Origin of the sequence: Pseudomonas syringae group sp. J309-1 (genome assembly GCF_032582135.1) — a bacterium.
In the GTDB taxonomy this organism is placed as follows: domain Bacteria; phylum Pseudomonadota; class Gammaproteobacteria; order Pseudomonadales; family Pseudomonadaceae; genus Aquipseudomonas; species Aquipseudomonas quasicaspiana.
Genome location: NZ_JAWHNU010000034.1, coordinates 1 through 57,671, shown reverse-complemented (window position 1 = coordinate 57,671; position 57,671 = coordinate 1). Strand labels below are relative to the sequence as shown.

The window sequence follows — 57,671 nt, the reverse complement described above, 5'->3', positions numbered from 1 at the left end:
AGGCCTGAGTTACCAAAGTATCGGGATGCCGCTCAATTTCACCCAGACCTTGCAGCGACGCCGCAAAATAGAAGTCGTCGACACTGAGCGGTTCTCCACGGAGCTGGCCAATCTCGGGGTTTCGGTGCGCCTGACATTGAACTGGCAAAACCGCGATTACTGGGTGCTGGTTCGCCAGCGCCGCCAGGATCGTGGCGATGTGGTGTTGAAGCTGATCTCGGGTTACGTCCCGGCTCATGAGCTGAATCTGCCGCTGCACACCGCCATTCAGGAAGTGGCCGAAGAGTGCCTGATTGAAACGCCCCAAGGCTGGCTGAGCGGGCGCTTCAACGATATCTGGCTACCCGCACCCTACGCCGCGGCGCTGCATTACCGCGAAGCCATGCCGTTTCGTCTCAGCCCGCTATCCGGTGCCGCACGGCCTGTACGTTGCGGGAGCATGACGCTGATCGAGCGGCCTAGAGCTTACGTACACTTGCCCACCGCATCGCTGCAGCTCATTTATGACATGCGTCTGGAAGTCCCCAAGGAAGCGCGGCCCCTGAGCCTTTTCCATGTGGACGAGTGCCTGGAAAAAGACCAACTGGTCGCTCGCCTCAATCGCAGCAAGCCTGATCTGTACCTGATGCCACTGGAAAATGGCGTGCCGCTGCCAGAGCTTTACACGTTGAAGCGCGACAAGCTGACACCGGCCGGAACCCGCGGTCTTTATCTAGCTGAAAGTTTTGCTGCGCAGGAAGGCTGGGTAGTACGTGACGAGCGGATTCGCTGGAAGGACTGGCTACACCAGCAAGGGATGACGCCGCCTCCGAAGAAGACCGGACTCAAACGCCTGACGGGCAAGGCACGGCAGTTGTTGAAGCTGGTGACGTTTAAAAGCTGAAGCGCAACCTATGTGGCATTGGAATACGGTCTGAATGTGGGAGCCGGGCCTGATCTGGGCGGCATTCCGACGATAAACGATAACGCGTTATGTCTTCTGGCTGCGTCTCATGTATCGCGGGCAAGCCCGGCTCCCACAGTAAGCGTTCACAACTCAAGAGCGGATCACTTCACTGCCCGCGGATTTTCTCGACAATCGCAGTGGTCGAGCTGTTCTCAACCAGCCCCAGGACCCGAACTTCACCGCCATAAGCCTGGACGATATCAGCGCCGACGACCTGATCGATGCCGTAATCGCCGCCTTTGACCAGCACATCAGGCTTGACGTGGGCGAGCAGGTTTTCCGGAGTACCTTCAGAAAAGCTGATCACCCAATCCACTGCGCCAAGTCCGGCAAGCACTGCCATACGCCGGTCGACACTGTTGATCGGACGACCCGGCCCCTTCAGACGACTCACCGACGCGTCATCGTTGACCGCGACAATCAGTCGATCACCTTGAGCGCGCGCTTGTTCCAGATACGTCACATGACCGGCATGCAGGATATCGAAGCAACCATTGGTGAAAACGATCTTCTCGTTGTGTGCCCGGGCGTCGTCGATGGCCAACAGCAGTTGCTCAAGGCCCAGTACACCGCGCTCGGAGCCTTCCTCGCGCTGAATCGCACGGCGCAGCTCAGGCGCGCTGATGGCCGCGGTCCCCAGCTTGCCAACCACAATGCCAGCAGCCAGATTCGCCAGCGCCACGGCGTGGGGCAGGTCTTCGCCCGCAGCAATCGCGGCCGCCAGCGTTGAAATAACGGTATCGCCAGCACCGGTCACATCAAATACTTCACGGGCACGAGCCGGTAAATGCAGAGCAGGATGATCGGGCCGCAACAAGGTCATGCCGTGTTCGCCACGGGTAACCAGCAGCGCGCCCAAGTCCAGCTCGCTCATCAACTGCGCGCCCTTTGCGACCAGTTCGGCCTCATCCAGACAATGGCCGACAATAGCTTCAAATTCGCTGAGGTTCGGCGTAATCAGACTCGCGCCACGATAAATCGCGAAGTCCTTGCCCTTGGGATCAGCCAGCACCGGAATATTACGGTCACGGGCCACCTTGATCAGCGCCTGATGATTCTTCAGCGCGCCTTTACCGTAATCGGACAGGACCAGCACTTTGATGCCGTCGAGCAAGCCTTCTACTTCAGCACTCAACGCTTCGGCATCGGTGGCAAACGGCTCTTCGAAATCGATCCGCAGCAGCTGCTGATGGCGACTCATGACCCGCAGTTTGACGATGGTCGGCTGATGGGAAATGCGCTGGAAGCGTGCGAGAACACCCGCAGCCTTCAAGCTGTTGGAAAGGCTTTCAGCAGCTTCGTCTTCACCGGTCACACCGACCAGCGAAGCTGGAGCTCCCAGCGCGGCAATGTTCAACGCGACGTTCGCGGCTCCGCCTGGACGGTCCTCGATTTGCTCAACCTTGACCACAGGCACGGGCGCCTCTGGCGAAATCCTTGAGGTACCGCCATGCCAATAGCGGTCGAGCATGACATCGCCCACTACCAAGACTGGTGCTTGATCGAAACGCGGCATGGACAACTTCATCGAACAACCCGTAACTAGAATGAACAGGGGCGGAATCTTAGCACAGGGTTTACGAAGGCTTGGGATTGCGCAACATTGAGAATTGCGAACGCGGTGATCTGTACAGGCTGTGTGGGAGCGAATTCATTCGCGAAAGCGATGGATCAGTTGCCAATACCTATGAGGTACCGACCTCTTCGCGAATGAATTCGCCCCCACAATTCGCCACCACATCATCCTGACTGGTCAGATCGCGCCAACCGGCGCAGGCTCATCGAGCCCCAGCGCATGCAGACGCGAGTAGTAGCCATTTTGCGCCAGCAACTGCGCGTGCGTGCCACGCTCGACGATACGTCCAGCGTCCATCACCAGAATCTGGTCCGCTTTTTCAATGGTCGACAACCGGTGCGCAATCACGAGGGTCGTGCGCCCTTGCATGGCGTGATCCAGCGCAGCCTGGATATGCCGCTCGGACTCGGTGTCCAGTGCCGAGGTAGCCTCATCGAGGATCAGAACAGGAGCATTCTTGAGCAGCGCCCGGGCAATTGCCAGACGCTGACGCTGACCGCCGGAAAGCAGAACGCCGTTTTCCCCAACCTGAGTGTCCAGACCTTGCGGGAGTTGATCGATAAATTCCTTGGCGTAGGCGTCGGCTGCCGCCTTCTCGATGTCCGCACGAGGTGCACCCGCCAGATCACCATAGGCAATGTTATTGGCGACAGTATCGTTGAACAGCGTAACGCTCTGCGTTACCTGAGAGATATGGCGGCGCAGGTTACGCAGTCGGTAATCACTGATTTCAACCTCATCAAGCAGAATCTGCCCAATGCTGTGTTGGTAGAAACGCGGCAACAGGCTGGCAAGCGTCGACTTGCCGCTACCCGAACGACCAACGAGTGCGACCATCTGCCCTGGCGCTACAGAGAAACTGATGTCATCCAGAACCTTCCGTTCTGTACCCGGGTAGGTGAAGCTGAGATTCCTGACCTCAAGACGCCCACTGACCCGATCACGCTCAACAGTACCGCTGTCAAATTCCGGGGCTACATCAAGCTGCTCGAAGATGCTTTCTGCGCCTGCAATACCCTTTTGAACCGTTGAGCTGACTTCAGACAGCTGACGAATAGGCTTGGGCAGCAAGCCCGCTGCCGTGATGTAAGCAACCAGGTCACCCGCAGTAGCATCGCCGCGCAGATAAAGCACCAGGAACATCAGCACAGCCATGGCCGAATAAATGACCAACTGCAGCATTGGCGTGTAGATCGCGCCGGTTTTGGTCATGCGCAGTTGCTTCTTGGTGTTGTCGGCGCTGGCCCCGGCAAAACGGGCCTCTTCGTACCGTTCACCGCCGAAGCTACGCACGACGCGATAGCCTTGAATAGTCTCGGAGGCCACGTGGGTCACATCGCCCATGGCTACCTGAATTTTCTTGCTTTGCTTACGAAATTTCTTGCTGGCGCTGCTGACCATCACCGCGATCACCGGCAGGATCGCCAACATGACCAGCGTCAGTTGCCAGTTCATCCACAGCAGATAGATAAACAGGAATACAACCGTAAGCCCTTCGCGAATAACCACCTTGATCGCATCAGTGGCCGCGCCCGTCACCATCGTTACGTTAAACGTGATCCGCGAAATCAGATGTCCCGAGTTGTGGGTATCGAAATAACGGTTAGGCAACACCAACAGTTTGTTGAAAAGCTCTACTCGCAGGTCATGAACCAGTCCCAGAGAGACTCTCGCCAGAAAGTAGTTACCCAGATAGGAGCCCAGGCCTTGCCAGGCGGCAATCAGCACAATGATCAGTGGCACAGCCTGAAGCAATTGCAGGTCGCGCAGATACGGTACATGGGGAAACAGCACCGCCTCAGGATTGCTGAGACCATCAACGAAGTACTTGAGGATGCCGGCCAGCATAGGCTGGGTCGAGGCAAACATGACAAAGCCGATGATACTGAGCAGGAATATCCCTATGTACGGACGCACATAGGACAACAAGCGCAAGTATATTTTCAGGCTTGACTGGCTGGACGATTCGGAGGATGTCATGAGAATCCGTCATGCATAAAAAGAGGCGGAATTGTATCACAAGCGCATTTTGCCAAGGCTTGCTGCGGTAAGATAGGCGGCTGTCCAAGCCCTAGGGCAAAGAAACCGGAGTATCGATGCAAGCGCTTGATCATGCACATTACCTTGCCTTGACCGAGGGAGCTGAAGTCCTCGAGGCCGATCATTCGGGTAATAAAGTCCTGCGATTGACCGATGGATCAATGTTGAAGCTGTTTCGTCGCAAGCGACTGGTCAGCTCGGCAGCCTGGTACCCTTATGCACGACGCTTCGCAGACAACTGCGTGACTCTCGCTGAGCGTGCCATCCCCTGCCCGAAGGTAATAAGCGTATTCAGAATTGCAAAGATCCAGCGCGATGCAGTGCATTACGCCCCTCTGGAAGGGCAAACGTTACGCCAGATCATGCGGGAACCCGACAGTGGTGACGAGCTTCGCGCAGAGCTGGGGCGCTTCATTGCCGAACTGCATGAGAAAGGCATCTACTTCCGGTCAGCTCATCTGGGCAACGTGATACTGACGCCGCAACGCACGTTGGGCCTGATCGACATAGCAGATATGAAAACCTTTCGCGGCCCCCTCCGTAAAAGCCTGCGTCTGCGTAACTTCAAACACATGCTGCGTTACAGCGAAGACCGCAAGTGGTTGCTCGGTCAGAACAATCAGGCCTTCTTCAACGGCTATCTGGCCGCCCAAAGTCTTTGCGCGGCAAAAGAGCTGACTCAGGCAATGAGCTGACCGCAGGTTTGCAATAGTCCACACATTAAAAATGGCCCCCAAGGGCCATTTTTTTGTATCCGTTACAGCGGTTTCAGCCTGCGTTCACGCACGATCCGGGCGTAGACCATAACGGCGGGAAACAGCACCAACACCCAAAGTTCATCGGGGTTGCCTATCAGCTTGCTGCCATCAAAGTTGAGCATGACCAATGCACTCGCCAGAAAGACGCCCCACGCGCTACGCATGCGCCACGCGTACCAGAGCGTCAGCGCCATTACAGCGACAAACAACAGCAGCGATACGGCCCCAGTGTACAAGCCCATCGCAACGAAGATGTTGTGAGGGTGCTGGATCGGCATGCCACCGGTGAGCGTTTGCGTGGTGTGGAAATCAATCCCGCAGCCCTTCAGCCAACCGCAATTAGCCCATTCGCCGAGCATGATCTGCAGCAGTTCGGTTCGATGGGAATCGCCCCTTTCCAACAGCAACTTCGCCCAGGCCTCGTCCTTCACCAGCCACATGAACAATGAAGCCAGCAGCGCCAGACCGATCACTGCGAGGAGGCCTTGCTTCTGATGATGGCGCATCGCATGCAAAGCCCACAGACCGCCCAGAAACGCTGCGCCCACCAGGGCAGTGCGGGTCTGTACAACAAAAGACACAATGAACAACGACAGAACGACTGCAGCCGCCGCTTCCACCCAGCGCCTTTGTTTCTGCAAGACCGGCAATACCAGCCCCAGTGCACAGAACAGCCAGATGCTGGCGTAGATAACGTTGTCCATACGCGCAGGAAGTATGTCTACACGATGGCCAATCTGGAACTTACCTGTCATCCAGCCGAAGATTCCCGACAGCAGGATGTACAGCAAAACGACCCAGAACTGGCTACGCGCAAACAAGCCACTGTTGAAAAAGTCGACATTCACCAACCCTGCCAGTACAAAAACAAACAAGGCGACGTAGGCGATGTGCTTGTAAAACTGGAAGTCCCCTGCATAAACAGCAGGTACCAGAAAGCAAAGAATGAATGCCAGCCAGAGCCAGCCAAGGCGATCAGCAAACAGGCCAGCACCACGATTGATAATCAGAAAAACCAGACCTGGAAGAGCAATCAGCGCATAGAACAGGTTGTTGGTGAACTTGGCTGAGTCCCAAAAAATGAAGCTCAGTAGAAAGAGGACTAGCGTACCGCTGAAATAAGCCGCGACTTTAGGGTTTATCCCGAATTGTTCAGACAACATTACTGATTACCCAACCTATGAGCAGACCCAAAACAAGTGTTGCCACCAACTTTATGCGATCACGGCGCTTACGCCGCTTTTTGTCCACACGCTCTTGAGGTACTTCGACGTGATTTCCGAAACCGGTATGCAGCACGGCATCATTTTCCAGAATCAACGCGTAACGGTTTTCTGCCGCATAAAGTCCTGACAGCTTTTTCTCGCCACCATGAGAGGCGTAAGGGGCATGCACTTTATAATCGGCCAGACGACGCAGCCCAGGGTTGAAAGAGAACCCCTGCCACTCAGGCTTGTGCGAGCCCAACTTGTAGAACGGGATACCCTGAACGACTTCACGCTCGTTGAGGTACACGTAGGGGCTGTGAACCTGCAAGTCATGATTGAAACTGCGGAGCCAGACCTGCAGCGCCTGCGGGTCGTTTTCAAGCAAGGTCATTGATTCTTCGATGAAACAAGGACGATAGAAATCCCAGTCATCCTCGCAATGGAACACCCAGGATGTCTCGATCAGCTCATAGGCTGCATCCACCGAGCGCATCTGGCCAAGCTTGGGATTGTTGATAATAAAACGGGTGAAGGGGCGCCAGTGCTCGGGGATACAGCGTTCAACCTGGGCATCGCCCGAGTCTTCGGTAATCAGAACATGACGTATTGGCGCAGTATTGAAGCGATCAAATGTCTCAAGCGTCTGCTTCAACAAATCAAACCGGCCACAACTGGTCACCACCAGTGTGATATCACTGCTTTCGCTGAACACCATCATCTTTACTCAATCATTGAAATTTTCAAAAGGCGATCACAGCCCCACTCTGGACCTCAACCGGTCCCACCAGCTCATGGCTGGCATAGAACGCAATGGCGGACGCATTTCTTCAACAATGGCCTTCCCTAGCGCGTGGAATGTAAAGCGTTGTTCAACCAATGTCTGCCCATTGCGCGAAATTTCATCCGCAAGCGCGGGGTTGCCCCTTAGTTGTCGCAGTTTTTCCTGAAGTTGTGGGATGTCGCTGTAAAACACAATGTTGTGCATGTCGACGAAGCCCAGCGCGCGATTCTCTTCAGCGCCTTGATCGTAGGCGAGCAACACACAACCGCAGGCCATGGCCTCGAAGTTCTTGATCATGTATTCGCCCATACCCACATCGGCACTGACGAAAAAGCGAATCCGGTTAAGGGTTTCACAATACTCTTCGCCTGACTTGGTACGGGTCACTACCAGCTTTTCCACACGCCCCAGTTCGTCCAGCAACGTCTTGCGGCCACTGTAAGCCACACTGTTGGTGCTGCCGACAAAGGCCAGTTCGATATCGCGCTCGCGATCACGCCACTGGAGCAGGGTCTGGTCATAACCTTTGGGGACAAATACCGCATCAAAACCTTCATCGCGCAAGCGTTGAGCAACCTTGAAACCAGAGCTCATGACCCTGACCCAAGGCAACTTCCGATAGTGAGCGCTGAACTTGCCGGTGTACTTGCAGGCGATGTAATTCTGATAAGCGTCGTGTTCGAGGATCACCAGATTAGGGATCGTGCGAATAAAGCCGACCTGGCGGATCTCATGTTTGAAACGCAGAAAGAACACAATACGGTCGTATTGAGTGACCTCTACTTCGCGACGAAAATAACTGCGCAGATTGCGTTGTTCCCCGGAAGTCAGCCAGCGAATATCGCATTCGCAATGGGCGGCGATTCCTTCATACAAACGATCCAGAATGGCTCGTTGCTCTTTCTGAACCAGAAGTAAAACTTTCATTTTTGTCCTTGCAGTGCCGCAGGCTACTGATCAGAGGTCTCTGCGCCAGAACAGCTCATGTCGGCGAACGGCTTTTCTAAAGAATTCGTTTTCGCCTTCAGCCGGCCAGCGTCTTCCTGCCAACACGCTTTGCAACCAGCGACGCACACGCCTTTTGAGCGGCATCGGAGGTTGCAGGTCGTGCATCATGCCCAGCGCCATGGCTTTGTCACGTTGCTGATCAACCGACAGTTCAAGGCTGTAAGGGATCATTTGCAAGTCGGCATCGAAGACGGGCGGCAAACTGACACCATTATAAGCATTGCCCATCGGCCAGCGATCGTTGTCATGCAGATGATTGGCATACCCCAGAATCACTTCGGGCTGCCACTCAAGACCTTCAAGCGCTTCAAGAACTGCGGCCTGGGCGCAGATATGATCCGGATGAGGATCAATGGCCGGGTGAGGCATCACCAACACCTGCGGTCGGGCCTGCAAAAGCAGCGCCCGCATATCGGCCAGCAGGTTGTTCCAGGTTGGCGCGCCATCGGCATCGCCGGGCAACTTCATGGCGTTGAACTGACGAAATATCCGTGTATCAGAGAGCTCGGCTTCACGGGAAGCAATGGGCTGATCCGGCGCAGCCCGCATCGCAGGCAACTGCAAACAGAAATAACCGAGCTGTACACACTGACTCTCGGGCACACCGCCCCACCGAGGGACGGCAATACTGTCCCAGGCCCGAAGTCGGCCCTTGATGCGCGAAGCCTCGGCTTTGTCCATTCCCATTTGCTGGTAGTGCTCAGCTTCGATTTCGCCCGCCGTCAGCGTAACAATCCAGGTGTCGGCCGCCTGGCTGTACAAACCAAAGGCCGCCAGCTCGGCGTCGTCGGCATGAGGTGCGATAACCATGATCCGCTGCTGGCGAGCATCTGGCTGACGGAACCCCCACAGACGCGGCTGCCCTCTTACAGTGGCGAACCGACCTCTCATGCGCAATGAGCCATCGACCAGCGCTCTGCCAAGTCCGGTCAAGTTGAGATAGCGCAAACCGCTTACGCCTCGCTCGAAAGCCTGATGATCAGCTACATCTGTCCCGAACAGCTCAATGCGGGGGTCAAAAAAACACCCAAGCCATGAGCTTCTGATATCAAGAGCCAAAATGAGCGTTTCATCACCGCTCAGATCCAAAGGCGCTTGCAAGATCAGCCTGCCGCCCTGAAGCGTGATACCCATTACCTCCGCCTCAGGCGGAAAGTTGTACAGGTAATCGTCTTTCGGGGAGTAAAACAGATGATCGGCAAACCAGGCTTCATGGGCGATCCAGCCTATAACAGCCAGGAGCAGTGGCAACCACCAGGCAACCAGAACACCCACGACAATCAATAAAAGCAGCCCGATCAGCAGCGCCACACGCTTGTTACGGCGATGGCGCTTGAGCAAGGCCTGCTTGCGGCTCAAATCTGGAACACCGGCACGGGGTTGCACCAACGATCCTTATACTCGCGGTCTGCACGCCCGAATGAAAAGCGTAAAGGCTTGCCCAGATGACGGGCATCTTCCCAGGCACTTTGCGTGTTAAGAAAGCTCAGTACGCTGCCAGGACTGAAATCACGGGTCTCGGGGTCGACGCCACCGTTGATGTACTCAACGCTGATCCACTCTGGCGCCTCCACGCGATACACCAGTTGAATGGCAATCGGCGCGTCGTTGAGAAATACCACGGAGCCGATCAACAGCTCGCGCAGCAACTCGATCACCTCGGCCATGCGCTCGGCACCGGTAGCAGGAAAGCCCCAACGGCGCTGGAACAGGTCGCAATACATGCGCGCCAGTTCAGCGCTGGTGAAGTCCGTCACGGGGCGCACGATACCGCCAGCCTCTTCAAGCAGACGCAGTTCACGACGCTGGTTGTAGCGAAACTTCTTCGAAAGCTCCTCTGGCGTGCGGGCCATGGCCAGGGATTCGGCCTGAGGCTTGAGGGTACTGATGCGCCCTTCATTGAGCGCTGAAAAATAGCGTCCACGATGACGAACAGACACCTGAACGTCTGCGGCAATGGGCAATATCAATTCAGCGTTGCCCAGATCAAACAGCCCTTTCTTGCCATGGCTTTTCAGCACGTCCTTGGACAAGGCCAGCGAACGACCCCACGCAGGGATTGCAGCCTTGATCTCCCCGTCCTGCTCCCAGCCAAGATAACGCACCGGAATTTGCGCAAGACCGGCAAGGCGCTCGACCACCAGTGGATGAGTGGCCACGCTACCGCCATAACGACCCCATGCACGCTGGTAGTCAGCGGCATCTATCGAGGTCCAGCCACGCTCGCGCCAGCCTTGAAATCTATTGAGCATCAAGACTCCGCAACCAGACTGGTGACCTGGGGCAGACGCCAGAAAACGTCACGTACGGCCTGATCAGAAAAGCGCTCGCGTAAACGCAACAACATCAGTTCTGCACATTCGCGACGCTGCCCGGCATCAAGGCCGGCCAAATGAATCAGCCCGTGAGCAAGACGTTCGGTGTCGCCCAGGGGGAACAGCACGCCCACACCTTCAACCACTTCCTTCGCTCCGCCGCAGGAAGTCGCCAACAAAGGCACACCTGCGACCATGGCTTCGAGCAGCACCATCCCGAAAGGCTCGTGATCAGAACTCAGAGCAAAAACATCGAACGCTTTGTAGTAGAGACTGGCCTGTGGCACCTGACCCAGAAACAGAACCTGTGAGCCGATGCCTAACTCAAGCGCCAGCGCCTTGAGTTTGTGCTCAAGCGACCCCTTACCCAGAATCACCAGTTCGCTATTCTGCGGCAAGCCTGGCAAAGCTTTGGCAAAACCACGCAGTAAACTCGCTTGATCCTTGTCCGGATGCAGCCGCCCGACATTGCCGACGATCCATGCCGATGGAGACAAACCCAGCTCGACACGCGCCTGATCGGCGGAAAACTGGCTGGCTTGCAGGTGATCGATATCGACGCGGTTGTAAAGGGTTTGAATACGGCCCGTCGGCCACTTTGGCAGACTCTTGCGTATGTCATCGCGGACAGCATCAGACACACCCAGCAGGCTCAAGCGCCTGCGAAACAGGTGAGCGAAGAGTTTGCGACCGCGACGTCGATAGTCAGCAAATGCGTGGTGTACGCCAATGACCGGCAAACGCGTCGCCAACATTGCGATGTACACCGGCTTGAAGCGGTGCGCGATACAGAAGCTGAAATTGCGCGAAGCAACGATTTTGCGCAGATCACGGATGGCACCCAGCTTCAGGCCGCGAATGGCCGACGAGCTGTACTCCATGAACAACACTTCATCGGACGCACAACCGGCTGCAACCCCGGAATCAGCTGCACCGGTCAGGAATACCGTAGTAACGCGGTATCCCTTGCCTACGAACAGACTTGCATATTGCCGCGCACAGTCCAGAAACGGACCGTCATAACCGTGACAAAACTGCAGCACATGGCGCTCAGCCGAGCGTGTCATAGGTTTCCACGCCGTCTTTGACCACCAGAATGTCTTCCATGATCAGGTATTCAAGGTCCGAGCCGAAGAACATGTTCAAGGCATCAGTAGGCGAACAGATCATTGGTTCACCGCGACGGTTAAGCGAGGTGTTCAGCGACACGCCATTACCGGTAAGGTTTTCCAGCGCCTTCATCATGTCGTAGTAACGCGGGTTGTATTCGCGCTTCAGGACCTGGGCACGTGAAGTCCCGTCTTCGTGAACGACTTCCGGCACGCGGGTCTTCCACTCTTCAGCCACTTCAAAAGTGAAGGTCATGAACGGCGCCGGGTGATCGATCTTGATCATCTGTGGCGCAACGGTGTCGAGCATCGACGGGCAGAAAGGCCTCCAGCGCTCACGGAACTTGATCTGATGGTTGATGCGATCGGCAACGCCAGCAACGCTCGGGCAGCCGATGATCGAACGCCCACCCAATGCGCGCGGGCCAAACTCCATACGCCCCTGGAACCAGGCCACTGGGTTGCCCGCGACCATGATCTGCGCGATGCGCTCTGGAGTGTTTTCGATCTGACGCCAGACCGGCTTGCTCGGGTGGCGAGCGCAGGCCGCGATCACATCTTCGTTGGTGTAAGACGGACCGAGGTAGACGTGTTCCATCTTCTCGACCGGCACACCACGGGCGTGGGAAACATAAGCCGCCGCACCCACCGCAGTGCCCGCATCACCCGAAGCCGGCTGCACGAACAGCTCTTTGACTTCCGGGCGGGCAATGATTTTCTGGTTCAGCTTGACGTTCAGCGCACAGCCGCCTGCAAACGCGATCTTGCCGGTTTCCTTGAGGATGTCACCCAGATAGTGATCCATCATCTGCAACGCCAGCTTCTCGAACAGCGCTTGCATGCTCGCGGCGTAGTGGATGTAAGGCTCGTCAGCAATGTCGCCTTCGCGCTTCGGCCCCAGCCACTCGATCAGCTTAGGCGAGAAGTAGAAACCCTTGCCCTTCTCTTTATAGCGGCGCAGGCCAATGACGTTGGCCAGCTCGGTGTTGATCACCAGTTCGCCATTTTCGAAAGTCGCCAGACGCGAGAAATCATATTTGCTGGCATCGCCATACGGCGCCATGCCCATCACCTTGAATTCGCCGTCGAGCATCTCGAAGCCGAGGAATTCAGTGATCGCGCCATACAGGCCGCCCAGGGAGTCCGGGTCGAAGAACTCCTTGATCTTGTGGATCTTGCCGTTCTCGCCATAGCCAAAGAACGTGGTGGCGTACTCACCCTTGCCATCAATACCGAGGATCGCGGTTTTCTCTTTGAAACCGGAGCAATGGTAGGCGCTGGAGGCGTGAGCCAGGTGGTGCTCAACCGGCTCGATCTTGATCTTCTTCGGATCGAAGCCCAGTTGCTCAAGACACCAGACGATCTTGTTGCGATAGCGCTTGTAGCGACGGTTGCCCATCAGCAGTGCATCAAGCGCACGGTCCGGGGCATACCAGTAACGCTTGGCGTAGTGCCAGCGAGCTTTGCCGAACAAGCTGATCGGCGCGAACGGAATCGCCACCACATCGACATCCGATGGCTTGATGCCCGCCTGCTCAAGGCAGAACTTCGCCGACTCGTAGGGCATGCGGTTCTTTGCATGTTTATCGCGAACGAAGCGCTCTTCTTCAGCCGCTGCCACCAGCTTGCCGTCGATGTACAGCGCCGCGGAAGGATCATGGCTAAGGGCGCCGGACAGGCCAAGAATCGTCAATGCCACTGGGGTCTAGCCTCTTTAGTCTGCATGCAGGCGGCATGCGCCTGAGAAAAATATGTGCCCTCGCAGCGGGGCGAGGAACAGCTAAAGGGCGGGATTATAGCGTAATGACAAAGGGATTTGCTTGCCCCGAGTAAAACCGGGGCAAGCCATGGCCTGGTTAGCAGAAGTATGAATCTACGACACTTTGCGTAGGGCCTTTCCTAAACCGCTTTGCGTGCATTGAGCGCTCGCCGCTCATCAGCCACTCTCCCGCTCCTCGCTCAGGGTCGGGCTTGAGATTACGCGCTCCGCCATCTGGATCCTGGCCTCTACTCGCCAGCCCAAGGCAGGAGCCTGCATGACAAATCCTCACATAACGCCGCGTGGCCACATGGCCAATATGGTCGCCAGGGCCAAACCCGCCGAGGCGCCCGATGCTGGCGGATTTTGTCCGCTGATGAGTCAGACCCTGCAACTGTTACCCGTGCGTTATGGCCTGGTGGAGGACCTAGATCCGTCCATCGAAATCGCCATGCCTTACAAACTGCAGGCCTTGCCTTTGGGGTTTCGTCTGTTGCGGGACGGCTATCTGTACATCATCGACAGCGCCACCGGCCTGTTACATGAGTATCAGATAACCAATGGCTCCGTGACCGCACTGTTGTTCAAAGGCGATCACGTCACCAAGGATCGTCGCGCTGACGTGATCGAAGCTGATCCAGCGCTGGCGTTCTCTCGCTGCAGCGTTCTGCACGTCTCTTTTTCCGAGGTGCAGTGGACGACCTTCAAATGCGCGCAGGTGATGAAGGTTTCCACCGAGCGTGAATACTTCATGCAGCGCGTCAGTTTCGAAAATATTCAGCGCGGCGATGCCAAGGATCTGTTCGACGACCGTAAAATGGCCGTGTGGCTGGCGGAAAGCAGCGGCAGTTGGGCGGACAGACCGGACGACACTTCGACGAAGATTCCCTACGCCTGGGAACACACACCGCTGTATCGACAGACCATTCTTGAAGAATTCACCAGCCAGATCACCACCCCTCATAAGCGTGACTTCCTGTTTCTGGCGGTTAGGGATGACGTCGGTGTGATGCGTGATCTGGCGCAGTATCAGGATCAGGTGGTCGACCAGATCGGAGAGTGGGCGCTGAGCCAGCAGGGCGAGGTCGAGCGCGACTACTTGCTGGGCTGCTACATCGAATCGCTCACTCAGATCAACGCAGCCGGTCTCAGCGAGCGGGCCGAAGCTGATCCGGCGCTCCAGGCGCTTTTGGATGATCTCGAATTACTGGCAGAACCCGAGCGCAGTGATACGCGTAAAACCCTGCTGGAAGTGATGACTGAGGACAACAGCAAGCATCCCGCGCCACGCGTGGAAGACCCGGGGTTACCCGCAGACCTGAAAGCCAGACTCGAACTGATACCGCCCAGCACTGATCCGGCGAACATTTATGCCGGGCATGGAACCCGGCTGCAAGCCCTTCAGCAGTATTACCTTGAGCAACGCTTCACTGACACCAGTTCCGCATTTATTGCCCGACATCGCCAGCCTCTCTGGCGACTCTATCGCCAGATGGACAAGCGCACGAAGGAACTGCTCCATGGCGCAAAATTCGGTCAACGCGGCATCAATGACCTGATCGACCGCCCGCGCATGGATGCCTTTCTCAAGAAGCAACGCGAAGTCCTGCAGCCACTCAATGAACTACTGGAGAAGATCACCCACGACCGCGTCGAACTGCTGATCAAAAACCGCCTGCATCGGGCCATCTGGTACTACGACGTTGAGGACAATGAGCAGGTTGACCACGCCGCAATCACCGAATACGCCTGCCTGAAAGACATCTGCCGTAGCGACTACGCGCTCGACAAGGTCCTCCTCTGGCTCAACCTCAACCCGGCCATGACCCGCCCACTGTTCTACGCCGCGCCTCTGAGCGCGCAAACAGAACTGGGCGTGCAGTTTTCCTACTTCATCAATGCGGGCTGGTTGCTGATAAAAGAGGCCCCCGATTCGCTGGAGCGTCTCCAGCAATGGGGGGCCGGGGTTTTACTCAACACCAAACGGCTATCGTCGAGCACACAAGTCAACATCGCAGCCGCCTGGGGCACCCTTGCTCCAGCTTTGCACATGGGCATCCAGCAGGCCTTGCAGGCGTTTTTGCAGCAGATGGACAAAGGCCAGTTGCCCGGCATGGATGCCCTGTTTCGCAGCCTGCCCAAGGCTACGGGCGTCACCATCCTCGACGCAGCACGACAAGAGAACGTCGCCTTCCAGATCGCCAGTGCCGAAGATCTGAAGGCATTAGGCGAGACCGTCAAAGCGGTACAAAAAGAGCGCAAATACCTGCGCTATCTGAACAACGAAGCACAACAATCCCGAGCCAGACATGCTCTCTGGCACACCAGTACCGCTGCCGAGAACCTCAAGCTCTCCCGACAAGCCACCCAGCAACGGTTACGTGGCCTGGAGGAGCAACTGGCCAAAGCCATGAGTCCACTGGCCGACCTGCCTTCGGACACGACACATCTTCAACCGGCCTCATCGGGCAAGCCAGGGTTGGCGCTAGTGTTTCCGGCGCAGCAGCATCAAGAGGTTAAAACCGTGCTGGATAACTATCGGCGCGGGGTGACGGTTGCGCCGAAGGCCGGGTTGCTGGGGGATGGGGCCGGGTTGTTGGTGTTTGTGGCGCAGGTGGTGAATTTTGTGCAGGTGAGACAAGAGACGCTCTCAGAATCGAAGAGCTCCAAAGATATAGCTCCATTCTTGAACTCATTGGCAGCAACCGGCGCTGCAGGATTTGGCGCAGCGCAGGGTATTGCCGATACGGCTTTGAGTGCTCACGCAGCGGAACTGGCGAAAGACCTGAAGAAAGCGGAACTGATGGGCATACACGTGCAGATGGGGAAACTGCACATTGGTCTTGGCATGGTCGGATACTTCGCCGGAATAGCCGCTGCCGCAATGAGTTTGAATAGCTCCCACAAAAACTGGTCGGATGCTGTCCGCAATGGCAACAGCGATGCGCAAACCGGCGCAGCGGTCAGCATGCTGGGCAACAGTGGTTTTCTCAGCACCAATAGCTATGGCGCGGCTCAGACAGGTATTGCCTTCAAGCACGTTCTCGCGACCGCTCGTAACTCCCCGGCCCGGCTCGCTGCTTGGGCAGCAGCAGGTAGCAGGCTTTCGACCGTGTTTTTACGGTTTAACGTGGCGGGTATTCTGTTTACTGCACTGGAGCTGTCCGGCAGTTGGTTTTACAACCGTAACAATCTCAGCCGCCATGACCGCTGGTTGCTCAGCACGCCCTGGAGCAAGGATGACGACCAACGTCGATCGCTCCCTCTAAGCGACTATCAAAAAGAATTTCGCGGCCATGTTCAGGCCCCGCGTATGCAGATTGTTCCGTCCAGCGATGATCCGAATAACCCTCAACCTAGACTCTTTCTACTGCACTTTCCTACGTTGTCCACTGCGGATCTGGCGCAACCGATTGGCGGTTACGCCAGCAGCGTTTTGCTGAACATCGGTGGATATCAGGTCGTCCGCGCCCAGTTCGGCCGAGATCACAGCCCGGAACAATGGACGCCCTTGAAAGAGAACCTTCAAGAAACCCTGCAACTCCATCAGGTCTCGCCGCTGATCCTGCGACTGAATGACATTAGCGGGCTAATAACTTCGCCCATCCCGGGACGCTGTGATCTGGTGCTGTCGATTCAACTGGGCCATAGGACACCGGAAGGACTCTACGAAGCTAACCTGTACGACTTGCGCGTTCCGGTTACAGGAGAAAATGGCGACTTCCCCGCCATTGACCTTGAGCATCTGGGCGAGCAATGCCCTCACTTCAACATCAACCCGGCATCCCTACCCAAGGCGCAAGACTAAGATGACGAAGCACTCCGGTGACGTACCGCCACCGATCCATAATGCCCCTCATGCCGGAATGGTTGAAACATTTCCAACGGGTCAAGTCATCTATCTGGCTCCACTGCCACTGCCCACTGACTTGCCCGCTCAGGATTACGGCCATGCCGTAGGCGACCTTAATGACACCTATCTGGATTTTGGTGTGGGATTACCGGCAGTGTTCGGCTGGCAAATGACATTGGGGGGCCCGTTCTGGGCTATTTGGTTTTTCGGCCTTGTCGGACCTGCCCTTGCTTGGTTACTGACAGTAATGGATGGCGAAGGCGTGGAGCTCGCAACAAAGTTCGCAATGCAAGTGATGCCCGGGGGCTTTAAAGTCGGAGGCTGGACTGCAACTGCCGCCCTCACCCTCTACCTCATCATCACCTTCAACCACCTCAACAAATACCACGAAGTCGTACCCACCCGCTTCAACCGTCAACGCCGCGAAGTTTGCTTCGTCCCCAACGGCCAAACAGAGCCCATCTTCGTCCCGTGGGAATCGCTATCAGCCTGGGTCGTGCAGGCTCGGAGCGTGACGCAATACGGCATGGACATCCGCTACGCCATGGGCGTCGGGTTTTATCATCCGCCCCACGATGAGCATTACAGCCTCGAGTTTTTCTGTGGTGGGTTCGATCTGGCGGTGTGCAACTGGGAGGCGATTCGGGCGTACATGGAATATGAGGTTCACACCCTGAAGGAAATCCAGGACCCACTGGACCTGCAAAACCCCGGCGATCCGCTCCATGAAGGGCTGCATACGTTTTACAACGCTCGGGAGCGCATGCGGCGTCGTCGCAAGAATCGCGAGGTGGGCTTCTTCTATCCGTTCTGGTGGTACACGTACCACGTGCTGACCTTGTGGACCTTGCCCAACTACCTCACCGAATGGGAAATCCGCAGGATCAAAAGCATCGGTCGCGCTGCCATACCTGAAGCGATGCAAAGCTGGTCAGAGTCGCTGCCAGAGGAACAATGGGCCAAGCCCAGTGAGGAATTGCTAAGCCTGAGCCAGGCGGTGAAAGCCCAGCGCGAGAAACGGCCTGGTCAGAACCTTGCGTCCAGATTTGCCGAGGTCCAGCAGGCGGATCGAAATGTAGCCAAACGAGCCTAGACGAATCTGTAGGCGCCAACTGGTTGGCGATACGTTGATCCAACATCAGAAAGATCGCCTCGCGAACAACAGGCAAACCACGGGATTGAAATGCATTTTCTGTAGGAGCTGCCGAAGGCTGCGAAGCATTTCTCCTGATACACCGCGATCGCAGCCTTCGGCAGCTCCTACAGGACCTACGTTGCCGCAAGACAGCGCGGTGCCATCGACACCGGGTTGAGGCTCCTACAGGCCAACCGCCAACCGGAAGACAATCACACTTTTTTCTATATGGCCCAACCCCTGATTTAGCGAACAAAGCACTATGACCTCTGAAACTCTAGAAGGCCCGCCGCCGATTCATCATGCCCCTCATGCCGGAATGGTTGAAACGTTTCCAACGGGTCAAGTCATCTATCTGGCTCCACTGCCACTGCCCACTGACTTGCCCGCTCAAGATTACGGACACGCGGTCGGTGAAATGAACGATACGTATCTGGACTTCGGTGCTGGGCTACCTGCAGTGTTCGCTTGGCAGATGGGTTTAGGAGCACCGTTTTGGGCCATCTGGTTTTTTGGCTTGCTTACACCCTCACTGGACTGGCTGCTTTCTATTGCAGAGGGTAGAGGAGTCGAAAGTGCAACCAAAATAATGATGGTGTTGATACCGTTAGGCCTAGAGATGGGAGGCTGGGCCGCTGCTGCCACCCTCACCCTCTACCTCATCATCACCTTCAACCACCTCAACAAATACCACGATGTCATCCCCACCCGCTTCAACCGTCAACGCCGCGAAGTTTGCTTCGTCCCCAACGGCCAAACAGAGCCCATCTTCGTCCCCTGGGAATCGCTATCAGCATGGGTCGTTCAAGCGCAGTCGGTCACGCAATACGGCATGGACATCCGCTACGCCATGGGCGTCGGGTTTTATCATCCGCCCCACGATGAGCATTACAGCCTGGAGTTTTTCTGTGCCGGGTTTGATCTGGCGGTGTGCAACTGGGAGGCGATCCGCGCGTACATGGAATATGAAGTTCACAGCCTGAAGGAGATTCAGGACCCGCTTGAACTGCAAAACCCCGGCGATCCTCCCCATGAAGGACTGCATACGTTTTACAACGCACGGGAGCGGATGAGGCGTCGGCGTAAGAACCGCGAGGTGGGCTTCTTCTATCCGTTCTGGTGGTACACGTACCACTTGCTGGCTCTGTGGACGTTGCCCAACTACCTCACCGAATGGGAAATCCGCCACATCAAAAGCATCGGCCGCGCTGCCATACCTGAAGCGATGCAAAACTGGTCAGAGCCGTTACCCGCCGAGCAATGGGCCAGGCCCAGTGAAAAGTTAAAGCGCATGACCCAAGCGGTCAGAACCCTGCACACGCAAAAGCCCAGTCAAAACATTGCAGCACGGTTTACCGAGGTACAGCAGACAGCCCCCCTGTAGGAGCTCACGAGCAACGCGAGGCAGCGATGGCGGCCTGTCTGCCCCCCCATCGCTGACCTCATAAACTCGGTGCCCCCTACAAGTTTCCCGCTCCAGCGATCTCTGCCGCCATCGTCGCAGCGCGATCAACACGCTCCAGCGTGCTCAGCTCCGAACGGACGGTCAGCAACTCAGCGATTTCCGGGTGCTGCTCCAGCACGTCATCCCCCAGAAAACCGAAAACGTTGGCATACAACCAGATTTCCTGCTCGGTCTCAAAACCTCTTTTGATGGCAGAGTGAGCAAGTTGATGGATGTGTTTCAGGCGCTGTTCAGAGGTCAGTTCTGCCCGGTAATAGGGGAAAAAGCGCTGCATGTGCTGGTAAAGCTCACCCATGGACTTGTCAAAAGTCACGCCTTTCAGAGCAGCCCATTGCGCGTCGCTTGCCATAAATGGTTTGTCGTACTGCGGAATGTACTTGTCGCCGGGGCGTTTGAGTTGTGTCCATCCATCAAGGGCGGCGTTGCTGACGATAATCTCCTGGCAGGGGCCAAAAAGGTCCGGTCCCGGATCACGCTCTGCTGCAAATAGGGCATGCGCCACTGCGGGGTCAGAGATGCGTAAATACATGTCTTCGCCTTGGGGCGGCTTGAAACAGGTCAGCCAGCGCACATGAGCCAACAGCTCATCCCACGAACCATCACTGACCAGCAGATACCCCCACAACTCCTGAGTGTGAGCCAGAAACTGCAAAAGAACCGGATCATCAGCATCATGCAAGCGCACCAGACACGGTGAAAGCCGACTGATTTCAGCCCAGCGGGTCCCGTGATAAAGCACGTTCACCTTCGGTGCCGGATTCCATTGATACAGGCGCTGAAGAAGGTTTTTGACCTGAATGGCATCAAGCAGAAGCCCAACCGTCTGGCCCCAGGGAAAATCGTCGGGCAGGGGAGATTGCACAGAGCGCTCGCCGTTCATGACAATTCCTTCCTGGCGTCAGCACAGGCTTGGCAAAACGGGGCGCCATGTTCGATAGCCTTGAGTTGTACATCTGGAATCAAGGATGGATTCGCGGGCAACGCCACTTGGGGTATCAACGCCGCAGGCAAACCAGGAACCGCAGGCATTCCCGACACTGGAACACCGCCAAGTTGAATAGGCACACTGCTGAAAATCCCAGCCGGACTGATACTTATCCAGTGCCCACCTGCCTTGATCGTTGCGTTGAGCCCCGCATTGATCACTACGTCTACTTTTGAGTGCAGATGCACTTGTGTGGCCGCACTGACCAGATGATTCGCGGCGCTGATGTGCTGATTACCGACCACCGTCAACGAGTCATCGGCCAGCACCTGGGTTTTGCGTGCCCCATGGGTAAGGTGGTGTTCTTCGCCATGCAGCTCGTGGCTGGACAGCCCGGTCACGTTCACCTTGCGCTGGTTATCCACCTGGATCGACTGATCGTTCAGCACATGCTCAGACCAGTTGCGTTGAGCGCGGATGGAAATGGACTCGGCACCTTTGCGGTCTTCGATGCGCAGTTCGTTGAAGCCTGCGCCGCCTGGGCTGCTTTGGGTCTTGAGCACGGTCTGGGTGTTCTGCATAGGCAGGTTCAGCGGCGCTCGGGTAACGGCATTGGGCAAACAGGCCTGTACGTAAGGCTGATCCGGATCAGCATCGAAGTAACCCACGATCACTTCCATACCGACGCGGGGAATCATCGTCGTGCCGTATTGCTCATGGGCCCAACCGGTGGCGACCCGTAGCCAGCAACTGGAATGCTCGTTACGCGAACCTTCACGATCCCAGAAGAACTTGACCTTCACTCGGCCGTACTCGTCGCAGTAAATCTCTTCGCCGGGCGGACCTGTAACTACCGCATGCTGGCTGCCTAAAACCCTTGGTTTGCGGTGCTTGAGCGGTGGACGAAACGGCACCTTCCCGGGGATGGCTTCAAAACGATTGCGATAACCTTGGGTAAACGCTCCCGATGCCCGAGACGTGGACTCCTCCAGCACCTGCGGCTGTTTACCCTCATGGAACACCGACGTCAGCAGCCATTGCTGGCTCCACTCCGGATTAGGATGCGTCAGTTCAAACAAGTGGCCACTGACCAGCGCACTTTGATCACTCGAACCACTGGCCAACCGGACATCAATGCGGTTTCGCTCAAGCGCCTTTTGCGCTTGCCGAGCGCCAACACTCAGGTCGGTAAACGGAGCCGGATACTGGTAATCCTCCAGTTCCTTACGACCATCGCCGCCCGCACTGCTGAGCAGATCAACCAGAGGCAACTGAAAGTGATAGGTCTGATGGCTGGCCTTGCCCGAGCGCGTGGCGAGTCGCACGTTGAATCTGTTGATAACCGAAGCATCTGCGACCTGACCGCTGCTCTGCACATACGCAACCGCAGGCTTGAGTACCGGCAACTGAATAGGGTCGTCTGCAAACACCAGTAAATGTTCGTCAGGGCTGTGCTGAAAGTGAAAGTGGATGCCCTCTTCTTCACACAGCCTGCGCACAAAATGCAGGTCGGTTTCCTGATACTGGGTGCAGTAATCGCGGGGTTTGCAGGGCTCGCGCAATCTGAACGCAAACCCGTTGCTGAAAATGGCGTGATCCTTGAGGACCAGCGCGATGATTTCCGGGACAGTCTTGCCCTGAAAGATCCGATGATTGCTGCGGTATTCCAGACGCTTGAGGCTGGGTACCAACTGAATGAAATAGTGGCTAAAGCGCTTGCCGGAATCACCCTGGGCGATTTCGCCGATCTGTCCGTGGAGACCATTACCGTCAGCGTCGAACCTCAGAAACGCCAGTCGGTGCAGCAGGTCTTCCAGATTGAGATTGGAGCGCTCGCTGACCAGTTCGATGCGCACACTGAACGGACGGCTGATGGATTCCTTTGCGGTAAAGGCCAGCACTCGAAAGTCATGCTCAAGCCCGGCTATTTCCAGCGTGAACGAAGCGCGGTTGGCGGGGTTGAACATGAGCAAGTCCTTGGCCTGAATAAAAGGCGGGACTTTGCTCCTAAGCGATAAAAGTGTCAGTCAGGCTTAAGCCGTTTGATCTGTGGGACGTTTCTGCAAGTGCAATCCCAACGCCCTGCACCTCGGCGACCAAGCCTGCCACTAACTATCTAACACCCCCACCCTACCCAGTCCTGATTGATTGAGCTCGAAGCGGTACCTCCTCCGGACCGCTCTTTTACACCACTCAGTCATTCAGGATTATTGACCCTTATGCAACAACTCACTCCGCTCCCCCCTACACCAGCAGAGACCCTGCCACTGGCAGCTGGCGCTTTATATCGACTCAGCGCCCTCGACGTAACGTTCGCCGAGGAGCTCAAGTCCTTGCCCAAAGCCAGCGCAGCAATCATTGAAACGCTTGGCGGGCAGGACGACTCGGCCAAAGAAACCAGCGTGGCTGCACTGCTCCAACAGCTCGACGATTTCTGGCAAGCCCCCAGCGCCAAAGGTCCCGTTCGTAAAGTTCTGTTCATTGAGGGCATGGAGCAGGCACTGCGCAACGAGGTGATCGTCAAAAACCACGAGCGCCATCTGGACCCGCAATATGCTGCCTGCTTACCCCTGCCAACGGTCAGTAAACAGATCGGCCGTTCTCTGGAGATGTTCACGCTGCATGTGCAACTCAATGACAAGACAACCATTGAGATCGCTGGCGCGCTGGTGTTCATTTCAATCACAGGCCTGACCTTGCTGGTCTTGCCCGGCCTGGGTACGGAGGGTTTCGCAAGCCGCACCGCCTTTGGCACAACGCTTGTTCAGTGGCTCAACAACGATGTGTTGCGTCATGCGCTGTTCAACAATGCCCAGCAGCGCGACCAGCAATTACTGGAGACGATCACACAGGATCCGAGCCTCTATCTGGAGCCGTTTAGCGCTGCCGACCTGCAACTGCAACCGGTCACCGGCAGTCCCTTTGCCCATGCTTTCGAGCGCCAAATCCACAAGCAACGCAGCGATGTGCGCCATGCCTGCCTCGATGCCAAGGCAACCGACAGTAAAACGATCTCTGCACGAATCGCGGCGGCCATGGGCATGGAGGGGCTGTTTGGCCCCGGAGCCATGCTTGCACAACGCGAAATGGCTTACTGGGAACGCCAGCAGCGCAGGAATCTGCCCCACTGGATCAAGGTCGCCAGCCAGGACGACCTCAATCAGTATCAGCAACGCCTGACCCATTACGAACAGAGCCGCACGGCATTGCTCAGCGCCCTGGGTGGCGCAACTTCCCATGAGTCCTTCGCCAGAATAAGGCTGCGCGCTCGCATCGCTTCCGACCTTGGCTACGATCTGGAACCCGAGCAGATCATGATCGCGACGCAACGCCGACTGGCAATCTCCGGCGAACTTTATACGACCCGGCGCTCGCTGCTGGAAATGGCACTGTACGGGCTACATCCCGGAGACACGGACGCCAGCTCGGCACTCCAGACGCTGAGCACCTTCCGTCTGAACGGCACGCTTATGCAAACGAGCCATCCACTACTGACCCACGCTTACGTAGCGAAGCTGGTCGACGATCTGAATCTGGGCACTGTATTTCGCGAGTACCAACAAACGGTCTACGCAACTGAGCACAATCAGCAACTGATGCGCGACCTCACACGCAAGCAGGTAACCGCTCTGGCCTACGCGGCAAAGATGCAGGCGCATATCCTGGCGGACGATTTCGCGATCATTGAGCAGATCGAGACGGATGCAACGGGGCAGACCACGCCAAATCTGCAAGTCCAGCAGATCAAGCTTGATGACGGCGACATTCTGGGCGGCATGCTGATTTTTCGTAAAAACGATGCCCAGGGACGCCTTGAGCGGCTGATCATGTTCGCTGCCGATGCGCCGAGGGCACAACGTTTTCAAGCCTTCGACAACCAGACTCAACTCACCCACGAACTGGTCAGCTGGACCACATCGCCTGAAATGAGCCGTTATTTGCTTAAACAGGTGCCAGCGTCCAGCCGTGAAAATCTCGAGAAGCGCTTCGCCGCCCTGCGCCTCAAGCCTTACCCACCCGCCAACTACGTTCAGCTAATCACTCGCAGCCACTACAATCAGGCACTTGGGCAGTTCGTGCGCCAGCATGTGCGAGTGGCCGCCGCCGATCAGGCGCAACGAGCGCCGGACTGGTTCATGCGCGCCAGCCTCGCCGAGCGACAGGAACTGCTGGCCCTGGAAGATGCGATAGCCGGCGCTACCGAAAACTTCCACGCAAAACCACCCACCCAGGCGCAGGATTTCGAAGACTACGTTCATCAGCGCGCCAGCAAAAAAATCAGCGAGTTGCTGGGTGTGGCTGAACGCAGCGTCGATCCGGACCAGATCATCATCACCTCCCAGCGCGAAGTACTGAGCTACACGCAGATGTTGCGCAACGGCTATGACGATACCCTTGGGCTGCTCAGCAGCAGCGCCGACACCGAAGCAACATTCAGTGGCCCGTCGTCTATCGATCTGACGCCACTGACGCCGCAAAAAGTCGCACGCTCGGTACATGGCAAGTGGCTCAGCGACGATTACATCAAGCTGGTCAGGGATACCCTGCTCGATCCTGCTTCGCCCGGTTACGACCATCGCCGACGCAGCAGCCTGCAGATCACCGTACTGCAAATGAAAGCGGCTGCACTGCGTGGCTATCTTAAAGGTCAGCTCGACCCACAGCAGTATCAATGGCTCCGGCTATCCATGAACCATCTGCACCAGACCGACAGCCAGGCGCGGCTCCTCTATCCGCTGCACACCTTGCAACTGCGCCTGGAAAACCCGCTGATAGGCACCGATATTTCCAAGGTGGGCGAAGTCGTGAACGACCTCTATAACGCGGTTTCACCTGGCAGGGTCGAGCTGATTCAGGTTGAAACCGTTCAGGGTTGTTATTTGTTGTCATCCGCCGACGCGACCCAGGCAACAATGCTTTACACCCCGCAGGCACCGGATGGTCTTGAGTTGCGCCTGTTGAGCGACTTCAAAAGCTCGCTCTCAACCTCCGGCATGATCGATTACTACAAAGACCGCTGCCGGATTGATGCACGCCGCAAACTGTCGTTCTTCCTGCGCGACATGAGAGAAGGCGGAGAGAGCAAACCGCCGGTCATACCGCGGGATGCAGTGAACGACTTCCAGGATCTCTGCTTCAATCGCCCCCTCGAGCGCCAACTGCGCGATGTCGAGGACACGACCACTGGCCGCAGCGATATGCTGGCGAAACTGGCCTGGATAACATTCGAGCTGGTCGCCACAGTGGTAACGCTGCCCTTCCCGCCGGCCAGCTTTGCGGTCGGCGCACTGCTTTCCCTGCGCGACAGCATGAAAGCCCTGCAAGCCTTCGCCAATGGCGACCGGGAAACCGCCAGCGCCTATATTCTCAGCTCACTGTTCAACAGCCTGGGCGCAGCCGGGGATTTGTCAGCTGGCATGAAAGGTTTCGGTGCATTGCGCCAACTCGGGCACAACGGCAAACACGCGTCAGTACTTCCGGCCGCGAAAAACATCACGCGCGCCCCCAGTCAGGCTGACCTGCATCCCGTGCACCTCGAGGGGGAGACCTTCTGGCGCAGCAAGCCAAACGCGAATGGCCATGCATCGGTGTACCACGTGAACAGCGATCTTTCCAAAGCCCCACAACCGACCGGAGAGTTCGCCCGGCGTGACCTGGACGGTGCATGGCGCCCCTTGGGCCAGCCTGTCGCCCAGTCGACCGCCCTGAACGCAGACGGCATAAAACAGGGGGTCGCCGTGAACATTTCAATGAAAGATACGATCCCGTTGTCGTCCGGCCACGCCAATGGCGTCAGTCTGATCAATAACAAGTATTACGTCGAACTCGGCACTCAGGTTTTCGAGGTCCACTTCGATGCGGGAGCGCGCTGCTGGAACATCATCGACCCGCAAAATCCGTTCGCCTTCTTCGGCAAGCGTCCGGTACGGCTGGATGCTCAGGGCAAATGGCAACTCCTGCAGCGACACAATCTGCGTGGCGGGATGGACGATACATTCAGGCCGCTGGTGAGTGAAACCGCGACAACCGCCGACCCCATTACCAGTGCGGTAGTGCCCTATGAACTGCCACTGCAGTTACGCCCACATTTCAGCATTCTCAGTAATACCAGTAACACGATGGACGCACTGGGGCTGGATCTTGAAGACTATTTCAACGCTGTTTTCAGAGAGGTACGCTCGAAATTCTCAGCCCAACGAGACAAACTCTACCTTGATGCGCAGGCATTTTTTACGTCGGCCGTTCCGGCACCACGCCCGGTGTTACCTAGCCTGGACGCGAACGCCGGAGCTACCGGGCTGATCAGGAAAGTCTTCGAAAACAGCAATGCGATGGTCGTCAGCGAGGCCCCAAGGTCGCTCGCCAGCAAGCGTCTGCTCATCGAAAACATGGCCGCGCTGGCTGAACAGGACGTGAAGGTTTTGTACATTCAGCATCTGTTTAGCGATCTGCATATGTACAAACTGGAGAAATACCGAAAGCTGGGGGCCAGAAGCAGGACAGGCTCAAGTGACCTGAAATTCTGGCTGGAAGAACTCAACGGCGGCGCACTGAGAAACCGCAGCAAGGAATATGACTACTATCACTTGATAAAGACCGCGCACCGCCATGGCCTGGAAGTTCGACCGATCAGCTCTTCGGTCAGCTACCCACTGCTCAATAATCCGGTGGCAATCGCAGCGGGCGACCTGGCAACTGAACAAAAAATGAGCAACTTCTTCGCACATACAGTTATTAGCGCCGACGTTACGTCCCATCCATCACGCCGCTGGGTGGCGTTACTCGACCAGAAATTTGCCAATACGTATCAACAAGTCCCTGGCATCGCCGAGCTGCAAGGCGCGATCAGCGTACGCGTACGCGAAGTGCCCCTCGGTCGACCGACCGTTATCAGCCGGGAGATTGAAGAAACCGGCAATGCGTTTGGCAAGTCCGATTTCCGGATCGAAATGGCCAACCCGCTGCTCCAGGATCAAGGCGCATCAAGCCTGGCTACAGCGCTGACGCAATCGCCACCCAGCCGACTGGATGACGCGCTTTATCAGCAGATACATAGAAAATTCAGGGGCGAACTCGATAACCCTTACACGGGCAAGCCAGGGTTTGAATGGAACGACGCCAGCGGCTGGCAACCAGTCGACGTGCAACACTGGCCCGCTGAAACGCCACCTACGGCCCTGCAACTGTCCTTGCGAGACACCGCCTATTCAATGCCCGCAGAAGCACGTGACACCCTGCATGAATTGATCAATTTCGAGAACCGCGGGCTGGACTCGCGTTATTTCAGTGCCAATAAACAGCACTCGGTGGTCAGTGACCAATTTTTCAATCTGCGCCACGCATTGCAGAAAGATGCCCGGACCATCATCGTCAAGGAGTTACCGGCTCGCCCAACCATGCCAGCCGTTGCACCGGGCATGAGCCATGGCGATTTTCTCGAAGACCTGTATCAGCATGCCGATGGCGTGGTCATTGGAGAGGTCCATTCCTCCATTGCCAGCAAGAAGCTGATCATCGACAACTTGCCGTTACTGTCCAGACAAGAGGTAAAAACACTCTACATCGAGCACCTGCTCAGCGACGTCCATCAGGCAGACCTGGATCGTTTCGTCGACACCGGCTACATGAGCAAAACCCTGCTCCATGACTTGAAAAGGATGGACCGAGGTCATAACACCGATGTCGACGGCGTTTACACCTTTGAACATCTGATCACCAAGGCGCGCGGTCAGGGCCTGGAAATCAGGGCTTTGGACTGTGCCGCCAGCTACTACCTCAAAGACCTGGAAAGTCTGGCGCCGACTACTCGCCAACAGATGTTCAGCCACTTCGCTTCGCGCACAGTGCGCAAACATCAAGAAGTCATGGGGGCCCACAAGTGGATTGCACTGGTCGGTAACAGCCATGCCAATACGTTTGAAAAAATTGTCCCGGGACTCGCCGAGCTGGAAGGCGGTATCGGCGTACGAGTGATCGATGTAAAGCCCGGTCAGGCTCGAGGCATCTCGATAGACCCAGGAGAGAAGGTGACCGATACCTTGAGCAGTCAACAGAGCTTCATCAAAAGTGACTTTCGGGTAGAGATGGAAACCTTCAAACCCGCCGTTGCCGTCCGACCTGCGCAATCGTTGCCTGTCGAGGAAAGACTGATCAGGCCTGGGATGTTTTTCGTCGAAGAGAGTGAAAACAGCCTGCCTGTGATCGTCCATCGCGCACGGGACAATGCCATTCATCGCACGCCGGTGAAGGTCAACGCACAAGGACAGGTTTATGTGGAGCGAGCCACCTGGACCTCGGTCAACCTGAAACCTTACGCAGACATGGACGCCCTTATTGTCGGGCTGGAGGAAATCAATCTGACGCGGGTTGCGTGAGACGCGATGATCTTGTGGGAGTCGCCCCGGTGTCCCTGACACCACGCTGTCGCGCAGCAAACATTGGATCTGTAGGAGCCAACTTGTTGGCGAGACGTCGGACCCGCATCGTCAGAAATTCCGCTTCGCCAACAAGTTAGCTCCTACAAGGTCCCTGTTTCAAATCCATTATTGGAGTGATGTTTGATAGCAGCCGGGCTTGCCCGCGATGAACGATGACGCGGTGTGTCTGACGAACCGCAGCGCCTGAATCGCGAGTAAGCACCACACCCATAAAACCGGGTTATTCCCGTTGGAGAGAGGCCTGCCCGCGAATCAGTCGCCACGGTGTATCAGTAACACCGCGCTTTAGCTCTTCGCGGGCAAGCCTCGCTCCAACGCAGCGCCCTGCACCCAAAATGACTAAACCTTCGGCAACCGCTGTTCAAGCAATTGGTGCAGCGCGCTATCGGCGGGCCAGTTGCGCATGAAGCGGGCGCGGTCGCGGGCGAAGGCGGTCGCGAACGAGGCCTGCGAGGTGTGCTGGCACATGGCGTCCAGATCAATCAAAGCCCAGCGATCCTGGCGCCAGAACACGTTATGGCCTTTCAGATCACCATGGCTGATGCGCTCACGCACCAACTGCTCGAAAAGCTGATCCAGCGCCACCAGCTCGCTTTCCGGCGCATCTCCCGACGTTACGTAAGGCGCGAAGCGCTCGATGATATCCGGCCCCGGCAAAAACTCGGTGACAAGGTACGCCTTGTTCCGCAGACCGAAAAAGCGTGTTTCCAGCAACGCCAGCGGCTTGGGCGTGGCGATGCCGAGGAACATCAGCCGATTGCCTTCACGCCACGAATGCCAGGCGCGACTGGGGCGCCAGAAGCGCTTGAACCAGTGGGCAAGGTCCTTGATGTTGTAGCGCTTGATCACCAGAGCACGACCATCGACTTCGACCCGGGCGACACTGGCCGCACCGCCAGTCTTGTACATGTGACCCTGATCCAGCAGCGCATCAGCGTTAGCCAGCACAGGCAACATTGCAGGCTCTTCTTCCCGGCGAATCGCGCGCAGTTGCGACGGCTCATCAATCACGCTGAACAGACTGCAATCACGCCCCGCCTTGTCCAGATAATCCTTCAATCGCCAGGCACGTACCTTGTCGATCTGCTTCTGCAACGCTTCCATGGGCAGACCATGTTCGCCATTGCTCAACAGGTAATGCACCAACAACTCTTCGGTGAAGGGTTCCAGAGACTTGGGCAACTGAGCGAAAAACACGCCGAGGTTTTCCAGCACTTTTTGCCGGGACAGCGGTTTGCCCGCCTCTTCAGCACGAATCCCCGCGCCATCGATCAAGTACAACTTGCCGTTGCAGCGCAAAAGGTTGTCCAGATGCAGATCTTCCTGCCACAGCCCTTTGAGGTGCAACTGAGCGATGGCCGACAACGCCTCGCCCAACACGTCCTGCTGCGCGTCGCTCAACGGCGTCTGATCTTCCACCTCAAGCCACGCATCGCCCAGGCTGCGGGCCTGTTCGAGAAACTCGAATAGCAGCCAGCCGCCCTCGCCGTCCTGAAGACCGTCAGCCAGCAACAACGGCGTGGTCATGCCTTGCGCAGCCAATGCACGTACGCCTTCCAGCTCACGCTGAAAATGCCGTGGGGCTTTTGGGCCAACCAGTAATTTGGCCAACACTGGCCGGCCACGCCATACGCCCGCACCGACATAACGCTGACCGGGCAGAACCCGCAGCAACGTCAATAATTGCAATTCAGCAGGACCGGCCGCATCCGCCAATGACAGATTGATCGGCAAGACGGGCGTACGTCCGGCCTCTTTGAGTTCAGACAAACGCATCAACGGATCTCTTCGTGTTCGCTGCGCCGTGCAGCGCGCTTGTGAGTGCCGCGCTCACCGAGCCGCGCATACAAATCTTCGACCTGCGGGCTCTCGAGCCCCGCTTGCAGATAAGCCGCCAGCAGCTCCCGCACCTGCGCACTGCTCCACATCGGCGCCCGACGCAAGAGTGGCTCAAGGTCCTTGATCCGGTCACGCATCCCGAGCAGCAAGGGCCGGGTCTTCTCTAGATCGATCAACTGCGCACGATAAAAGCCCGCCTTGGCCCGCATGAAAATATGCTTGGGATAGAAACAACCGTGTATCTGCCGCGCCGCGTGCAGCGTGCGCGCCAAATCACCGCAGGATTGCAGAATCGCAGACTGTTGCTGGCTCTCCATCTCGGGCCAATGCTGCAGCAGCGTATCCAGATCAGTCCAGCCATCCAGCGCCCGCGTCATCAGGATTGCACGGCGCTCGCCATTGACGCGCTGCTCGCCGTAAAACACCGCCTGCAACGCCGGAATACCCAACTTCTGGTAGCGGCTGATGTTACGAAACTCGCGGGAAAACGACGGCTCGCCAAGCGGATGGTGCAAGGTGCGAGTCAGGTAGTTGCTCTGGCGCTTGAGGTAGAAGCCCGTGCCTTCAAGCTCCATGCGGAACACGCTGCTCCAGCCGCCGCGACCGGTATTGGGCTCATCGACAGCATCGAGCTGGACCTCCCAAAGCGAGTCGAAATCAGCCAGGCCATGGCGTTCAAGCAACGGGCGCTCGCTGGGTGCAATAAAATCAGTCATTCGCGCCCCTCAAAGAAACTGACAACATGGCGGATACGTTTCTTGTCGGACGCGTTCAGCCGCGTTCGCTGTCGATACTGCAAATAGAAGCGCAGACGCTGTGTGTTGGACAGATGGTATTTACCTAACTTATCCAGACACGCCAGATCCTTGGTAATTCGATACCGCAACATGAAGCTTGTCCAGAACGCGCCATTGGGGCAATCGATCAGGAATACCCTGGCTTGATCGTCGACCAACAGATTGCGCCACTTCAGGTCGTTGTGCGTAAAGTTCTGGTCATGCATGGCACGCGTGTAGCGGGCCACCTGACGGCTGACCGTATCCACCCACGAGCGGTCGGACAGGCGTGGGTCCTCACGCTTTGCCACGGCGGACAAATCTTCGGTATTGGGCAATTCACGGGTAATCAACGCACCGCGATCGTAAGCGGTGCCGCGACGCTCCAGCCCCCAGGCGACCACCTCGGCAGTAGGAATGCCCCATTTGGCAAAACGCTTGAGGTTCTGCCACTCGGATTTGACACGCGGCTTGCCCAGGTAGCGACGCAAGCCTTTACCAGCGCCCACATAACGTTTGACGTAATAGTTAACGCCTTCGCGCTGAACCTTGATCACTTCCGACAATGGGTCCCGGGTCAGTCGTTCGCCTTCCAACGCAAACACCGCGTCAAGGCTGCCAAATTCGTCACTCAAGGACGCGTAGGCCGGCTCCAGATTCCAACCTGCCATCAGAGCGCGTCCCCGTAGCGGACTTTACGCTCATAAAGCTTGTCGGCTTTGACCTCAAGCCAGCGCAGCAGCCTCGCTTCTTCCGCCAGAATCTGGCGCAACGGTTGCTGGAAGTAGCCTTTGAGAAAGCGCAACTTGTCGCGCCGCGTCAGGCCGATATCCAGTGCAGAAAAGTACAGTGCGGCCAGATCCTTATTGCGCCAGCGCGGAGTAATTGCCCGGCGGGTCTGGGCGCGATGCAGGTCGATCACCGAGAGGCGGAAATCATCGGCCGTGACCGGCTTGTCGGTGTGCAACAGGAAGTGGCAGATGTAACAGTCACGATGGTTGACACCCGCGCGATGCATCATGCCCACCAACCGCGCCACTTCGGCAATGAACGCGCGCTTGAGGCGTGGCTCTGGCGGCTCGTTCCGCCAGTTGATGCTGACATCCTCCAGGCTTTCGGTGGGTGCCAGCTCTTCGGTGACGATAAATGAATGCTGCGCCGCCGGGTTGTTGCCCCGCTCGCCGTAAGCCACGGCGGTCATGGTCGGTACGCCCACTTCTTTCAGGCGGGCAATGGCTTTCCACTCCATGCCTGCACCCAGCACGGGCAGTTTGGCGGTGAGCAGGTTCTTGCCGATTTCGCCCCAGCCAATGCCGCGGTGAATCTTGACGAAGTAACCGCGACCATCGACTTCGGTGCGCAAGGTGCGCCGACCTTCGAGTTCGCGATAGACCTGACCGTCCAGACGCTCGACTTCGGCGAAGGCGTCGCGGCCCTCCCAAAGGGTCTTGAACGGTTCAGCGAGGAACAACTTCATGCGTAGTGCTCCGCCAGAATCACATCGGCCGCGTGCTGCGGCATGCTGTAAAGATCGGCTGTATCAGCGAAGGCCAGACCATTGCGGCTCCAGTTGGCGCGCGCAGTGTCATCGGCCAGCATGTTCGCCAGGTATTCGTTGAGCTGTGTCTGTTCGAACGGCTCATCCAGCACCAGACCGCTGTCGGCTTCGGCGATGTAATGAGCATAGCCACACACCGCGCTGACCAAGACAGGCAGCCCCGCCACCAGTGCCTCAAGCAGCACGGTGCCGGTATTTTCGTTGTACGCCGGATGAATCAGGACGTCGGCCCCCAACAGGAAACGCGGAATGTCGCTACGCCCCTTCATGAAGGTGACGTGATCACCCAGGCCCAGCGTCGCGCTTTGCAGCTGGAATACTTTGGGGTCGTCCTGACCGATTACAAACAGCCGGGTACGTTTTTTAAGTTCGGCTGGCAGCGCGGCGAGCGCTTTCAGGCTGCGGTCCACGCCCTTGGTCTTGAAACCGGAGCCGATCTGCACAAGCAACAAGTCGTCGTCAGCCAACCCGAATTCCTTGCGGAAATCAGCGCGAATCTGCGGCGCGTCAGCAGGTGCGCGACGATCCTGGGCAATGCCCGGCGGCAACAGATGAAAGCGCGACAACGGTGTGTCGTAATATTTGATGAACAGCGGCTGCTGGACTTCGGAAATCATCAGCACCTGAGTCTTCGCGTCTTTGGCGAACACCGCTCGCTCGTACTCGGCGAAATGGCGATAGCGGCCCCATTGGCGATACAGCGAATGACGCAACGTCTGCGCTTTGTCTTCAAAGCAGCCGTCGGCGGCGTAGTACACGTCAAGGCCAGGCATTTTGTTAAAGCCGATCAGACGATCTACCGGGCGCTTGGCCAGGTCCGCTTCCATCCAGGCACTGAGCTTTTCATTGCGGCGATGGTTGAAGAACGCTTTGACCGGCGCCACCAGCACTTCGAAGCCCGGCGGCACTTCGCCTTCCCAGATCAGGGTGTAAACCCGGATCTGATGCCCACGCTGCTGGCACTCCAGAGCGATGCGCATGAAGTCGCGTTGCAGCCCGCCAAACGGGAAGTATTTATACAGTACAAAAGCCAGTTGCATCAGCCGGGCTCCTTTGCCAGCAACAGCGAACCCAATTGGCTCGCTACCCGCTCGGGATTCAAACGAGTGAAGCACATCGGCCACTCGCGTTTTGTATCGAACTGACGGCGGTCTTCATCCGTCGGTTGATACGTACATTTCTTTTGCAGGCACGGCGCACACGCCGGGTAGTCACCCGCCAGATGAACCTGCGACTTGCCGTAAGCACCGGTCAGCCCAGGATTGGTCGGGCCAAACAGGGAAACCGTCGGCACATCCAGCGCTGCGGCCAAATGACCAATACCCGTGTCCACCGCGACACAGGCCTGCGCACCGGCCAGCACCTGAGCGACGCCTGCCAGATTCAGCTTCGGCAGCACGGCTGCATGTTCCAGACCTTCGGCGATGCGCTCGGCACGGGCTTTTTCGCTCGGGTTACCCCACGGCAAGCGCACTTGCAGGCCCTGCGCGCCCATGCGTTCGGCCAACTGCCGCCAGTACAGCTCGGGCCAGTGCTTAGTGTCCCAAGTGGTGCCATGCAGAAATAGAACGAATGGCGGCGTATTGTCGTCTGCACCCAGCAGGCGACCACGGTCGAGACCGTAATCACCCAGCCCGGCAGGCACCGCGTAACCCAGCGCTTGCCCGAACAGTTGCCGTAATCGCTCAACCGCATGTTGCCCACGCGCGACTGGATAAGCCTGATCGTAGAAACGGCTGGCGAGGGGCTCGCGGGCCGAGTCCTTGTCCAGTCCGGCCACGGGTGCGCTGACATAGCGGGTCAGCCAGGCACTTTTCAGCAAACCCTGAGCGTCAATCACCAGGTCGTAATGGGTATCGCGCAAACGTTGTTTGAAGCGCCGCCACTCACCGGTCTTGAACGTCTGCCAGAGATTCTTGCGCCAGCGCCGGATCGCGACCGGAATCACATTGCCAACGGCCGGGTGCCAGGTCGGGATCTCGGCGAAGCCTTCCTCCACCACCCAGTCAAACTGGATACCCGGCACAGCCCGAGCAGCATCAGTCAGTGCTGGCAACGCGTGAATCACATCGCCCAGCGACGAAGTTTTGATCAGCAAGACCCGCAATCAGGCGACCTCCACCGGTGTGGCACCCAGATTACCCAGCGCCTGCACCACGGAATCCGGCTCCAGCAGACGCATGCAATTGTAGTGGCCAAACCGGCAGGTACGATCAAAGCAAGGGCTGCATTCCAGGCCCAGACGCACGACTTCCACCTGATCGGCCAGCGGCGGCGTGAAGCCCGGCGATGTCGAACCGTAAACCGCCACCAGCGGGCGATTCAGCGCCGCCGCGACGTGCATCAGACCTGAGTCGTTGGAGACCACGGCATCGGCGCACGACAACAGATCAATGGCTTCAGCCAGCGAAGTATCGCCGCTGAGATTGACCGACTCTTCGCGCAGGCCTGGAATCAGCCGTTCACGAATGCTTTCGCCCACCGGATGATCTTTCTTCGAACCGAACAGCCAGACTTGCCAGCCTTCGCGAATCTTCGTTTCAGCCACTTTCGCGTAATGCTCGGCAGGCCAGCGCTTGGACTCGCCGAACTCGGCTCCCGGACATAACGCAAGCACCGGCCGATCCAGGCTGAGGCCAAACTTGGTCAGCGCCGCATCGCGGGTGGTGAGATCAATACGCAGGTCTGGTTTTGGGTAGGGACGCGGCAGCTCGGCACCGGGTTCATACGCCAGCGCCATGAAACGCTCGATCATCAGCGGATACCGCTCTTTGTCGAGCGTGCGCACGTCGTTGAGCAGGCCGTAACGAAACTCGCCACACCAGCCGGTCCGCTTGGGGATGCCAGCAAAAAACGGCACCAATGCGGACTTCAGAGAATTGGGCAGCAGAATCGCCTGATCGTATTGCCCTGCCAGGGACTTGCCGATCCGGCGACGCGTGGCCAGTTCCAGCGCACCGTGACCCAGCGGAAAGCTCAGGGCCGCGCGCACTTCAGGCATACGCTCCAGAATCGGACGGCTCCATTCCGGGGCCAGGACATCGATGTCGCATTCAGGGTGGCGCTGTTTGAGGCACTGGAACAGCGTTTGCGCCATTACCATGTCGCCTACCCAGCTGGGCCCAACGATCAGAATTCTCATGTTTCATCCAAAACGACAGAAACGATCAGGGAGGCCGATCGGCTTGCGTGACGTTCCCACACAACCCGACGCCTCCCTGTCATAGCTTTATATAGTGCCTTTACCGTAAGAGCGGTTGAGGCACTGTGGGAGCGAATTCATTCGCGAAAGCGGCGCATCGAACACCAAATCTCTATCGGATGTACCGCCCTCTTCGCGAATGAATTCGCTCCCACACAGACTGTGTGAAAACGTAGCGAGCGACGGCAAGACAAGGCAAAAACAGGCGAAAAAGCGGAGTCTAGGTGTTCTAAATGAGCATTTTTCGCCTGTTTTTAACGCAGTATTGCCGAGCGCAGTAGTTTTCACACAGTCTGCACAGGATCACCGCCAACCAAGATGAACGCTAACCCGTGGGACCTCAGATCAACTCAAACCCATCTCCCCCCAGACCCGCATCACTTCGCGGCGCTGGGTTTCAAACTGATCCCCCGGCACGACACCGGCCTGGTTCTGCAAGGCCTGACGGTGAGCGGCCGAGCGGTAGATCTTGTAGACCTCGCGTAGCAGGCTGGCGTCGCTGGCGGGGATCAGCCCGGCCTCTTCCAGCCCTTCTAGAATACGAATGTTATCGGTGTAACGCAGCAGTGCCGGATGCTCCCGGGACCACGCCAAGGCCGCGTATTGCACCATAAATTCGATATCGACGATACCACCGGCATCCTGCTTGAGGTCGAAGGGCACTGTTGCCAGGAAGGCATTTGCCGCCGTACCGGCCGCCGTGGCCTTGGTGCCGAGGCTGCCACGCATCTTGGCGCGCATCTCGCTGACCTCCTGCTGCAGCCTGGACAAATCCCGTTCGCGGCCCAGCACCGACGCGCGCACACCTTCAAATGCCTGCCCTACTTCCCGGCTGCCCACCAGCACCCGTGCGCGGACCAGAGCCTGATGCTCCCACGTCCATGCTTCATTTTCTTGATAGCGGGCAAAAGCCCCGAGCGAACTGACCAATAACCCTGATGCGCCAGACGGGCGCAAGCGCATGTCCACTTCATACAGTTGACCGGAGTTGGTTTGCGCGGTCAGCAAGTGAATGATCCGCTGCCCCAGACGCGTAAAGAACTGCGCGCTATCAATCGGTTTCGCTCCATCGGTTTCAGCCTGCAAGTCGCCATCATGGATGAACACCAGATCAAGGTCCGAACCATGGCCCAGCTCGATGCCACCAACCTTGCCGTAGCCAACGATGACAAAGCCCGGATCACAAAGGCTGCCATCCGGCCGCGACGGCGTTCCGTGGCGCGCAACCGTGTGCCGCCACGCCAGCGCCAGCACCTGTTCAAGAATCGCTTCGGCCAGCCAGGTCAGGTAATCGCTGACTTTCATTAAAGGCAGACTGCCGGTGATTTCCGATGCTGCCACGCGCAAACGGTGCGCCAGCTTGAAGTGACGCAAGGCTTCCATCTGCTGTTCAAGGTCATCTTCGGGGATTCGGGTCAGACGCTCGCGCAATTCCGCAGCCAGCTCCAGAGCTTGCGGCGGGTTGAACAGTCTGCCCTCGTTGAGCAACTCATCAAGCAGCAACGGGAAGCGCGCAATTTGCTCGGCAATCCATGGGCTGGCGGCGCACAGCGTCAATAACTGACGCAGTGCATCAGGGTTTTCGGTGAGCAGCACCAGATACGCAGAGCGCCGGGCGACGGCTTCAACCAACGGCAGTACACGCTCAAGCACCAGATCGGGATTGTCGTGTTCGACCGCCTGCGCCAGTAAACGCGGAATAAATGCATCCAGTCGCTCACGGCCAAGACGCTGCATGGAGCGCAACTGGGAGCTGTTGCGCAAATCGTTGAGGTTCTTCAGCGCTTTATCTGCATCAACGAACCCGCCTGACAGCAACTGGCGGCAGGCGGCGTCTTCGTCCTGGGACTCTTCCCACAGCGGCAGCCATTCCACACCGACCACAACCTCGGCTTCTTCCTGCTGTTCGTCGTCCGGATCAGAGTCCGGGTCCGCGATGACCTGACGGAAATGCCACGACACCCGTCCACGCCAGTGCATCAACTGTTCATGGAAGCTCTTCCAGTCGGCAAAACCCAGCATGAAGGCGATTCGGGCCTGATCCTTTTCATCCTCAGGCAACATTTGCGTCTGCCGGTCGGCAATGGCCTGGATGGCATGCTCGGTATAACGCAGGAATTCATAGCCCTGACGCAATTCGTCGATGACCGCAGCAGGCAAGTAACCCTGCCCTTCCAGCGTGCGCAGCACTTTAAGCAGCGGGCGCTGTTGCAGGCTCAAGTCCCGTCCACCATGAATCAACTGGAACGCCTGGGCGATGAACTCGACTTCGCGAATGCCACCGGCACCCAGCTTGATGTTCTCTGCCATGCCTTTACGGCGCACTTCCTGCTGAATCAGCTGCTTCATGGTGCGCAGCGCTTCAATGGCCGAAAAATCCAGATAGCGGCGATAGACGAACGGCCGCAGCATGTCCAGCAACTGCTCGCCCGCCGCCTGATCGCCGCCCACGACACGGGCCTTGATCATCGCGTAGCGTTCCCAGTCGCGCCCCTGGTCCTGGTAATACTGCTCCAGCGCATTGAAGCTCAGCACCAAGGCCCCGGATGAACCGTAAGGCCGCAGGCGCATGTCAACGCGGAACACGAAGCCGTCGACGGTTATCGGGTCCAGCGCCTTGATCAAACGCTGCCCCAGACGGATGAAAAACTCCTGGTTATCCAGTGGGCGCTTGACCCCCACCGTCTCACCGCCTTCCGGATAAGCGAAGATCAGGTCGATGTCCGACGAAAGGTTCAGCTCCACCGCACCCAGCTTGCCCATGCCCAGAATGACCATCTGCTGCGCTTCGCCGCTGCGCCGCCCCGTAGGCGTGCCGAACTGCTGGCAATGGCGCTCGTACAACCATTGGTAAGCCAGGTCGATGCAGCCATCAGCCATGTCGGACAGATCGCGACAGGTTTCCACCAGATCGGCCTGCCGGGTCAGGTCGCGCCAGATAATCCGCACTTGCTGCCGCGCACGCTGGCGACGTAGATTACGCCCCAGTTCGTCCTCGCTGACGGCTTCGGCCACCGCTGCCGCGAGCTGCCCGCGCAGCTCACCGGGAGCGAAACTGCGCTCCAGCTCACCGGATTCCGCGAGGTCCAGCAACAGATGAGGGTCACGACAGACCTGCTCGGTGACGAAGTCACTGGCCGCGCAAACCCGGTCGAACGCTGCACGACGAGATTCAGGCCAGGCGTCGAAAGGTGCCGAAGCGCCGTCCGACGAAGCAGCAAGGGATGTGCGAAACGTCTGTTGCGCACGAGAGACTAAAGGCAGCAGGATGGCCGGAATATCGGCCAGCGAAGGTAGGCTCATGGTCTATCCTAGATCGGCGTGCGAAGCGCTGTGTAGCGCGCAAAAAACCTGCGAGCGACTGACAAGACTGTCGAACAAAAGTCATAAATTGCTGGGATAGTTAATTTTGTAGCAGCCAGCATCTGATTTGATTCGCTTATGTTTGTTTTCAACCAACAGGAACGTTTTATCCCACAACACATGACGAACCTTTTATACGCTTCCCTGTAGCTTTACTACTGCCCCTACAGTTCGAAAGGCTGAAATAGCCGACGATTTGTAGTAAAACTACACGCCGCCGGAACAACCGCCGGTCATCCAAGAATTTATGTCGTCTGCCCACAAGGCCAGTCGCAAACACTCAGGCAACCGATTCTGGAAGCCTTTCCGCCCTGGAGCAAGCCATGCAAGACCTCGATCCCGTCGAAACCCAGGAATGGCTGGACGCCCTGGAATCGGTTCTCGACAAAGAAGGCGAAGACCGTGCTCATTACCTGATGACCCGTATGGGCGAGCTGGCCACCCGTAGTGGTTCGCAGCTGCCGTACGCCATCACCACGCCTTATCGCAACACGATTCCGGTCACTCACGAAGCACGCATGCCTGGCGACCTGTTCATGGAACGCCGCATTCGCTCGCTGATCCGCTGGAACGCGTTGGCCATGGTTGTCAAAACCAACCTGAATGACCCAGACCTGGGCGGTCACATCTCCAGCTTCGCATCCAGCGCCACGCTGTATGACATTGGCTTCAACTACTTCTTCCAGGCCCCGACCGACGAACACGGCGGCGACCTGATTTACTTCCAGGGTCACGCATCGCCAGGCGTTTACGCCCGTGCGTTCATGGAAGGCCGGATCACCGAAGAACAAATGAACAACTTCCGTCAGGAAGTCGATGGCAAAGGCCTGTCGTCTTATCCACACCCGTGGCTGATGAAAGATTTCTGGCAGTTCCCGACCGTATCCATGGGTCTGGGTCCAATCCAGGCGATCTACCAGGCGCGCTTCATGAAGTACCTGGAGCATCGCGGTTACATCCCTGAAGGCAAGCAGAAAGTCTGGTGCTTCCTGGGCGACGGCGAGACCGACGAGCCGGAATCCCTGGGCGCCATCGCGCTGGCCGGTCGTGAAAAACTCGACAACCTGATCTTCGTCGTCAACTGCAACCTGCAGCGCCTCGATGGCCCGGTTCGCGGCAACGGCAAGATCATTCAGGAACTCGAAGGCGTATTCCGCGGTGCTCAGTGGAACGTGACCAAAGTAGTCTGGGGCCGCTTCTGGGATCCACTACTGGCCAAGGACGTCGACGGTATCCTGCAACGTCGCATGGACGAAGTCATCGACGGCGAGTACCAGAACTACAAAGCCAAAGACGGCGCGTTCGTCCGTGAACACTTCTTCAACACGCCTGAACTCAAGGCGATGGTTGCTGACCTGTCCGACGACGAAATCTGGAAACTCAACCGTGGCGGCCACGACCCGTACAAAATGTACGCGGCGTACCACCAGGCTGTTAACCACAAGGGTCAACCGACCGTGGTTCTGGCCAAGACCATCAAAGGTTACGGTACCGGTGCTGGCGAAGCGAAAAACACTGCGCACAACACCAAAAAAGTCGATGTCGACAGCCTGCGTCACTTCCGTGACCGCTTCGACATCCCGGTCAAAGACGACCAGCTGGAAGCCCTGCCATTCTTCAAACCGGAAGAAGGCAGCGCCGAAGCCCGTTACCTGAGCGAGCGTCGTGCTGCGCTGGGCGGCTTCGTACCACAGCGTCGCGCTGAAAGCTTCAGCCTGCCGACTCCGCCACTGGAAACCCTCAAGGCGATTCTGGACGGTTCCGGCGACCGCGAAATTTCCACCACCATGGCCTTCGTGCGGATCCTCTCGCAACTGGTCAAGGACAAGGAAGTTGGCCCGCGCATCGTGCCGATCATCCCGGACGAAGCCCGTACCTTCGGTATGGAAGGCATGTTCCGCCAACTGGGTATCTACTCTTCCGTCGGCCAGCTCTACGAGCCAGTCGATAAAGAACAAGTGATGTTCTATCGCGAAGACAAGAAAGGCCAGATCCTGGAAGAAGGCATCAACGAAGCAGGCGCCATGTCCTCCTTCATCGCTGCCGGTACTTCGTACTCCAGCCACAACCAGCCGATGATTCCGTTCTACATCTTCTACTCGATGTTCGGTTTCCAGCGTATTGGTGACCTGGCCTGGGCCGCTGGCGACAGCCGCACCCGTGGCTTCCTGATCGGCGGCACCGCCGGCCGTACCACCCTGAACGGCGAAGGTCTGCAGCACGAAGACGGTCACAGCCACATCCTGGCATCGACCATCCCGAACTGCCGCACCTTCGACCCGACTTACGGCTACGAGCTGGCAGTGATCATCCAGGACGGCATGCGCCGGATGTTCGAAGAACAGCAGGATGTTTTCTACTACCTGACCGTGATGAACGAATCCTACGCCCAGCCAGCCATGCCGGCCGGTGTCGAGGAAGGTATCGTCAAAGGCATGTACCTGCTCGAAGAAGACACCAAGGAAGCGGCGCACCACGTCCAGTTGCTGGGCTCGGGCACCATCCTGCGTGAAGTTCGCGAAGCGGCGAAAATCCTGCGTGACGAATTCAACATTGGTGCTGATGTCTGGAGCGTGACCAGCTTCAACGAACTGCGTCGCGACGGCCTGGCCGTAGAGCGCAGCAACCGTCTGCACCCTGGCCAGAAGCCTGCGGTCAGCTACGTTGAAGAATGCCTGGCTGGCCGTAAAGGTCCGGTGATTGCATCGACCGACTACATGAAACTGTTCGCTGACCAGATCCGTCAGTGGGTTCCGACCAAGGAATACAAAGTCTTGGGCACTGACGGTTTCGGCCGCAGCGACAGCCGCAAGAAACTGCGTAACTTCTTCGAAGTCGACCGTCACTTCGTTGTGCTGGCCGCTCTGGAAGCCTTGGCTGATCGTGGCGATATCGAACCTAAGGTTGTGGCTGAAGCCATCGTCAAGTTCGGCATCGATCCTGAAAAACGCAACCCACTGGATTGTTAAGAGTCTGCTTCGAGATCGTATAACGCGCTGAACGAGGAGCGACAAGGCAGCTGAAGATGCGGAATTTACCGTTTTTGATGAACGTTAAATGAGCATCCGAAAGCTGTTTTGTCGCAACTGACTAACCCGGCGCAATCGAGAGTGAACAGGTTCTCCGAAGGAGAGACATTGTGAGTGAGCTAATTCGCGTACCCGACATCGGCAACGGTGAAGGTGAAGTTATTGAGTTGATGGTCAAGGTCGGTGATCGCATCGAAGCTGACCAGAGCGTTCTGACGCTGGAGTCGGACAAGGCGAGCATGGAAATCCCTGCTCCCAAGGCTGGCGTCATCAAGACCATGAAGGTCAAGCTGGGCGACCGCCTGAAAGAAGGCGACGAGCTGTTTGAGCTGGAAGTTGAAGGCGAAGCTGCCGCTGCGCCTGCCGAAGCTGCTGCTCCGGCTGCTGCCGCTCCGGCACCGGCCGAAAAGCCTGCTGAAGCTGCACCAGCGCCTGCTGCTGAGCCAGTTGCTGCCGCGGCTGAAACCGTGCAGGACATCCACGTACCGGACATCGGTTCGTCGGGCAAAGCCAAGATCATCGAGCTGATGGTCAAGGTCGGCGACACCATCACTGCCGATCAATCGTTGATCACTCTGGAGTCCGACAAAGCCAGCATGGAGATCCCGTCTCCAGCCGCAGGCGTTGTCGAAGCCATCCTCGTCAAGCTCGAAGACGAAGTCGGCACCGGCGACCTGATCCTGAAATTGAAAGTGGCTGGCGCTGCGCCTGCTGCTGCCCCTGCTCAAGCTGCCGCTCCTGCTGCTACCGCACCGGTCAAGGCTGAAGCTGCACCGGCTGCCGCGCCTGCGCCAAAAGCTGAAGCTCCAGCTGCTGCGCCGGCTCAAACAGCTGCAGCTCCGGCCAAAGACGGCGCCAAGGTTCACGCAGGCCCGGCAGTTCGCCAACTGGCCCGTGAGTTCGGCGTTGAGCTGAACGCCGTCAGCGCTACCGGCCCACACGGCCGCGTGCTTAAAGAGGACGTGCAGGTTTACGTCAAGGCCATGATGCAGAAGGCCAAGGAAGCTCCAGCGGGCGGCGCAAGCGGCGGCGCGGGCATCCAGCCAATCCCTGAAGTCGACTTCAGCCGTTTCGGCGAAATCGAAGAAGTGCCGATGACCCGCCTGATGCAACTGGGCGCCACCGGTCTGCACCGCAGCTGGCTGAACATTCCGCACGTTACACAATTCGACCAGGCCGACATCACCGACCTGGAAGCTTTCCGCGTTGCGCAGAAAGCCGTTGCCGAGAAAGCAGGCGTCAAACTGACCATCCTGCCTCTGCTGCTCAAGTCTTGCGCCTTCCTGCTCAAGGAACTGCCAGACTTCAACGCTTCGCTGGCACCAAGCGGCAAAGCAGTGATCCGCAAGAAATACGTCAACATCGGCTTTGCTGTTGATACCCCTGAAGGCCTGCTGGTACCGGTCATCAAGGACGTCGACAAGAAGAGCCTGCTGCAACTCGCTGCCGAAGCCGCAGTACTGGCTGAAAAAGCCCGTACCAAGAAGCTCTCAGCGAACGAAATGCAGGGCGCCTGCTTCACTATCTCCAGCCTCGGCCACATTGGCGGCACCGGCTTCACGCCTATCGTCAACGCGCCTGAAGTGGCGATTCTGGGTGTTTCCAAGGCAACCATGCAGCCGGTTTGGGATGGAAAAACCTTCCAGCCTAAGCTGATGCTGCCATTGTCGTTGTCCTACGATCACCGCGTAATCAACGGCGCAGCCGCCGCGCGCTTCACCAAGCGCCTGAGCGACCTGCTGGCTGATATCCGCACGATCCTGTTGTAAGCCTGGCTGGGTGCTCGCTCTCCTTTGTGGGAGCGAATTCATTCGCGAAGGCGGTGTATCAGGCAATGATTTTCTGGATGTGCCGCCCTCTTCGCGGATGAATCCGCTCCCACAGGGGCGGCGCCAGAGCGACCTGCTGGCTGATATCCGTACGATCCTGTTGTAAGCCTGGCTGGGTGCTCGCTCTCTTTTGTGGGAGCGAATTCATTCGCGAAAGCGGTGTATCAGACAATGATTTGCTGGATGTGCCGCCCTCTTCGCGGATGAATCCGCTCCCACACAGGCTGTGTGAAAACCTCACGAGCCAATTAGCTGGCTAAAAAACGCTCAAAAAACCGCGCTCCTACGTGAGTTTGAGGTCTGTGACCCACACAAACTTTTAAAGATTTCACGTGAGCGCGCGCAGTTTGTTTTTGTCTAAGGGTTTTCACACAGTCTGCACAGGGGCAGCGCCAGAGCGACCTGCTGGCTGATATCCGCACGATCCTGTTGTAAGCCTGGCTGGGTGCTCGCTCTCCTTTGTGGGAGCGAATTCATTCGCGAAGGCGGTGTATCAGGCAATTATTTGCTGGATGTGCCGCCCTCTTCGCGGATGAATCCGCTCCCACAGGGGCGGCGCCAGAGCCACCTGTTTCACCGAGCCAAACCGCTCGACCTCAACCCCGCCCACATGGCGGGGCTTTTTTTGTGCGCGATTTGGCAAAGTGCGGCGAAATGCCGCTAATCCGGAATATTCCCCCACCGCCAGCAAAGCCTTGATCTAGAGCGCTTAATTCATAAACTGCATACAACCAGCCTATTATGGCCAAACATTTATAGCACTAAGCCACCGCGCTCCCTTGTCAGCCAGTGCTGCATGATGCAACCTTGCCACACGCGAAATCAGAAAGGGCCCCGCCCGCACGCGTTCAGTATTCCGAAAGCGAGTTCCTTCATGAAGAGCCAACCCGATGCTGCCGGTAGAACGGCGGCCGAGGTAGTGACGCAATTGCCGGTGCCTTCGCGCCTCGGCATGCTGCGTTTCGAGCGGCTTAATGAAGCCAATTGGGCGCTACTCTATCTCGATCCAAACTGTGAAAAACAGTTCGGCCTGGCTGCCGTGGAACTCTGCGCCTTATTGGGCTCGCCTTACGCAAGCCTGATGGAACCTGAAGCCCGCTATCAAGTACACGACTCCATTCAGTTGCAGCTTGCTGAAACCCCGCATTACACCGTGCGCTATACCCTGCACACCGCCCGTGGCCCACTCAGCGTGGTCGAAGTGGGCGAAGGCTATAAGCAACACAATCGGCACCTGTTGCGCGGTTACCTGATGGTCGTTGATGGCCTGCAGATCGACGCCGATCAGTACGCCAACCCCGATCTGGAAACCCAGAACTCGCGCCTGCAAATCGCTCTTGAGCTCAATCAACAAGCCCAACGCGAACAGTTTGAGCACCTGGAGCGTGTCCGCGCCCAGCAAAATCTGATCCTTCACCTCGCCCGCCAGCGCTACAGCACCAATAACGCGTTGCAGGAGGCGGCTGAACTGATCACTAAAAGTGCCTGCGAGATCTACAACATCTCCTGCGCCAGCATGTGGTACCTCAGTGGCCACATGCTTGAACCTATTTCCGCCTATCGTCGCGAAGACAAGAAAAGCCACCTGCCGGCCCCCATCGACGCGAGCCCGTATCCGAGTTACCTCGAAGCACTGCATAACAGCCGTGCCATCGATGCACACGACGTCCAGCAAGATCCGCGCACCAAAGAGATGATCGCCAGCTTCAAGCCACGTGACATCAGCGCCATTCTCGACGCCAGTATTCGCATCGACGGCCAGGTGATGGGTGTGCTGTGTCTGGAGCAAACCGGTGAACCGCGCGCCTGGCAGTCCGATGAGATCGCCTTTGCCGGTGAGCTGGCGGATCAATTCGCCCAGGCCATCAACAACCACACCCGGCGCACCGCCACCAGCGCGCTGCACCTATTCCAGCGCGCAGTCGAGCAAAGCGCCAATGCCTTCCTGCTGGTCAATTGCGACGGCGTGGTCGAATACGTCAACCCGAGTTTCACCGCAATTACCCAGTACACGGCCGATGAGGTCCACGGGTACAAGCTGTCCGAGCTGCCCGCACTGGAAAACCTCAGCGAAGTGCTCAAGGACGCCAATTCCAGCCTTGCCAGCAGCAACAGCTGGCAAGGTGAATTCAAGAGCCGTCGTAAAAACCTCGAACCCTACTGGGGGCAACTGTCGATTTCCAAGGTGTATGGCGACAACCGCGAGTTGACCCATTACATCGGCATTTACGAAGACATCACCCAGAGCAAACTGGCTCAGCAGCGCATCGAGCGCCTGGCCTACACCGACAACCTGACCAACCTGGGCAACCGGCCGGCGTTCATTCGCACCCTGGACGAGCGCTTTACCCGGGATAGCGACACGCCCATGAGCCTGTTGCTGGTGGACATCGACAACTTCAAACGCATCAACGACAGCCTGGGCCACCAGACCGGCGACAAATTGCTGATCAGCCTGGCCCGTCGCCTGCGTAACACCCTGAGCCCCAGCGACGTGTTGGCGCGTTTTGCCAGTAATGAATTCGCCGTGCTGCTCGATCAGACCGGGGCCGATGACGGGCAAAGCATTGCCACCCAGGTGCTGGCAACGCTGGACAAGCCGATCTTCGTCGATAACCAGTTGATCAGCGTCACCGGCTCTGTCGGCCTGGCCTGCGCGCCGCTGCATGGTCGTGATCCGCAGACGCTGATGAAAAACGCCGGGCTTGCGTTGCACAAGGCCAAAGCCAACGGCAAGCATCAGGTTCAGCTGTTTACCGAAGCCCTGAATGCCGAGGCAAGCTACAAACTTTTCGTTGAAAACAATCTGCGCCGCGCCCTGACGCAAAACGAGCTGGAGGTCTTCTACCAGCCCAAGCTGTGCCTGCTCAGCGGGCGTCTGATCGGCATGGAAGCGCTATTGCGCTGGAACCACCCGGAGAAGGGCATGATTCGCCCTGACCAGTTCATCAGCGTCGCTGAAGAGACGGGTCTGATCATCCCGATCGGCAAATGGGTAGCACGCCAGTCCTGCCGCATGAGCAAACAACTGACCGCAGCCGGTTTCGGCAATCTGCAAGTGGCGATCAACGTGTCCCCCAAGCAGTTCTCCGACCCGGAGTTGGTGAGTGCAATCGCCGCGATCCTCAAAGAGGAACAGCTCGATGCTTCCCTGCTGGAGCTGGAACTGACCGAAGGCCTGCTGCTGGAGGCTACTGAAGACACCCGCCAGCAACTGGACGCCCTGAAGAAAATGGGCTTGTCGCTGGCCATGGACGACTTCGGCACCGGCTATTCATCGTTCAGCTACCTGAAAAAATTCCCCATCGACGTGATCAAGATCGATCGCAGCTTCATCCGCGACATTCCGGATGATGAGGACGATATGGAAATCACCTCGGCAGTCATCGCCATGGCCCACAACCTCAAGCTCAAAGTGGTCGCCGAAGGCATCGAAACCGCCGCTCAACTGACCTTCCTGCGCCGCCATCGCTGCGACGTCGGTCAAGGCTACCTGTTCGACAAACCCATCCCCGGTCAGGACCTGATCGACAAGCTGCGCCGCTACCCACGCGGACCGTTGGCCTGACAGACTTCCCCCAGCCCGCTTGTTTGGGGCACACTTGCTGCTAACTGACATCACGCCGCCCTCGGTAGGAGGCAGCTTGTTGGCGAGGCGGCGAAACTGACACCGCCTCGCGAACAAGTTCGCTCCTACCGGGAGTCGCGCCCTGATTACCTTCGCGGCCTGCCCGCATCCCACCATGAGGAAAAGGTTCATGGCTCTACGCTCGGAAATTCTTGTGAACAAAAACGTACTCCCTACCGCTGACCAAGCCCTGCCCGGTCGCGAAACACCGATGGCACTCCCGGAAACCCACTTCGTCAACGGCAACCCGCTACTGGGCCCGTTCACCGCCAACGTGGAATTCGCGATTTTCGGCCTGGGTTGCTTCTGGGGTGCCGAACGCCGCTTCTGGCAACGGGACGGCGTCGTCAGCACCGTCGTAGGCTACGCGGGTGGCTTCACGCCTAACCCGACCTACGAAGAAGTGTGCTCCGGTCTGACTGGCCACACTGAAGTCGTGCTGGTGGTCTACGAGCCGGAAAAAGTCAGCTACGACGAACTGCTGACCCAGTTCTGGGAACTGCACAACCCGACTCAAGGCATGCGCCAGGGCAACGACATCGGCACGCAATACCGCTCGGTGATCTACTGCACTACCCCGGAACAACTCGCTGCCGCTAAGGCCAGCGCTGCGGTGTATCAGGCAGAGCTGAGCAAAGCCGGGCTGGGTGAAATCACCACCGAAATAGAAGAAGCGCCGACTGTGTTCTTTGCCGAGGCGTACCACCAGCAATACCTGGCGAAGAATCCGCAGGGTTATTGCGGGATTGGTGGCACCGGTGTGTGCATGCCGCCGAGTCTGGCGGGGAATTGATTGGGTAAAAGACAGTTTGTTAGCGAGGCGCTTGTTTTGCGTAATCAGGAACATCGCCTCGCGAACAAGTTCGCTGTCATCAAACAACACGTAACTTTCTGAATTCACGAAGAACATGTGGGACCGAATTCATTCGGGAAAGCGCTATTCCTGATTACAAAGACGCTGCGGATGCATCGGCCCCTTCGCGAATGAATTCGCTCCCACGGGGTTGGTGCCAGACTCAAGCCCACCGCGATCCTGTGGGGCCGAATTCACCGAGAAATACATCGTTGTTGATCCTGTGCAATCAGGAGGTAGTCACTGTAATCACCCAAGGCTCAGACACTGCACTATTGTTGTTTGATCGCGCAGTAAAGCTATGGCCTCCGACAGTCAATCCTCGCAGTTGTGCTTCCCAACCGCCTTCAAATGGAAAAGCTCTGACCGTCAGAAGATCGTTATCCAGAATATCCAGGACGTCAGGCCTGGTCTGATCAACCACCGTTCCAGAAAGAGTCAATAGCGTATCGGGAGTAGAACCGCCGTCCGGCACAGGCACACCTTGGGAATCAACAACCCCTTCGATAACCGGCTCGTGCCAGCTTGCACTGACAATCCAGGGCGTGGACTCCGCACCGGTATCGATTGATCGTGCAATAAAGCTGTGGCTTCCCGCTGTTATCAAATCCACTTGCGCTGACCACGTATCGTCTTCCGGCCAGACCATGAGCCTGCGGGTGCCGTTATCCAGAATCTCCAATACCTGAGTGCCAACTGCGTCACCCGACAGGGTGAGCTCAGGTTCTCGGGTGAATCCACCGTCAGGTATCGAAACGTCTTGGGAATCTACAACACCCAATATACGTGGCTCATTCCAGCTTGCGTTGATCATCCAGGGCTCAGACTGCGCGCCATTATCGATTGATCGAGCAATAAAGCTGTGGCTTCCCGCTATTATCAGATCCACTTGCGCTGACCACGTATCGTCTTCAGGCCAGACCATGATCCTGCGGGTGCCGTTATCCAGAATCTCCATTACCTGAGTATCGACTGAGGCGCCCGATAGTATAAGTTCAGGATCTCTGGTGAAGCCACCGTCCGATACAGGGACGCCTTGAGAGTCAACAACACCTTCGATAAGCGGCTCGTTCCAGCTTGCTATAACCCCCCACGGCTCAGACTCGGTGCCATTGTCGATTGAACGTACCGTAAAGCTGTGGCTACCTACTGCAGTCATTTGTACTTGCGCCGACCACGTACCATTCTCAGGCCAGGCGACGATTTTGCGAGTGCCGTTCTCCAAAACCTCCAGTACCCCAGTGTCAACTGCGGCACCCGATAACGTAAGCGCGGGATCTCTGGTGAAGCCGCCGTCCGACACCGGGACGCCTTGGGAATCAAAAACGCTATCAATAGAGAGAGAAGCCATTTCTTGAGGAGCTTGAGTTCGGAAAGCCATTGCATCACCTACATTAATAATGGGGATTTGACCGCAAGCGTAGAAGCATCCGCAGAGGTTTCGACCCCAGTATTGTTTAGTAATGGATGGTAGATAACTGTTAGAAATGACAGTGGTTAGAGTCGTTTGCGATAGCCAGTCCGGTTTATATTTCTTTTCACCATCACGGCCTGAGATAGTTGTTTATGGTGATTAAACTAAAGACTCGACTTTGGTTTAATTGGGTAGGCGTCAACGCGCTGGAGAGGCTCTGATTTAGATAAATCATGGCCATCGCCTCGCGAGCAAGTTCGCTCCTACCCAGTATTACCGCAGTCGTTTAAACATCACTCCGCAATCAACCAATCCATCTTCCAGTCACCCTTGGTCTGGCCAAGGTTCTGCGCCAGGTACGGCAGCAGCTCGCGCAGCTCTTCTTCAAGGCCCCAAGGCGGGTTGGCGATGGCCAGGCCCGAGCCGTTGAGGCTGGCGGGGGTGTCCAGTGGATGAACATAGAGCTCAACCCGCAGTAACTTCGGCGCCCCGGTCTCAGCGAGATCCTGATAGAAACGCTTGAGCAGGCGCGGGTCCTTGATCGGGTACCAGATGGCAGCCACGGTCTGGCGCATACGACCGATGGTTTCTTTCAGGGCCACGGCGCAGCGTTTCATCTCGTCGAGCTGTTCGAACGGCGGATCAATCAGCAACACTGCCCGCTTCTCACCGACTGGAAGTAGCGCACGTGGCACATGCCAGCCTTCGCCCAGATGCACCGCCACACGGCGGTCGCCTTTCATATTGTCTTTCAACAATCGGCCGTCTTCCGGGTGCTTCTCGTTGAGCAGCACGCGATCATTGGCGCGGGTAGAGCGACGGGCGATTTCCGGGGAGCCCGGGTAATAACGCAGTTCGCCATTGGGGTTCATGTCGTGCAGCAGCTGCATGTAATCAGCCGCCAAAGCAGGCAGGTCCGGTGCGTCCCACAAACGGGCAATGCCTTCCAGATATTCGCCGGTGCGGCTGGCCTGATCGCCCTTCAGGTCATAAAGGCCAAGCCCGGCGTGGCTGTCGATATAGGCGAACGGCTGCTCCTTGCGTGCCATCAGGGCAAACAAGCGAGTCATGATCAGGTGTTTGAGCACATCGGCGTGGTTGCCGGCATGGAAGGCGTGACGGTAATTCATGGCAGCTCCTCGAAGGCTGCGCAGTTTAGCAAAAGCGAGAGCCACAGATCAGTTCAAACGTCGCAACGGGCACAATCAGGCAAACGTGAAGTTATCGATATAAAACCAGTCGGTTCCCCGATTCACGGTGATGACCAGGGTTTTTATCCTCCGATCTGTACTGATAACGTCATGCCAGGCGGCGAACTGAAAGCCGAAATCCAGCTTGCGTTCGAGTATCAGATCACCCTGCTCATCGAGACAGGCAAGGGAGGGAATCTCAACATTGAAATCACTGGCTTTGGCATAGGCACCAAAGGTGATTTTATTGACCGGTGACTTCAGATCAAAACGCACCGAGCTTTCATCTGCAAATGAAACAGTCTTCTCAGTCACGATAGGGGCTGCATCTGAATTGATTACCAAGCTGGCATCTTTGTCTTTCGGCGTGACGAACAGGGAGGGAAACTCTTGAGGAGTATTCGCCGGGATCACGCCCAATGTGCCGGTTTCAAAATCCTCCCCGGCATAAATGACACTGAAGGTTCTAACTTCAGATTCCGGGATGCTGCCGTACAGACCTCGCGCTTTAATGCTGTAGCCTTTAAACGCCAGCAATGGCAGGTCAACCGCCCATCTCCCTTCCGTCGCCAGTACACTGGCAATGATTTCTGCCCTGTCCAGAATGTCCACCGGTTGATCAGCGGCAGCAGTACCTTCGAGGGTCACGCGCTGATCAAAGGTGCTACCACCTTCGACAACCTCGCCCTGAGAATCGCGCACACTGATGATACTCGGGGCCTGCGCAGCGATGACCACCGTCACCACCCAGGCATCGTCGGAGAAACGAATGGTGTAACTGTGCCTGCCTTCCGGCGCCGCCACTGACTTCATCCACTCCCCGTTTTCATTCACCAGGGCCATCGCGATGGGGATGTCGTTATCAGCAATGATGACTCCCGTATTGACCGTACCCACACCCAAAAGGGTCAGCACCGTATCTTCGGTCGTTCCGTTATTAGGAATGGGATGATCTTCACTGTCCACGACGCCAGTAATGGCCGGCACCGCAGCAGGCATGGTGGAACGTGAGTCGATATTCATGGCAATCACCTTTAGATGAGCGCAGTTGCAGAGGCCGTAGGCGAGAGGCCCCCTTTGTCGAAGATGAACACCACCGAGTTTGCAGTTCCAATGCCTGATAGCGTCAAGACGGTATCGGAGGTGGTCCCGCCGTTCGGGACTGGAACGCCCTGGCTGTCTACAACATTGCTAATGGAAGATGCGATTCTTTCGGGAGTGCGTTTTGGTTGAGTGTCCATGATGTTTACCTGCGTGTGTCGAGCAGTGGGCTGACAACATCCTGATGTCAGAGTTGATAAAGGGTGTGAATGGAAGTATTGGCCAACGACACCACTTCAACTACTGGTAGTAGTGACAGTACTTAGATCAATCGGCACTTTGCCAAGCAAAGAACCTAATGATTTGTTTTATCCAGAGTGATAGAGGAGCATCGGTTTGAGTGACGGTTGATTTTCTGGTTGTCTTATCAGCCAGTCGTAACCGCGCCCAACGTCCAAGGGGCGCGTCACCGGTACTCCCTGCCATAACTGGCAAAGCACCTTGACCTATCACTGAGTGAGCCTGTCATGCGGTGCGATGTACTCTGGTGCCCTAAAAAACCGCACAAACGACAACAGCCCGAAGCCAAAAAAATCAATTATTAAAAATTATTGTATCCCCCTTACCGCATCATATAGCAGGCATCATCCCTAATAAAAAACCCGCAACATCAATACCATTCAAAGTTATCAAGACAACAGTTACCATGCGGACCGTTCGGCCGAACGAAAGCACAGCGCGCGCATGGCCTTGGTAACTTAAATTCAACTGAGACACCCGATACCTCTTGAACCAAGTTATGTTCCAATATCACTCCGCCTTCGGCATCATAAAATGTCAAAACGCATAAACCCCTATCATTATACGCATGTTGGAACTTGAAATTCGCAATCATCCTACCGAACTGAAAATCAACTCGACCGAAGTCAATCAGAATAAGGCATAGAAGACCAAAACCTGGAACAGCGCCAAAAGGAGTCAGAACTGTAGCAATATGGGCAATTGCACCCGGCAGTGCTGTAAAGACACCAACAAGCCCATCAGAAAAATTCCGGCTCTCCCCACCATGAATAACTTCCATTCGTCGTCCCTCAAAATTTTCACGCCCAACATTCACTACACTAAAAGCCCGTACCGCCGACTCCGGAAGACTGCCATAAAGCCCAACAGCCTTGATGCTGTAAGCCTTGATCGTTAGCGACGCAACAGGAAGTCTCCAGTTGCCTCCAGTTGCAACCACCGTGCCCAGTGAGTTCGCCCCATCGAAGACCTCCACCTGCTGCCCCACAGCGGCGGAGCCGATCACGGTCACGCTGGTGCCGGGCGTCGTGCCACCCTCTGGAATCTCCACCCCGGCAGCATCTAGAATGATAGAGATGGTCGGGACTGTCACCGCTATAACCGTAAAATCCCATTTATCAGACTCTGGAAAACTACCGTACAACCCCTTGGCTGTAAGGCTGTACCCCTTGAAACTCAACCCCCATGCCTGGTATCTCCAGTCTCCGCTGCTATCGACATTTACAGGGCCTGCCGACGCAGCGTAGTCAAACAACTCCACCTGCTGATTGGGCGAAGCGGTGCCGTAAACGATGATCATGCTGTTGTCATCTGTCGTGCCGCCATTTGGAATTTCGTTGCCGGAGGCATCTTCGATCCGGGTAATTTCCGGGGTTACGGCGGCTTCCCCCACGGTAACCACCCACGCCGGCGAATCCACTCCGCCCAGCCCGTCTCGGACCGTAAAAGTGTGCTGCCCCTGCACCACCGTTTCGGTAAAACGCCAGGTGCCATTGATGGTCACAGAGGCCGTGGTCAGGAGGGCTCCGTTGTCGAAGATAAATACCACCGAGCTTGGATTCCCGCTGCCTGATAGCGTCAAGACGGTATCGGAGGTGGTATCGCCGTTCGGGACTGTAACGCCCTGGCTGTCTACAACATTGCTAATAGAGGATGCGATTCTTTCGGGAGTGCGTTTTGGTTGAGTGTCCATGATGTTTACCTGCGTGTGTCCAGCAGTGGGCTGACAACATCCTGATGTCAGGGTTGATAAGGGGTGTGAATGGAAGTATTGGCCAACGACACCACTTCAACTACTGGTAGAAGTGACAGTGCTAAGATCGATTGGCTATGTTCGCAGTGACTTTGGCTATGGAGTGTTATTACAAGCATCATGGTGTGCGCCGTAAGCGCTGTCGCGCAGCAACACGTGGCCCCTGGAGTGAATTTATGCACGAAGAGGGCCGATGCAACTCTCAATGCTTGTCGTCAGGTACATCACTTCCCGGCTAAAACCGATCCCACATGATCCCGTAATACTTCGGGGTCGACGCTACGACGGTAATATCCCAGGAAGGAGAAACCGCTCCACTGCTGGTGCACACACTAAAGCAATGACTGCCCGTTTCGGCAGCAAGCCTTATCAACCATGCGCCTCCAGAATTAATCTGAGTATTCTGTTGAAGTACACCGTGATCCAGAAGAAATATTTTGGCGTTTGTCGGCCCGTGACCAAATAGAACCAGGCCGGGATTAATCGTCGTGCCGGGTTTATCGAGGGATTTGCACCTGTCGTCGACGATACGGGTAATCTCAAGCGCAGCAGAAATAGAAATCGGTAGAAAGTGAATGCCCATGGCTCACCTGCATTTTGCGTATGTCAGCTTTTCTGACAACTGCGTTATGTCAGCGTGATTTATTGATAGAGAGTATCGCCAATAGAACCTTACTTCGCGACTCACAGAGACGAGATGGTTAGATTTATCGGCGATTAGCCCTGCACAAAGCGTTATCTTTTGTTATCGCAAGCCTTCGTCCCCCCCGTGGGACGGGCTTCAGCCAGGAAGAGGCCGGAATAGCTGCAACACCTCATCGCTAGAAACATCACCTTCCAGGCTAATGCCGACACCGCAGGCCAACCCGATTTCACCCCGGTCACATCCGCACACACGTGCCAGCATTTACGCCCAAAACCGTCTGCCCAATCATGCGCGCCCTGAGCCTAAGAACTCCGAACAAGCGTCACCCGCCACGACAGTCAGCGGTTTTTTTGTGCCCGCGATAAATTCGTTTATCGCGGGTGCATAATGCCTTCGCATGCCTGTTATGTCGGGAGTCGGCTAATACAAGACCCTTCGGGGGAATATGTCGGCACTTCTTGTTGGTGTTCTTAGCTCCCGACGCCTTTGGTCCCTCAATAAAGCCAATACGGACAGACAGCAATGGAATCGCCTTTAGAACCCATGGTGTTCAACCGCCATAAACACCACCTGCACGCCCTGCTCATCGACCGTCAGGCGTGGTTTTGCGCACGAGATCTGGGCCGCATGATGGGCCTGTTCCTCGAAGAACGCTTCACCCGCAAACTCGCCCCCGACCAACGCCGCAACGTGCTGATGAGCTACTACGGCCAAGCAAAAGAAACCCTGATGGTCAGCGAGTCCGCGGTCTACGCCCTGCTCGTCTACCACCCCAACCCGGCCAACCTGCCGCTGCGAAAATGGCTGACGTATAGCGTGCTGCCGAGATTGCGCTACGGCTCGGATGTGAAAGACCAGAGCAGCCCGACGCCGGGTGTTTTGGAATGGCAGACCGGGGAGCTGAATGTTATGCATTGGCAGGATGAGCCGTGGATTCGGTTGCGGGATATGCCATGTTTGTTGCCCAGGCGGGATGAGGGGGGGGGTGGGCGGCCAGGTCGAAAGTGGGGAGCAATAAAGCAACATCTATTTGGATAGGCGTTGTTTGAAATGGGGAGTACCGACTCCCCGGATGATCGAACCTATCGACTGCAACCGAGACCCGTGGTCTTAGGATCGGCTTTATCCGGGGCTGATGATCTCTGCTCTGGACGCTCCGAGGAGAAAGAAGACAAGCAAGCCCAAGGTTCGCTCGGGCATGCTTTGGCATTTGAGTAATATCTGCTTAAAGCTAATTAAAGTACTGCCAAAGAAAATCCCTGGTCGTTTGGATTTCCTTGAGAACTACCAATCAGTCCGTCCGTCCCCAAAAATGGAAAATTCTGTGGCGGACTGACGGCATCGCTAGTCACAACCCACAGCCCGTGAGTTGAAGGCATCGGAATCACGAATTGGTTAGAAATTTGGTTATAGTAATTGATTGAGATAATCTTCCTTCCGGGAACACTATTAATCCATGCTCTTCCGGCATGCACAGCCACGACGGATTTATTTATGGAAATCTGGAAGGTATTCTGCACAGTGATAGAATAGCCGACTGAATTACCGTAAGCGCTCCATAAACCCCACATTCAAAGCGCATAACTGATCCCGGATGCTGTGCTCCCGATTCCCTCAGGAGCCAGCTCACCATGATGCGACCCGATGCCAAAGTCGAAAAAGTGTATCTGTACCCAAAGCCCGTTGACTTCCGAAAGTCCATCGATGGTCTGTCGGCCTTGGTCGAACTGGACATCAAGGTCGCCGTCTTTGATCCAGTGCTTTTCGTTTTCCTCAACAAGTCCCGCAACCGGGTGAAGATCTTGTACTGGGAGCGCAACGGCTTCTGCCTTTGGCTCAAACGACTTGAGTCCGAAAGATTCAAAACATCGCCTGACGCCACCGACGAGGCGATCGTTCTGACCGTCCAGGAACTCAATTGGTTACTCGATGGC

The 57,671-nt window shown here is 56.9% G+C and carries 36 protein-coding genes (1 of these 36 running past the window's edge); 12 read left to right on the top strand and 24 right to left on the bottom strand.

All coding sequences use genetic code 11. The features are described from left to right. On the top strand, positions 1-883 hold the 3' portion of the coding sequence (locus RX972_RS18050) for a metal ABC transporter ATPase (protein WP_316877538.1). 74 nt of this gene lie to the left of the window's left edge; only the last 883 of its 957 coding nucleotides appear in the window; the start codon falls outside the window, past its left edge; its stop codon occupies positions 881-883. A 169-nt stretch (positions 884-1,052) separates the two neighbouring features. Here the strand turns inward: RX972_RS18050 and hldE are convergent, their stop codons facing one another. Continuing rightward, complete coding sequence (gene hldE / locus RX972_RS18045; RefSeq protein WP_099267740.1) at positions 1,053-2,474, bottom strand: bifunctional D-glycero-beta-D-manno-heptose-7-phosphate kinase/D-glycero-beta-D-manno-heptose 1-phosphate adenylyltransferase HldE; 1,422 nt, start codon at positions 2,472-2,474, stop codon at positions 1,053-1,055. 225 nt (positions 2,475-2,699) lie between these two features. After that, positions 2,700-4,502, bottom strand: coding sequence for a lipid A export permease/ATP-binding protein MsbA (gene msbA, locus RX972_RS18040; RefSeq protein ID WP_316877537.1), 1,803 nt, complete (start codon positions 4,500-4,502; stop codon positions 2,700-2,702). 116 nt (positions 4,503-4,618) lie between these two features. On the opposite strand from msbA, the gene RX972_RS18035 reads away from it, so the two are divergent. Then, positions 4,619-5,257, top strand: coding sequence for a toluene tolerance protein (locus tag RX972_RS18035; protein WP_316877536.1), 639 nt, complete (start codon positions 4,619-4,621; stop codon positions 5,255-5,257). A gap of 62 nt (positions 5,258-5,319) precedes the next feature. On the opposite strand, the gene RX972_RS18030 is transcribed toward RX972_RS18035, so the two are convergent. From RX972_RS18030 to RX972_RS18000, 7 genes are read right to left on the bottom strand one after another with little or no spacing between them, the layout of a single operon-like run. Next, positions 5,320-6,483 carry an O-antigen ligase domain-containing protein gene (locus tag RX972_RS18030; RefSeq protein WP_316877535.1) on the bottom strand — a complete coding sequence of 388 codons (1,164 nt, stop codon included), beginning with the start codon at positions 6,481-6,483 and terminating at the stop codon, positions 5,320-5,322. Then, a complete protein-coding gene (locus tag RX972_RS18025; protein WP_099267736.1) occupies positions 6,473-7,246 on the bottom strand; it encodes a hypothetical protein in 774 nt (257 codons plus the stop codon). Before RX972_RS18025 ends, RX972_RS18030 begins: the two co-directional genes overlap by 11 nt. A gap of 33 nt (positions 7,247-7,279) precedes the next feature. Continuing rightward, positions 7,280-8,236, bottom strand: a complete 957-nt coding sequence (locus RX972_RS18020) for a glycosyltransferase (protein ID WP_316877534.1) — start codon at positions 8,234-8,236, stop codon at positions 7,280-7,282. Between the two features lie 30 nt (positions 8,237-8,266). Next, positions 8,267-9,676, bottom strand: coding sequence for a PIG-L deacetylase family protein (locus tag RX972_RS18015; RefSeq protein WP_316877542.1), 1,410 nt, complete (start codon positions 9,674-9,676; stop codon positions 8,267-8,269). Beyond that, positions 9,673-10,569: an antimicrobial resistance protein Mig-14 gene (locus RX972_RS18010; protein ID WP_316877533.1), complete on the bottom strand. Its 897-nt coding sequence runs from the start codon at positions 10,567-10,569 to the stop codon at positions 9,673-9,675. The genes RX972_RS18015 and RX972_RS18010 overlap by 4 nt, the downstream gene beginning before the upstream one ends. After that, the gene (locus RX972_RS18005) at positions 10,569-11,699 is read right to left on the bottom strand and encodes a glycosyltransferase (RefSeq protein WP_316877532.1); all 1,131 of its coding nucleotides are present in this window, start codon (positions 11,697-11,699) and stop codon (positions 10,569-10,571) included. Before RX972_RS18005 ends, RX972_RS18010 begins: the two co-directional genes overlap by 1 nt. After that, positions 11,683-13,440 carry a carbamoyltransferase gene (locus tag RX972_RS18000; protein WP_027901194.1) on the bottom strand — a complete coding sequence of 586 codons (1,758 nt, stop codon included), beginning with the start codon at positions 13,438-13,440 and terminating at the stop codon, positions 11,683-11,685. Before RX972_RS18000 ends, RX972_RS18005 begins: the two co-directional genes overlap by 17 nt. Positions 13,441-13,777: 337 nt before the next feature. Here RX972_RS18000 and RX972_RS17995 point away from each other — a divergent pair, with 337 nt between their 5' ends. From RX972_RS17995 to RX972_RS17985, 3 genes are all read left to right on the top strand, one after another. Further along, a complete protein-coding gene (locus tag RX972_RS17995) occupies positions 13,778-17,308 on the top strand; it encodes a toxin VasX (protein WP_316877531.1) in 3,531 nt (1,176 codons plus the stop codon). Between the two features lies 1 nt (position 17,309). Then, positions 17,310-18,446, top strand: a complete 1,137-nt coding sequence (locus RX972_RS17990; RefSeq protein ID WP_316877530.1) for a hypothetical protein — start codon at positions 17,310-17,312, stop codon at positions 18,444-18,446. Between the two features lie 304 nt (positions 18,447-18,750). Continuing rightward, positions 18,751-19,872, top strand: a complete 1,122-nt coding sequence (locus RX972_RS17985; RefSeq protein WP_316877529.1) for a hypothetical protein — start codon at positions 18,751-18,753, stop codon at positions 19,870-19,872. A gap of 76 nt (positions 19,873-19,948) precedes the next feature. Here the strand turns inward: RX972_RS17985 and RX972_RS17980 are convergent, their stop codons facing one another. After that, on the bottom strand, positions 19,949-20,833 hold the full coding sequence (locus RX972_RS17980; protein WP_316877528.1) for a DUF4123 domain-containing protein: 885 nt from the start codon (positions 20,831-20,833) through the stop codon (positions 19,949-19,951). Then, entirely contained in the window at positions 20,830-22,845 is a 2,016-nt protein-coding gene (tssI, locus tag RX972_RS17975; protein ID WP_316877527.1) for a type VI secretion system tip protein TssI/VgrG, read from the bottom strand. Before tssI ends, RX972_RS17980 begins: the two co-directional genes overlap by 4 nt. A gap of 252 nt (positions 22,846-23,097) precedes the next feature. On the opposite strand from tssI, the gene RX972_RS17970 reads away from it, so the two are divergent. Beyond that, positions 23,098-29,253 (top strand): membrane-targeted effector domain-containing toxin, encoded by a 6,156-nt coding sequence (locus RX972_RS17970; protein ID WP_316877526.1) that lies wholly within the window; start codon positions 23,098-23,100, stop codon positions 29,251-29,253. 402 nt (positions 29,254-29,655) lie between these two features. Here the strand turns inward: RX972_RS17970 and RX972_RS17965 are convergent, their stop codons facing one another. The 8 genes from RX972_RS17965 to glnE form a co-directional block, all read right to left on the bottom strand. After that, positions 29,656-31,092, bottom strand: coding sequence for a lipopolysaccharide kinase InaA family protein (locus tag RX972_RS17965; protein ID WP_316877525.1), 1,437 nt, complete (start codon positions 31,090-31,092; stop codon positions 29,656-29,658). Continuing rightward, positions 31,092-31,871: a lipopolysaccharide kinase InaA family protein gene (locus RX972_RS17960; RefSeq protein WP_122808393.1), complete on the bottom strand. Its 780-nt coding sequence runs from the start codon at positions 31,869-31,871 to the stop codon at positions 31,092-31,094. Before RX972_RS17960 ends, RX972_RS17965 begins: the two co-directional genes overlap by 1 nt. After that, positions 31,868-32,602, bottom strand: a complete 735-nt coding sequence (locus RX972_RS17955; protein ID WP_316877524.1) for a lipopolysaccharide kinase InaA family protein — start codon at positions 32,600-32,602, stop codon at positions 31,868-31,870. The genes RX972_RS17960 and RX972_RS17955 overlap by 4 nt, the downstream gene beginning before the upstream one ends. Then, positions 32,602-33,408, bottom strand: coding sequence for a lipopolysaccharide core heptose(I) kinase RfaP (gene rfaP, locus RX972_RS17950; protein WP_027900905.1), 807 nt, complete (start codon positions 33,406-33,408; stop codon positions 32,602-32,604). The genes RX972_RS17955 and rfaP overlap by 1 nt, the downstream gene beginning before the upstream one ends. After that, positions 33,405-34,529: a glycosyltransferase family 4 protein gene (locus RX972_RS17945; RefSeq protein WP_316877523.1), complete on the bottom strand. Its 1,125-nt coding sequence runs from the start codon at positions 34,527-34,529 to the stop codon at positions 33,405-33,407. The genes rfaP and RX972_RS17945 overlap by 4 nt, the downstream gene beginning before the upstream one ends. Beyond that, complete coding sequence (gene waaC, locus RX972_RS17940; protein ID WP_316877522.1) at positions 34,529-35,596, bottom strand: lipopolysaccharide heptosyltransferase I; 1,068 nt, start codon at positions 35,594-35,596, stop codon at positions 34,529-34,531. Before waaC ends, RX972_RS17945 begins: the two co-directional genes overlap by 1 nt. Continuing rightward, the gene (waaF, locus tag RX972_RS17935; protein WP_316877521.1) at positions 35,597-36,631 is read right to left on the bottom strand and encodes a lipopolysaccharide heptosyltransferase II; all 1,035 of its coding nucleotides are present in this window, start codon (positions 36,629-36,631) and stop codon (positions 35,597-35,599) included. Between the two features lie 405 nt (positions 36,632-37,036). Beyond that, a complete protein-coding gene (gene glnE / locus RX972_RS17930; RefSeq protein WP_316877520.1) occupies positions 37,037-39,994 on the bottom strand; it encodes a bifunctional [glutamate--ammonia ligase]-adenylyl-L-tyrosine phosphorylase/[glutamate--ammonia-ligase] adenylyltransferase in 2,958 nt (985 codons plus the stop codon). A gap of 383 nt (positions 39,995-40,377) precedes the next feature. Here glnE and aceE point away from each other — a divergent pair, with 383 nt between their 5' ends. From aceE to msrA, 4 genes are all read left to right on the top strand, one after another. After that, on the top strand, positions 40,378-43,023 hold the full coding sequence (gene aceE, locus RX972_RS17925; RefSeq protein WP_027901057.1) for a pyruvate dehydrogenase (acetyl-transferring), homodimeric type: 2,646 nt from the start codon (positions 40,378-40,380) through the stop codon (positions 43,021-43,023). Positions 43,024-43,193: 170 nt separating this feature from the next. Continuing rightward, positions 43,194-44,852 (top strand): dihydrolipoyllysine-residue acetyltransferase, encoded by a 1,659-nt coding sequence (gene aceF / locus RX972_RS17920; RefSeq protein ID WP_316877519.1) that lies wholly within the window; start codon positions 43,194-43,196, stop codon positions 44,850-44,852. Between the two features lie 934 nt (positions 44,853-45,786). Next, positions 45,787-48,480 (top strand): putative bifunctional diguanylate cyclase/phosphodiesterase, encoded by a 2,694-nt coding sequence (locus RX972_RS17915; RefSeq protein ID WP_316877518.1) that lies wholly within the window; start codon positions 45,787-45,789, stop codon positions 48,478-48,480. A 190-nt stretch (positions 48,481-48,670) separates the two neighbouring features. After that, a complete protein-coding gene (msrA, locus tag RX972_RS17910; protein ID WP_231675664.1) occupies positions 48,671-49,333 on the top strand; it encodes a peptide-methionine (S)-S-oxide reductase MsrA in 663 nt (220 codons plus the stop codon). Positions 49,334-49,622: 289 nt separating this feature from the next. Here msrA and RX972_RS17905 read toward each other — a convergent pair whose 3' ends face one another. The 5 genes from RX972_RS17905 to RX972_RS17885 all read right to left on the bottom strand — a co-directional run bounded on the left by RX972_RS17905 (position 49,623) and on the right by RX972_RS17885 (position 55,674). Continuing rightward, complete coding sequence (locus RX972_RS17905) at positions 49,623-50,774, bottom strand: hypothetical protein (protein ID WP_316877517.1); 1,152 nt, start codon at positions 50,772-50,774, stop codon at positions 49,623-49,625. Positions 50,775-51,100: 326 nt separating this feature from the next. Continuing rightward, positions 51,101-51,937: a 23S rRNA (adenine(2030)-N(6))-methyltransferase RlmJ gene (locus RX972_RS17900; RefSeq protein WP_316877516.1), complete on the bottom strand. Its 837-nt coding sequence runs from the start codon at positions 51,935-51,937 to the stop codon at positions 51,101-51,103. A gap of 75 nt (positions 51,938-52,012) precedes the next feature. Then, complete coding sequence (locus RX972_RS17895) at positions 52,013-53,020, bottom strand: hypothetical protein (RefSeq protein WP_316877515.1); 1,008 nt, start codon at positions 53,018-53,020, stop codon at positions 52,013-52,015. Positions 53,021-53,708: 688 nt separating this feature from the next. Next, complete coding sequence (locus RX972_RS17890; protein WP_316877514.1) at positions 53,709-55,031, bottom strand: hypothetical protein; 1,323 nt, start codon at positions 55,029-55,031, stop codon at positions 53,709-53,711. Positions 55,032-55,326: 295 nt separating this feature from the next. Continuing rightward, positions 55,327-55,674, bottom strand: coding sequence for a hypothetical protein (locus RX972_RS17885; protein WP_316877513.1), 348 nt, complete (start codon positions 55,672-55,674; stop codon positions 55,327-55,329). A 585-nt stretch (positions 55,675-56,259) separates the two neighbouring features. Here RX972_RS17885 and RX972_RS17880 point away from each other — a divergent pair. Both RX972_RS17880 and tnpB read left to right on the top strand, forming a co-directional pair. Next, positions 56,260-56,775, top strand: coding sequence for a Bro-N domain-containing protein (locus RX972_RS17880; protein ID WP_316877512.1), 516 nt, complete (start codon positions 56,260-56,262; stop codon positions 56,773-56,775). Between the two features lie 593 nt (positions 56,776-57,368). Beyond that, a partial coding sequence (gene tnpB, locus RX972_RS17875; protein WP_316877511.1) for an IS66 family insertion sequence element accessory protein TnpB occupies positions 57,369-57,671 on the top strand: 303 nt, incomplete at its 3' end.

Coding starts and splice junctions, on each gene's coding strand:
- hldE (WP_099267740.1), bottom strand. CDS start 2,474: ATGAAGTTGTCCATGCCGCGTTTCGATCAAGCACCAGTCTTGGTAGTG.
- msbA (WP_316877537.1), bottom strand. CDS start 4,502: ATGACATCCTCCGAATCGTCCAGCCAGTCAAGCCTGAAAATATACTTG.
- RX972_RS18035 (WP_316877536.1), top strand. CDS start 4,619: ATGCAAGCGCTTGATCATGCACATTACCTTGCCTTGACCGAGGGAGCT.
- RX972_RS18030 (WP_316877535.1), bottom strand. CDS start 6,483: ATGTTGTCTGAACAATTCGGGATAAACCCTAAAGTCGCGGCTTATTTC.
- RX972_RS18025 (WP_099267736.1), bottom strand. CDS start 7,246: ATGATGGTGTTCAGCGAAAGCAGTGATATCACACTGGTGGTGACCAGT.
- RX972_RS18020 (WP_316877534.1), bottom strand. CDS start 8,236: ATGAAAGTTTTACTTCTGGTTCAGAAAGAGCAACGAGCCATTCTGGAT.
- RX972_RS18010 (WP_316877533.1), bottom strand. CDS start 10,569: ATGCTCAATAGATTTCAAGGCTGGCGCGAGCGTGGCTGGACCTCGATA.
- RX972_RS18005 (WP_316877532.1), bottom strand. CDS start 11,699: ATGACACGCTCGGCTGAGCGCCATGTGCTGCAGTTTTGTCACGGTTAT.
- RX972_RS17995 (WP_316877531.1), top strand. CDS start 13,778: ATGACAAATCCTCACATAACGCCGCGTGGCCACATGGCCAATATGGTC.
- RX972_RS17990 (WP_316877530.1), top strand. CDS start 17,310: ATGACGAAGCACTCCGGTGACGTACCGCCACCGATCCATAATGCCCCT.
- RX972_RS17985 (WP_316877529.1), top strand. CDS start 18,751: ATGACCTCTGAAACTCTAGAAGGCCCGCCGCCGATTCATCATGCCCCT.
- RX972_RS17980 (WP_316877528.1), bottom strand. CDS start 20,833: ATGAACGGCGAGCGCTCTGTGCAATCTCCCCTGCCCGACGATTTTCCC.
- tssI (WP_316877527.1), bottom strand. CDS start 22,845: ATGTTCAACCCCGCCAACCGCGCTTCGTTCACGCTGGAAATAGCCGGG.
- RX972_RS17970 (WP_316877526.1), top strand. CDS start 23,098: ATGCAACAACTCACTCCGCTCCCCCCTACACCAGCAGAGACCCTGCCA.
- RX972_RS17965 (WP_316877525.1), bottom strand. CDS start 31,092: ATGCGTTTGTCTGAACTCAAAGAGGCCGGACGTACGCCCGTCTTGCCG.
- RX972_RS17960 (WP_122808393.1), bottom strand. CDS start 31,871: ATGACTGATTTTATTGCACCCAGCGAGCGCCCGTTGCTTGAACGCCAT.
- RX972_RS17955 (WP_316877524.1), bottom strand. CDS start 32,602: ATGGCAGGTTGGAATCTGGAGCCGGCCTACGCGTCCTTGAGTGACGAA.
- rfaP (WP_027900905.1), bottom strand. CDS start 33,408: ATGAAGTTGTTCCTCGCTGAACCGTTCAAGACCCTTTGGGAGGGCCGC.
- RX972_RS17945 (WP_316877523.1), bottom strand. CDS start 34,529: ATGCAACTGGCTTTTGTACTGTATAAATACTTCCCGTTTGGCGGGCTG.
- waaF (WP_316877521.1), bottom strand. CDS start 36,631: ATGAGAATTCTGATCGTTGGGCCCAGCTGGGTAGGCGACATGGTAATG.
- glnE (WP_316877520.1), bottom strand. CDS start 39,994: ATGAGCCTACCTTCGCTGGCCGATATTCCGGCCATCCTGCTGCCTTTA.
- aceE (WP_027901057.1), top strand. CDS start 40,378: ATGCAAGACCTCGATCCCGTCGAAACCCAGGAATGGCTGGACGCCCTG.
- RX972_RS17915 (WP_316877518.1), top strand. CDS start 45,787: ATGAAGAGCCAACCCGATGCTGCCGGTAGAACGGCGGCCGAGGTAGTG.
- msrA (WP_231675664.1), top strand. CDS start 48,671: ATGGCTCTACGCTCGGAAATTCTTGTGAACAAAAACGTACTCCCTACC.
- RX972_RS17905 (WP_316877517.1), bottom strand. CDS start 50,774: ATGGCTTTCCGAACTCAAGCTCCTCAAGAAATGGCTTCTCTCTCTATT.
- RX972_RS17900 (WP_316877516.1), bottom strand. CDS start 51,937: ATGAATTACCGTCACGCCTTCCATGCCGGCAACCACGCCGATGTGCTC.
- RX972_RS17895 (WP_316877515.1), bottom strand. CDS start 53,020: ATGAATATCGACTCACGTTCCACCATGCCTGCTGCGGTGCCGGCCATT.
- RX972_RS17890 (WP_316877514.1), bottom strand. CDS start 55,031: ATGGACACTCAACCAAAACGCACTCCCGAAAGAATCGCATCCTCTATT.
- RX972_RS17885 (WP_316877513.1), bottom strand. CDS start 55,674: ATGGGCATTCACTTTCTACCGATTTCTATTTCTGCTGCGCTTGAGATT.
- RX972_RS17880 (WP_316877512.1), top strand. CDS start 56,260: ATGGAATCGCCTTTAGAACCCATGGTGTTCAACCGCCATAAACACCAC.